The sequence below is a fragment of the Amycolatopsis alkalitolerans genome, from assembly GCF_006152065.1.
GTDB classification, from domain to species: domain Bacteria; phylum Actinomycetota; class Actinomycetes; order Mycobacteriales; family Pseudonocardiaceae; genus Amycolatopsis_E; species Amycolatopsis_E alkalitolerans.
The window spans coordinates 1-54954 of sequence record NZ_VDFW01000005.1 but is presented as its reverse complement, the minus strand read 5'-3'; the positions used below and the strand labels follow the sequence as shown (position 1 = coordinate 54954).

The 54954-nt window shown below is 69.6% G+C and carries 62 protein-coding genes and 1 tRNA gene (1 of these 63 only partly in view); 24 read left to right on the top strand and 39 right to left on the bottom strand.

Features of this window, described 5'->3' with window-relative positions:
* Nucleotides 1–186, top strand: partial view of a D-aminoacyl-tRNA deacylase gene (dtd, locus tag FG385_RS07865; RefSeq protein WP_139095963.1) — the end only. It extends 240 nt beyond the left edge of the window; only the last 186 of its 426 coding nucleotides appear in the window; the start codon falls outside the window, past its left edge; the stop codon is at nucleotides 184–186.
* A 223-nt stretch (nucleotides 187–409) separates the two neighbouring features.
* Nucleotides 410–1441: a sigma-70 family RNA polymerase sigma factor gene (locus tag FG385_RS07860; RefSeq protein WP_139095962.1), complete on the top strand. Its 1032-nt coding sequence runs from the start codon at nucleotides 410–412 to the stop codon at nucleotides 1439–1441.
* 188 nt (nucleotides 1442–1629) lie between these two features.
* Here FG385_RS07860 and FG385_RS07855 read toward each other — a convergent pair whose 3' ends face one another.
* Nucleotides 1630–2085 carry an SRPBCC family protein gene (locus FG385_RS07855; protein WP_139095961.1) on the bottom strand — a complete coding sequence of 152 codons (456 nt, stop codon included), beginning with the start codon at nucleotides 2083–2085 and terminating at the stop codon, nucleotides 1630–1632.
* A 91-nt stretch (nucleotides 2086–2176) separates the two neighbouring features.
* Here FG385_RS07855 and FG385_RS07850 point away from each other — a divergent pair, with 91 nt between their 5' ends.
* Genes FG385_RS07850 through FG385_RS07840 form a run of 3 tightly spaced genes read left to right on the top strand, consistent with a single transcriptional unit; the run spans nucleotide 2177 to nucleotide 4568 of the window.
* Entirely contained in the window at nucleotides 2177–3847 is a 1671-nt protein-coding gene (locus FG385_RS07850; RefSeq protein ID WP_139095960.1) for a fumarate hydratase, read from the top strand.
* A gap of 47 nt (nucleotides 3848–3894) precedes the next feature.
* Nucleotides 3895–4182: a type II toxin-antitoxin system Phd/YefM family antitoxin gene (locus FG385_RS07845; protein ID WP_139095959.1), complete on the top strand. Its 288-nt coding sequence runs from the start codon at nucleotides 3895–3897 to the stop codon at nucleotides 4180–4182.
* Nucleotides 4179–4568 carry a PIN domain-containing protein gene (locus tag FG385_RS07840; protein WP_139095958.1) on the top strand — a complete coding sequence of 130 codons (390 nt, stop codon included), beginning with the start codon at nucleotides 4179–4181 and terminating at the stop codon, nucleotides 4566–4568. The genes FG385_RS07845 and FG385_RS07840 overlap by 4 nt, the downstream gene beginning before the upstream one ends.
* Nucleotides 4569–4570: 2 nt before the next feature.
* Here the strand turns inward: FG385_RS07840 and FG385_RS07835 are convergent, their stop codons facing one another.
* The 4 genes from FG385_RS07835 to FG385_RS07820 all read right to left on the bottom strand — a co-directional run bounded on the left by FG385_RS07835 (nucleotide 4571) and on the right by FG385_RS07820 (nucleotide 8347).
* Complete coding sequence (locus tag FG385_RS07835) at nucleotides 4571–5017, bottom strand: SRPBCC family protein (protein ID WP_139095957.1); 447 nt, start codon at nucleotides 5015–5017, stop codon at nucleotides 4571–4573.
* An 18-nt stretch (nucleotides 5018–5035) separates the two neighbouring features.
* Nucleotides 5036–5503: a hypothetical protein gene (locus FG385_RS07830; protein WP_139095956.1), complete on the bottom strand. Its 468-nt coding sequence runs from the start codon at nucleotides 5501–5503 to the stop codon at nucleotides 5036–5038.
* Nucleotides 5504–5642: 139 nt separating this feature from the next.
* Nucleotides 5643–6743: an NAD(P)H-dependent flavin oxidoreductase gene (locus FG385_RS07825; protein WP_139095955.1), complete on the bottom strand. Its 1101-nt coding sequence runs from the start codon at nucleotides 6741–6743 to the stop codon at nucleotides 5643–5645.
* 8 nt (nucleotides 6744–6751) lie between these two features.
* Complete coding sequence (locus FG385_RS07820; RefSeq protein ID WP_139095954.1) at nucleotides 6752–8347, bottom strand: acyl-CoA synthetase; 1596 nt, start codon at nucleotides 8345–8347, stop codon at nucleotides 6752–6754.
* 53 nt (nucleotides 8348–8400) lie between these two features.
* Between FG385_RS07820 and FG385_RS07815 the strand changes: the two genes are divergently transcribed.
* Together FG385_RS07815 and FG385_RS07810 are read left to right on the top strand one after the other, a co-directional pair.
* The gene (locus FG385_RS07815) at nucleotides 8401–9189 is read left to right on the top strand and encodes a crotonase/enoyl-CoA hydratase family protein (protein WP_139095953.1); all 789 of its coding nucleotides are present in this window, start codon (nucleotides 8401–8403) and stop codon (nucleotides 9187–9189) included.
* Nucleotides 9190–9237: 48 nt separating this feature from the next.
* A complete protein-coding gene (locus FG385_RS07810; protein ID WP_139095952.1) occupies nucleotides 9238–10056 on the top strand; it encodes an MBL fold metallo-hydrolase in 819 nt (272 codons plus the stop codon).
* On the opposite strand, the gene FG385_RS07805 is transcribed toward FG385_RS07810, so the two are convergent.
* The gene (locus FG385_RS07805) at nucleotides 9963–11531 is read right to left on the bottom strand and encodes an acyl-CoA synthetase (RefSeq protein WP_139095951.1); all 1569 of its coding nucleotides are present in this window, start codon (nucleotides 11529–11531) and stop codon (nucleotides 9963–9965) included. The two genes, FG385_RS07810 and FG385_RS07805, sit on opposite strands and share 94 nt — an antisense overlap.
* A gap of 79 nt (nucleotides 11532–11610) precedes the next feature.
* On the opposite strand from FG385_RS07805, the gene FG385_RS07800 reads away from it, so the two are divergent.
* From FG385_RS07800 to FG385_RS07790, 3 genes are read left to right on the top strand one after another with little or no spacing between them, the layout of a single operon-like run.
* Nucleotides 11611–12582 carry a Zn-ribbon domain-containing OB-fold protein gene (locus tag FG385_RS07800; protein ID WP_235022439.1) on the top strand — a complete coding sequence of 324 codons (972 nt, stop codon included), beginning with the start codon at nucleotides 11611–11613 and terminating at the stop codon, nucleotides 12580–12582.
* A gap of 11 nt (nucleotides 12583–12593) precedes the next feature.
* A complete protein-coding gene (locus FG385_RS07795) occupies nucleotides 12594–13610 on the top strand; it encodes a thiolase domain-containing protein (RefSeq protein WP_139095949.1) in 1017 nt (338 codons plus the stop codon).
* Nucleotides 13611–14777 (top strand): thiolase domain-containing protein, encoded by a 1167-nt coding sequence (locus FG385_RS07790; protein ID WP_139095948.1) that lies wholly within the window; start codon nucleotides 13611–13613, stop codon nucleotides 14775–14777. It begins immediately after the preceding gene.
* Between the two features lie 285 nt (nucleotides 14778–15062).
* Here FG385_RS07790 and FG385_RS07785 read toward each other — a convergent pair whose 3' ends face one another.
* Nucleotides 15063–16289 (bottom strand): cytochrome P450, encoded by a 1227-nt coding sequence (locus tag FG385_RS07785; RefSeq protein WP_139095947.1) that lies wholly within the window; start codon nucleotides 16287–16289, stop codon nucleotides 15063–15065.
* Nucleotides 16290–16539: 250 nt separating this feature from the next.
* Here FG385_RS07785 and FG385_RS07780 point away from each other — a divergent pair, with 250 nt between their 5' ends.
* On the top strand, nucleotides 16540–17703 hold the full coding sequence (locus FG385_RS07780; protein ID WP_139095946.1) for a steroid 3-ketoacyl-CoA thiolase: 1164 nt from the start codon (nucleotides 16540–16542) through the stop codon (nucleotides 17701–17703).
* A gap of 91 nt (nucleotides 17704–17794) precedes the next feature.
* Here FG385_RS07780 and FG385_RS07775 read toward each other — a convergent pair whose 3' ends face one another.
* Nucleotides 17795–18187, bottom strand: coding sequence for a winged helix-turn-helix transcriptional regulator (locus FG385_RS07775; RefSeq protein WP_139095945.1), 393 nt, complete (start codon nucleotides 18185–18187; stop codon nucleotides 17795–17797).
* Between the two features lie 118 nt (nucleotides 18188–18305).
* Here FG385_RS07775 and FG385_RS07770 point away from each other — a divergent pair, with 118 nt between their 5' ends.
* Nucleotides 18306–19154 (top strand): SDR family oxidoreductase, encoded by an 849-nt coding sequence (locus FG385_RS07770; RefSeq protein WP_139095944.1) that lies wholly within the window; start codon nucleotides 18306–18308, stop codon nucleotides 19152–19154.
* Nucleotides 19155–19210: 56 nt separating this feature from the next.
* A complete protein-coding gene (locus FG385_RS07765; RefSeq protein WP_139095943.1) occupies nucleotides 19211–20014 on the top strand; it encodes an alpha/beta fold hydrolase in 804 nt (267 codons plus the stop codon).
* Here FG385_RS07765 and FG385_RS07760 read toward each other — a convergent pair.
* Together FG385_RS07760 and FG385_RS07750 are read right to left on the bottom strand one after the other, a co-directional pair.
* Entirely contained in the window at nucleotides 20011–20559 is a 549-nt protein-coding gene (locus tag FG385_RS07760; protein WP_139095942.1) for a sugar O-acetyltransferase, read from the bottom strand. The genes FG385_RS07765 and FG385_RS07760 overlap by 4 nt on opposite strands.
* 466 nt (nucleotides 20560–21025) lie before the next feature.
* Nucleotides 21026–21265 carry a hypothetical protein gene (locus FG385_RS07750; protein ID WP_139095941.1) on the bottom strand — a complete coding sequence of 80 codons (240 nt, stop codon included), beginning with the start codon at nucleotides 21263–21265 and terminating at the stop codon, nucleotides 21026–21028.
* Nucleotides 21266–21412: 147 nt separating this feature from the next.
* Here FG385_RS07750 and FG385_RS07745 point away from each other — a divergent pair.
* Nucleotides 21413–21485 (top strand) — tRNA-Asn (locus FG385_RS07745).
* A 57-nt stretch (nucleotides 21486–21542) separates the two neighbouring features.
* Here FG385_RS07745 and FG385_RS07740 read toward each other — a convergent pair.
* The 4 genes from FG385_RS07740 to FG385_RS07725 all read right to left on the bottom strand — a co-directional run bounded on the left by FG385_RS07740 (nucleotide 21543) and on the right by FG385_RS07725 (nucleotide 24772).
* Nucleotides 21543–21713, bottom strand: coding sequence for a tyrosine-type recombinase/integrase (locus FG385_RS07740; protein ID WP_139095940.1), 171 nt, complete (start codon nucleotides 21711–21713; stop codon nucleotides 21543–21545).
* Nucleotides 21714–22199: 486 nt separating this feature from the next.
* Entirely contained in the window at nucleotides 22200–22847 is a 648-nt protein-coding gene (locus FG385_RS07735) for a LysE family translocator (RefSeq protein WP_200834355.1), read from the bottom strand.
* Nucleotides 22848–23006: 159 nt separating this feature from the next.
* Nucleotides 23007–23780, bottom strand: coding sequence for a DUF5131 family protein (locus tag FG385_RS07730; RefSeq protein ID WP_139095939.1), 774 nt, complete (start codon nucleotides 23778–23780; stop codon nucleotides 23007–23009).
* An 89-nt stretch (nucleotides 23781–23869) separates the two neighbouring features.
* The gene (locus tag FG385_RS07725) at nucleotides 23870–24772 is read right to left on the bottom strand and encodes an aldo/keto reductase (protein WP_139095938.1); all 903 of its coding nucleotides are present in this window, start codon (nucleotides 24770–24772) and stop codon (nucleotides 23870–23872) included.
* Nucleotides 24773–24845: 73 nt separating this feature from the next.
* On the opposite strand from FG385_RS07725, the gene FG385_RS07720 reads away from it, so the two are divergent.
* The gene (locus FG385_RS07720; protein WP_139095937.1) at nucleotides 24846–25457 is read left to right on the top strand and encodes a TetR/AcrR family transcriptional regulator; all 612 of its coding nucleotides are present in this window, start codon (nucleotides 24846–24848) and stop codon (nucleotides 25455–25457) included.
* 7 nt (nucleotides 25458–25464) lie between these two features.
* Here the strand turns inward: FG385_RS07720 and FG385_RS07715 are convergent, their stop codons facing one another.
* Genes FG385_RS07715 through dnaG form a run of 5 tightly spaced genes read right to left on the bottom strand, consistent with a single transcriptional unit; the run spans nucleotide 25465 to nucleotide 29310 of the window.
* The gene (locus FG385_RS07715; protein WP_139095936.1) at nucleotides 25465–25746 is read right to left on the bottom strand and encodes a DUF202 domain-containing protein; all 282 of its coding nucleotides are present in this window, start codon (nucleotides 25744–25746) and stop codon (nucleotides 25465–25467) included.
* Nucleotides 25743–26093, bottom strand: a complete 351-nt coding sequence (locus FG385_RS07710; protein WP_139095935.1) for a YidH family protein — start codon at nucleotides 26091–26093, stop codon at nucleotides 25743–25745. The genes FG385_RS07715 and FG385_RS07710 overlap by 4 nt, the downstream gene beginning before the upstream one ends.
* A 57-nt stretch (nucleotides 26094–26150) precedes the next feature.
* A complete protein-coding gene (locus FG385_RS07705; protein WP_139095934.1) occupies nucleotides 26151–26888 on the bottom strand; it encodes a trans-aconitate 2-methyltransferase in 738 nt (245 codons plus the stop codon).
* Between the two features lie 15 nt (nucleotides 26889–26903).
* Nucleotides 26904–27419, bottom strand: a complete 516-nt coding sequence (locus tag FG385_RS07700; RefSeq protein ID WP_139095933.1) for a hypothetical protein — start codon at nucleotides 27417–27419, stop codon at nucleotides 26904–26906.
* A gap of 4 nt (nucleotides 27420–27423) precedes the next feature.
* Entirely contained in the window at nucleotides 27424–29310 is a 1887-nt protein-coding gene (dnaG, locus tag FG385_RS07695; protein ID WP_139095932.1) for a DNA primase, read from the bottom strand.
* Between the two features lie 23 nt (nucleotides 29311–29333).
* On the opposite strand from dnaG, the gene FG385_RS07690 reads away from it, so the two are divergent.
* On the top strand, nucleotides 29334–30269 hold the full coding sequence (locus FG385_RS07690; protein WP_139095931.1) for a sigma-70 family RNA polymerase sigma factor: 936 nt from the start codon (nucleotides 29334–29336) through the stop codon (nucleotides 30267–30269).
* Here FG385_RS07690 and FG385_RS07685 read toward each other — a convergent pair.
* From FG385_RS07685 to FG385_RS07670, 4 genes are all read right to left on the bottom strand, one after another.
* Nucleotides 30223–30798, bottom strand: coding sequence for a carboxymuconolactone decarboxylase family protein (locus FG385_RS07685; protein ID WP_139095930.1), 576 nt, complete (start codon nucleotides 30796–30798; stop codon nucleotides 30223–30225). The two genes, FG385_RS07690 and FG385_RS07685, sit on opposite strands and share 47 nt — an antisense overlap.
* A 151-nt stretch (nucleotides 30799–30949) precedes the next feature.
* On the bottom strand, nucleotides 30950–32734 hold the full coding sequence (locus FG385_RS07680; protein WP_139095929.1) for a glycosyltransferase family protein: 1785 nt from the start codon (nucleotides 32732–32734) through the stop codon (nucleotides 30950–30952).
* Between the two features lie 7 nt (nucleotides 32735–32741).
* Complete coding sequence (locus tag FG385_RS07675; RefSeq protein ID WP_139095928.1) at nucleotides 32742–33845, bottom strand: serpin family protein; 1104 nt, start codon at nucleotides 33843–33845, stop codon at nucleotides 32742–32744.
* A gap of 94 nt (nucleotides 33846–33939) precedes the next feature.
* On the bottom strand, nucleotides 33940–35244 hold the full coding sequence (locus FG385_RS07670; RefSeq protein ID WP_139095927.1) for a deoxyguanosinetriphosphate triphosphohydrolase: 1305 nt from the start codon (nucleotides 35242–35244) through the stop codon (nucleotides 33940–33942).
* A 64-nt stretch (nucleotides 35245–35308) separates the two neighbouring features.
* Between FG385_RS07670 and FG385_RS07665 the strand changes: the two genes are divergently transcribed.
* Nucleotides 35309–36154: a hypothetical protein gene (locus FG385_RS07665; RefSeq protein WP_139095926.1), complete on the top strand. Its 846-nt coding sequence runs from the start codon at nucleotides 35309–35311 to the stop codon at nucleotides 36152–36154.
* Here the strand turns inward: FG385_RS07665 and FG385_RS07660 are convergent.
* From FG385_RS07660 to FG385_RS07640, 5 genes are read right to left on the bottom strand one after another with little or no spacing between them, the layout of a single operon-like run.
* Nucleotides 36151–36789 carry a YdcF family protein gene (locus FG385_RS07660; protein WP_139096161.1) on the bottom strand — a complete coding sequence of 213 codons (639 nt, stop codon included), beginning with the start codon at nucleotides 36787–36789 and terminating at the stop codon, nucleotides 36151–36153. The two genes, FG385_RS07665 and FG385_RS07660, sit on opposite strands and share 4 nt — an antisense overlap.
* Before the next feature lie 16 nt (nucleotides 36790–36805).
* Complete coding sequence (locus tag FG385_RS07655) at nucleotides 36806–37411, bottom strand: response regulator transcription factor (RefSeq protein WP_139095925.1); 606 nt, start codon at nucleotides 37409–37411, stop codon at nucleotides 36806–36808.
* Nucleotides 37408–38568, bottom strand: a complete 1161-nt coding sequence (locus FG385_RS07650; RefSeq protein ID WP_235022437.1) for a sensor histidine kinase — start codon at nucleotides 38566–38568, stop codon at nucleotides 37408–37410. Before FG385_RS07650 ends, FG385_RS07655 begins: the two co-directional genes overlap by 4 nt.
* Nucleotides 38565–39290 (bottom strand): ABC transporter permease, encoded by a 726-nt coding sequence (locus tag FG385_RS07645; RefSeq protein ID WP_139095924.1) that lies wholly within the window; start codon nucleotides 39288–39290, stop codon nucleotides 38565–38567. The genes FG385_RS07650 and FG385_RS07645 overlap by 4 nt, the downstream gene beginning before the upstream one ends.
* Entirely contained in the window at nucleotides 39287–40216 is a 930-nt protein-coding gene (locus tag FG385_RS07640; protein ID WP_200834354.1) for an ABC transporter ATP-binding protein, read from the bottom strand. The genes FG385_RS07645 and FG385_RS07640 overlap by 4 nt, the downstream gene beginning before the upstream one ends.
* Nucleotides 40217–40324: 108 nt before the next feature.
* On the opposite strand from FG385_RS07640, the gene FG385_RS07635 reads away from it, so the two are divergent.
* Nucleotides 40325–40552 (top strand): antitoxin, encoded by a 228-nt coding sequence (locus FG385_RS07635; protein ID WP_139095923.1) that lies wholly within the window; start codon nucleotides 40325–40327, stop codon nucleotides 40550–40552.
* Entirely contained in the window at nucleotides 40549–40974 is a 426-nt protein-coding gene (locus FG385_RS07630; protein ID WP_139095922.1) for a TA system VapC family ribonuclease toxin, read from the top strand. Before FG385_RS07635 ends, FG385_RS07630 begins: the two co-directional genes overlap by 4 nt.
* On the opposite strand, the gene FG385_RS07625 is transcribed toward FG385_RS07630, so the two are convergent.
* Nucleotides 40971–42359, bottom strand: a complete 1389-nt coding sequence (locus FG385_RS07625; RefSeq protein WP_139095921.1) for a glycine--tRNA ligase — start codon at nucleotides 42357–42359, stop codon at nucleotides 40971–40973. The genes FG385_RS07630 and FG385_RS07625 overlap by 4 nt on opposite strands.
* Before the next feature lie 127 nt (nucleotides 42360–42486).
* Here FG385_RS07625 and FG385_RS07620 point away from each other — a divergent pair, with 127 nt between their 5' ends.
* Entirely contained in the window at nucleotides 42487–42843 is a 357-nt protein-coding gene (locus FG385_RS07620; RefSeq protein ID WP_139095920.1) for an ArsR/SmtB family transcription factor, read from the top strand.
* Nucleotides 42840–43262, top strand: a complete 423-nt coding sequence (locus FG385_RS07615) for a Fur family transcriptional regulator (RefSeq protein WP_139095919.1) — start codon at nucleotides 42840–42842, stop codon at nucleotides 43260–43262. Before FG385_RS07620 ends, FG385_RS07615 begins: the two co-directional genes overlap by 4 nt.
* Here the strand turns inward: FG385_RS07615 and FG385_RS07610 are convergent.
* From FG385_RS07610 to FG385_RS07595, 4 genes are all read right to left on the bottom strand, one after another.
* Nucleotides 43250–43939: a TIGR03943 family putative permease subunit gene (locus FG385_RS07610; protein WP_139095918.1), complete on the bottom strand. Its 690-nt coding sequence runs from the start codon at nucleotides 43937–43939 to the stop codon at nucleotides 43250–43252. The genes FG385_RS07615 and FG385_RS07610 overlap by 13 nt on opposite strands.
* Entirely contained in the window at nucleotides 43936–44934 is a 999-nt protein-coding gene (locus tag FG385_RS07605) for a permease (protein ID WP_235022436.1), read from the bottom strand. Before FG385_RS07605 ends, FG385_RS07610 begins: the two co-directional genes overlap by 4 nt.
* Before the next feature lie 90 nt (nucleotides 44935–45024).
* Complete coding sequence (locus FG385_RS07600; protein ID WP_139095916.1) at nucleotides 45025–45441, bottom strand: YbjN domain-containing protein; 417 nt, start codon at nucleotides 45439–45441, stop codon at nucleotides 45025–45027.
* The gene (locus FG385_RS07595) at nucleotides 45441–46265 is read right to left on the bottom strand and encodes an isoprenyl transferase (RefSeq protein ID WP_139095915.1); all 825 of its coding nucleotides are present in this window, start codon (nucleotides 46263–46265) and stop codon (nucleotides 45441–45443) included. The genes FG385_RS07600 and FG385_RS07595 overlap by 1 nt, the downstream gene beginning before the upstream one ends.
* A gap of 90 nt (nucleotides 46266–46355) precedes the next feature.
* On the opposite strand from FG385_RS07595, the gene FG385_RS07590 reads away from it, so the two are divergent.
* Nucleotides 46356–47210: an SAM-dependent methyltransferase gene (locus FG385_RS07590; protein ID WP_139095914.1), complete on the top strand. Its 855-nt coding sequence runs from the start codon at nucleotides 46356–46358 to the stop codon at nucleotides 47208–47210.
* On the opposite strand, the gene recO is transcribed toward FG385_RS07590, so the two are convergent.
* The 6 genes from recO to FG385_RS07560 form a co-directional block, all read right to left on the bottom strand.
* Nucleotides 47207–47968: a DNA repair protein RecO gene (gene recO, locus FG385_RS07585; RefSeq protein ID WP_139095913.1), complete on the bottom strand. Its 762-nt coding sequence runs from the start codon at nucleotides 47966–47968 to the stop codon at nucleotides 47207–47209. The two genes, FG385_RS07590 and recO, sit on opposite strands and share 4 nt — an antisense overlap.
* Before the next feature lie 75 nt (nucleotides 47969–48043).
* The gene (gene era / locus FG385_RS07580) at nucleotides 48044–48937 is read right to left on the bottom strand and encodes a GTPase Era (protein ID WP_139095912.1); all 894 of its coding nucleotides are present in this window, start codon (nucleotides 48935–48937) and stop codon (nucleotides 48044–48046) included.
* Nucleotides 48934–49269, bottom strand: a complete 336-nt coding sequence (locus FG385_RS07575) for a cytidine deaminase (RefSeq protein WP_139095911.1) — start codon at nucleotides 49267–49269, stop codon at nucleotides 48934–48936. Before FG385_RS07575 ends, era begins: the two co-directional genes overlap by 4 nt.
* Entirely contained in the window at nucleotides 49262–50587 is a 1326-nt protein-coding gene (locus FG385_RS07570) for a hemolysin family protein (RefSeq protein ID WP_139095910.1), read from the bottom strand. The genes FG385_RS07575 and FG385_RS07570 overlap by 8 nt, the downstream gene beginning before the upstream one ends.
* A 3-nt stretch (nucleotides 50588–50590) precedes the next feature.
* On the bottom strand, nucleotides 50591–51136 hold the full coding sequence (gene ybeY, locus FG385_RS07565; RefSeq protein WP_139095909.1) for an rRNA maturation RNase YbeY: 546 nt from the start codon (nucleotides 51134–51136) through the stop codon (nucleotides 50591–50593).
* A 6-nt stretch (nucleotides 51137–51142) separates the two neighbouring features.
* Nucleotides 51143–52231 carry a PhoH family protein gene (locus tag FG385_RS07560; RefSeq protein ID WP_139096158.1) on the bottom strand — a complete coding sequence of 363 codons (1089 nt, stop codon included), beginning with the start codon at nucleotides 52229–52231 and terminating at the stop codon, nucleotides 51143–51145.
* Between the two features lie 218 nt (nucleotides 52232–52449).
* On the opposite strand from FG385_RS07560, the gene FG385_RS07555 reads away from it, so the two are divergent.
* Nucleotides 52450–53769: a flavin monoamine oxidase family protein gene (locus tag FG385_RS07555; RefSeq protein ID WP_407645467.1), complete on the top strand. Its 1320-nt coding sequence runs from the start codon at nucleotides 52450–52452 to the stop codon at nucleotides 53767–53769.
* Nucleotides 53766–54954, top strand: a 1189-nt coding sequence (locus tag FG385_RS07550) for a carcinine hydrolase/isopenicillin-N N-acyltransferase family protein (RefSeq protein WP_139095907.1), incomplete at its 3' end; no start/stop codon positions are given. The genes FG385_RS07555 and FG385_RS07550, both read left to right, overlap by 4 nt.

Sequence of the window (54954 nt, the reverse complement as noted above, 5' to 3'; positions counted from 1 at the left end):
ACGCGCAAAGGGCGGCGCCCTTCGTGGAGCGCCGCGGCCCGCCCGGAGGTCGCGGAAACGCTGTTCGATGCCGTCGCGAGTGAACTCCGCGGGCGCGGAACCCGTGTCAGTACTGGCAGCTTCGGCGCGAAGATGGCGGTCTCGAGCGTGAACGACGGTCCCTTCACCGTCCTGATAGAGGTCTGAACCATTCCTCTCTCAGGAGAACCTCAGGTTTGGTCGAGCAACCGGACCGGGGATATCCCCGTCCATTGGTCGAGAAGCCGGGAACGTTTTGGGGACCAAGGGCGTTGACCCAGATGTCCGGCCGACAAAGCCGGAGTCGTGTACCGGGTTTCCACAGGCTCGGTCCACGACGCGCAACCGGTGTGACGCACCAACGTGTCAGCCCGTGACCGGGGAGGCAAACATGTCAGTACAGACCCTCGAACGGAAGACTCGGCGGACCCGCGAGCGGGCTGTCCCCGAGCCGGCTCTCGAGTCCAGCGTACGCGTTCCGCCGAACCTCGACGCAGACCTCGACGCGCAGGGGCCGGCCGCAGACCTCGTCCGCGTGTACCTCAACGGCATCGGCAAGACGGCGCTGCTTTCGGCCGCCGACGAGGTCGAATTGGCCAAGCGCATCGAAGCGGGCGTGTTCGCCCAGCACATGCTCGAGACCGCGCCGGATCTGACCGATGAGCGGCGCGTGGAGCTCAAGGCGCTCATCCGCGACGGCCACCGGGCGAAGAACCACCTGCTGGAGGCGAACCTGCGGCTGGTCGTGTCGCTCGCGAAGCGGTACACCGGGCGCGGGATGCCGCTGCTGGACCTGATCCAGGAGGGGAACCTGGGTCTCATCCGCGCGGTCGAGAAGTTCGACTACTCCAAGGGGTTCAAGTTCTCCACGTACGCGACCTGGTGGATCAGGCAGGCGATCACGCGCGGGATGGCCGATCAGGGCCGCACGATCCGCCTCCCGGTGCATCTCGTCGAGCAGGTGAACAAGCTCGCCCGCATCAAGCGCGACCTGCACCAGCAACTCGGGCGCGAAGCCACCAACGACGAGCTGGCGGCGGAATCGGGCATCCCGGCGGAGAAGGTCGGCGACCTGCTCGACCACGCGCGTGACCCGGTGAGCCTGGACATGCCGGTGGGCACCGAGGAGGACGCCCCGCTCGGTGACTTCATCGAGGACTCCGAGGCGACCGACGCGGAGAGCGCGGTGATTTCCGGGCTGCTGCAGGACGATCTGCGCCGCGTGCTGGCCACGCTCGACGAGCGCGAGCAGCACGTGATCCGGCTGCGTTACGGGCTCGACGACGGGCAGCCCCGCACGCTGGACCAGATCGGCAAGCACTTCGGTCTTTCGCGCGAGCGCGTGCGGCAGATCGAGCGCGAGGTGATGGCGAAGCTGCGCCAGGGCGAGCGGGCCGAGCGCCTGCGCGCCTACGCCAGCTGATCGCCGTGTGGAATCGCCGCGTTACGCCAATCGGCAGCGTTGACATATGACGTAGATCACGGGACGGTCGAAGCAACACACTCAGGCGACAAACGTCTCCTGAGTGTGAGCTTCGCGAGGGGCGCTATGCGCCTGCTCGCTTGCCCCGGAAGGTCGGGTCCGTCGGGGTGGGCCCGGCCTTCCGATTTTCACGACTCGACGAGGCCGGCGAGCCTGTCAAGGGAAGCCTGGAGCTTGTCCGCCGTCGTAGCGCGGGCGCGGACGAGCCGCTTCTCGTCGGTCAGGCGGGACCAGTCGTAGGTGTGGGTCACCCTGGTCAGCGCATCGCCGACCGGTTCGAGCTCCCATCGCCACAGATGCCCCGGTGGCTCCTGGCCCGGTTCCGACGGGAGCCAGGCGATGCGCCGCCCCTCTTCGAACTCCACCACCCGGTTCTCCCGCGTGGCGCCGACGGTGAGCGTCATCGTGAACACCTCGCCCGTGCCGCGCACGCGCTGGCCCGCGGGGGCTTGGGCGAGATTGTCGTTTCCGTCCCACCGTGGCTGGTTCGACGGATCGGCGATCAGCTCGAAGATCCGTTCCGCGCCGGCGGCGATATCCCGGTGGGCGACTACGACCTTGGAACTTCCGGTGTCAGTGGTCACCAGCCGATTGAAGCACACCAGCCGGTCAGCGCCGGGTTTCGCGCGGTAACGTCAGCTTCCACCCGAACCGCCCGTGCAAGGGAGCCGTGCGTTGACCACCACCTCGTTCCAGTACACCGACGTGCTGCCGCTCGCCGCGGACACCGAAACCGAGTACCGGCTCGTCACGCCAGAGGGTGTCCGGGCCGTCGAAGCCGGCGGCCGGACGTTCCTCGAGGTCGAGCCCGAAGCACTCACGAAACTGGCGCGCACCGCGATCACCGACATCCAGCACCTGCTGCGCTCCTCGCATCTGGCGCAGTTGCGCGCGATCGTCGACGACCCCGAAGCCAGCGGCAACGACCGGTTCGTCGCGATGGACCTGTTGCGAAACGCCGCAATCTCGGCGGGCGGCGTGCTGCCGATGTGCCAGGACACCGGCACCGCGATCGTGATCGGCAAGCGCAGCGAAGGCGTGCTCACCGGTGGTGACGACGAGCGGGCGCTCGCGCGCGGCGTGTTCGACGCCTACCAGGAGCTGAACCTTCGCTACTCGCAGATGGCGCCGGTTTCGTTCTGGGACGAGAAGAACACGGGCACGAACCTGCCGGCGCAGATCGAGTTGTACCACAAGGACAACACAGCCGGCGCGTCCTCTCCGACCTACGAGTTCCTGTTCATGGCGAAGGGCGGCGGTTCGGCGAACAAGACTTTCCTGTACCAGGAGACGAAAGCCGTGCTGAACCCCAAACGGCTCGCGCGGTTCCTGGACGAGAAGCTGCGCGGCCTCGGCACCGCGGCGTGCCCGCCCTACCATCTGGCGATCGTCGTCGGCGGCATGTCGGCCGAGTTCAACCTGAAGGTCGCGAAGCTGGCCTCCGCGCGCTACCTGGACAACCTGCCGCGGGAAGGGTCCGAGCTCGGGCATGGGTTCCGGGACACGGGCCTGGAGCAGCAGGTGCTGGAGATGACGCGGCAGTTCGGGATCGGCGCCCAGTTCGGCGGCAAATACTTCTGCCATGACGTGCGCGTCATCCGGCTCCCCCGGCACGGCGCGTCCTGCCCGGTCGGGATCGCCGTGTCCTGTTCGGCGGACCGGCAGGCGAAGGCGAAGATCACCGCGGACGGCGTGTTCATCGAGCAACTCGAGCGCGATCCGGCGCGCTTCCTGCCGGAGGTGACCGACGAGCACCTTTCCGAAGAGGTCGTGCAGGTCGACCTCAACCGCCCGATGAGCGAGATCCGCGCGCAGCTGTCGGTGCTGCCGGTGAAGACCCGGCTGTCGCTGACCGGGCCGCTGGTCGTGGCGCGCGACATCGCGCACGCGAAGATCGCCGAGCGGCTCGAAGCGGGCGAGGACATGCCGCAGTACCTCAAGGACCACCCGGTGTACTACGCGGGCCCGGCGAAGACACCGGAGGGCTACGCCTCGGGTTCGTTCGGCCCGACGACGGCCGGGCGCATGGACTCCTACGTCGCCCAGTTCCAGGCCGCGGGCGGCTCGCTCGTGATGCTCGCGAAGGGCAACCGGTCCAAGCAGGTCACCGCGGCCTGCCGCGAGCACGGCGGCTTCTACCTCGGCTCCATCGGCGGCCCCGCCGCCCGGCTCGCGAAGGACTGCATCAAGCAGGTCGAGATGCTGGAGTACCCCGAGCTGGGGATGGAAGCCGTGTGGAAGATCGAGGTCGAGGACTTCCCGGCGTTCATCGTCATCGACGACAAGGGCAACGACTTCTTCGCCGAGACCTCGGAGCCGGTGCTGCAGATCAGCTTCCACAGTTGAACCTACCGTGTTGTACACTCAGGTAGGTAACCTGTGGGAGGCGGCTGATGACGTCCGTATCCGTCCGTGAACTCTCGTACAACCCCAGTGCCATCCTGGCCCGTGTCGAAAAGGGCGAGAGGATCGACGTGACCAGGCATGGTCACGTGATCGCCGTGTTCATTCCGCCGCCCCGCGGGCAGAGTCGCCACGACGAGCTGGTCGCCCAGGGCGTGATCCGTCCCGCCGAGCGCGGATTGACCACCAAGGACCTGGACAAGTACACGCGAATCGAGGTGCCGGAGGACGTGGACCCGCTCGCGGTCCTGCTCGACATGCGCGAGCACGAGCGGTGATCTATCTCGACGCTTCTTCCCTCGTGACGTTCGTCGTCCGGCGCCGCCACGCCGAGGCACTCGACGCGTTCCTCTCGGCGCATGAAGATACGACCTACACCAGCACGATCGGTTTCGTGGAGACTGTCCGGACCTGCGACCAGATCGGCAGCTTCCCGAACCTGATGGCGACGCTGTTACGCGACCACAACGAGATCAAGGTGACCGACGCGATCCGAGATGCGGCGGCAAGGGCGCCCGGTGCGCGGCGCTCCCTCGATGCCGTTCACGTCGCCAGCGCGGAGCAGCTCGGATCCGAACTGACCGCGCTCGTCACCTACGACAGCCGGATGGCGGAGGCCGCGCGCAAGGCGGGGCTGGCGGTCACCATGCCCGGCGCGGAGTAGGCCTACTGCACCGGGCTGGGGAAAATCCCGGCGAGCCGGTCGAGGGTGCGCTCGATCGCCTCCTTGTTCTTCCGGGGAAAGAAGCTCAGGCTGATCGCGAGCGGGAGCCGGGCCGTGGACCAGTCGAAGGTCTCGGTCACCTCCGTGCCGCCCCCGGCGGGCTTCAGCTGCCACCGCCAGCGATGGCCGTTGAAATGCCGCCACGCGATGAGCCGGTTCTCCTCGTACTCCACGACCGTGTTGAGGATCTTGTAGGGCGCGCCCATCTTCATGTCCATCCCGAACCTCGTGCCCAGTTCGAGCCGTTCCGGCCCACCGGGGCGGGCGGCCTGGACAGAGCCGGACCCGTCGAGCACCGGATGCTTCGACGGGTCCGTGAGCAGAGTGAAGATCTCTTCGGGCGGGGCGGCGACGAAGCGCGTGCCCGACACCTGGCGGCGGTTTCCCATACCCGCGACCCTAGGGGATCAACCGGGCTGCGTGACCTTCATGAGGATCACCTTGCGCTGGCCGAGCGGTTCACCCAGCGGCACCGAAAGCAGCGGGTACCGGATATCCATCGTGCACATCCGGCCCTGCAACGTCCGCTGTGTCTCGCTCAGCCTGATGACGATCTGCTGGTCGTCCGCCTGCTGCACCTCGGCGCTCGCACGACCGCAGCCGCCCTCCTCGCCGCGCAGGTAGAGCGTCTTGCCGTCCGCGCTGACGTACACCTCACGCGGGTAGTCCCCCGGCAACTGGCTGCTGTCGACCTGCGCCGCGGGCACGAGCGTGCTGCCCGGCGGCGGTTTCTGCGAACCCCAGGGCACCGGCATGGTCGGTGCCAGGGATGCCGACGAGGGCGGCGGGGTCGGCCCGGCACCGGGGCTGACGCTGTCCGTGCGCTGCCCGCAAGCGGCCGCGGTGACGAGCACGATGCCGAACCCAGCGAGCATTGCGTTCCATGTCCTTGCGGGGTTCCGCACCCAACCGGTCCTCCAGCGCGGTCGCTCCTTCGTCGCGGCCGCTTCGTGCGGTCCTTTCCACCTCATACCCAGCAGACGGAACGAACCCGGCGCCGGGTTGCACGCTCGGCTACCTCGACTTCTCCAGGCGCTCCAACGCTTCGTCGTACCCGGCGAGTAGCTCCGCGAAAATCTCGGCGACCGGGCGGATGCGGTCGATCCGCCCGATGATCTGCCCGGCCGGCATCGACACGAGGCCCGGGTCGTTCGCCTCGTGCAGCCGGTTGTGCGCATGCGAGACGAGCAGGTTCTGCAACGGCATCGGCAGCGGCTCCGGCGCGCCCGGCTGGGCCCACGCCTCGGTCCAGCGGGTCTTGAGCAGGCGGGCGGGCTTGCCGGTGTAGATACGGGTGCGGACCGTGTCCGCGGACGTCGCCGCCACCAGCGCACGCTGCATCGCCTCGGAACTCGGCATCGTCCGCAGGTATTCCTCGGTGCCGAGCCAGATCGAACCGGTCCACGCACCCGCGGCGCCGAGCGCGAGCGCCGCGGCGACCTGCCGGCCCGAACCGATCCCGCCGGCGGCGAGCACCGGGGCGCCGACCGCGTCGACGATCTCGGGCAACAGCACCATGGAACCGATCTCGCCGGTATGACCGCCGGCCTCATATCCTTGTGCCACAACGAAATCGACCCCGTTGTCGACATGTCGCCGGGCGTGCTCGGCCTTACCGGCGAGTGCCGCGACGGGCACCCCGTGGGAGTGCGCCTGCTCGATCACGTCGACCGGCGGCGAGCCGAGGGCGTTCGCGATGAGCTTGATCGGATGCTTGAGCGCGACCTCCACATGCGAGCGGGCGACCGAGTGCAGCCAGCCGAGCACGCCCGCGCGCTCCACCGTGTCCTCGGGCAGCTCGGGCACGCCCAGTTCTCGCAGCGTCCGCTCGACGAAGGCCTTGTGCTCCTCGGGGATCAGCTTGTCGAGATCGACCTGAGTGCCCTCGGCCGGGATCTTCGCGGGCATCACGATGTCGACCCCGTACGGCTTGCCGCCGGTGTTCGCGTCCATCCAGTCGAGCACGGTGTCGAGCTCACCCGCGTCGTTGAACCGGACGCACCCCAGCACGCCCAGCCCGCCCGCCTTGCTGATCGCGGCGGCGACGTGCTCCGAGGGCGTGAAGCCGATGATCGGGTACTCGATGCCGAGCTTGTCGCACAGCTCGGTGCGCATAGGTCCTCCTACTGGACGGGCTGGTTCTCGGCCGCGTAGCGCTGGGCCCACGGGTAGTCCGGTTTGCCGCTCGGGAGGCGGCCGATGTGGTCGGTGAGCCAGATCGAACGCGGCACCTTGTAGCCCGCGATCTCGGTCCGCACATGCGCTTCGATCGCGGCGAGGTCGGGCTGCTGGCCCGGCCTGGTCTCGATGATCGCCGCGACCCGCTGCCCGAGCCGTTCGTCCGGCACGCCGATGACCAGGGCGTCGAACACGTCGGGATGCGATTTCAGCGCACCCTCGACCTCCTCCGGGAAGACCTTCTCGCCGCCGGTGTTGACGCACTGCGAGCCGCGGCCCAGCAACGTGACGGTGCCGTCCTCCTCGTAGCGCGCGTAGTCGCCGGGGATGACATACCGCGCGCCGTCGATCTCGGCGAAGATCTTCGCCGACTTCTCCGGATCCTTGTAGTAGCCCACCGGCACGTGCCCGCGGCGCGCGATCCGCCCGGTGACACCCGGCGCCTTCCCGAGCACGCGGTTGTCTTCGTCGAGCAGGACGGCGTCCTTGCCGAAGTTGACCCGCGGGCCCGCCGAATGGTCGGCGTCCTTGGACACCATGCCGATCCCGGTGAACCCGCTTTCCGAGGAACCGATCGCGTCGGTCAGCACCACGTTCGGGAACGCCGCCAGATACTCCTGCTTGACCGACTGGGAGAACAGTGCGGCATGGCTCGACACCGCGACAAGCGACGACGCGTCGTAACCACCGCGGTGGTATGCCTCGATGAGCGGGCGGGCCATCGCGTCGCCGACGATCGTGAGCACCTGCACCTTGTGCTCGGCGACCTGGCGCCACACCTCGTCCGCGTCGAACTGCGGCACGAACACGACCGTCCCGCCACCGAACAGCGCGCCGAACGCGGCCCACTGCGCGGCACCGTGGATCAGCGGCGCCGCCGGCAACCGCACCATCGCGAAATCCTTGCCGTTCCGGGCGAGCGTCCACTCGTCGGGGACGTACTCGCCGGTGACGAAGTCGATCCCGCCACCGAGCGCGCGCCAGACGTCCTCATGCCGCCACACCACGCCTTTCGGGTAGCCCGTAGTGCCGCCGGTGTAGAGCATGTAGATGTCGTCGGAGCTGCGGTCCTCGAAATCACGGTTGCCTGGCTGCGCCGCGAGCGCCTTTTCGTACTCGAGGCCTTCGTACGGCTTGTCACTACCGTCTTCGACAACTAAAACGTGTTTCAGTTTCGGCGCGTCCGGCAGCACGTCCGCGACCTTGTCGGCGTAGCTGCGTTCGTGCACGAGCGCGACGAGGTCCGCATTGGTGAACAAGTACTTCAGCTCACCCTGGACATAGCGGTAGTTGATGTTGATCGCGATGGCGCGCAGCTTGTACGCCGCGTACATCGCCTCGATCATCTCGATGGAGTTTCGCGAGTACACGCCTACGTGATCCCCCTTGCCGACGCCGACGGCGGCCAGGTGGTGGGCGAGCCGGTTGGCCCGGCGGTCCAGTTCCGCATACGTGAGGCGACGCCCGCCGCACACGACCGCGGGACGATCCGGCACGACGTCCACGGCGTGCTCGAGCAGATCCGCAAGGTTGTAAGCCACTCAGCCAAAGTAGAACATGTTATTGTTTTGGGCAATGGCCAATGGGGGTAGGGATGGCTGAACCGCACGCCCTGGTTGAACAACGAGGGCATACGCTCGTGGTGACGATGAACCGGCCCGACGCCAGGAACGCCATCACCGGCGAGATGATGGCGATCATGGTCGGCGCCTGGAACCGGGTGGACGAGGACGCTTCGATCCGCTCGTGCGTGCTCACCGGCGCGGGTGGCGCCTTCTGCGCGGGCGCGGACCTGAAATCCATGGCGCGCGACTCACCCGCGGACTCCTACGAGCGCGGCACGTTCGACCCGGGCCGTATCGAGGGCCTGCTGAAGGGCCGGCGGCTGACCAAACCGCTGATCGCGGCCGTGGAAGGCCCCGCGATCGCCGGCGGGACCGAGATCCTGCAGGGCACGGATATCCGGATCGCCGGGGAGAGCGCTCGCTTCGGCGTTTCGGAAGCACGCTGGGGGCTCTTCCCGATGGGTGGTTCGGCGGTCCGGCTCCCGCGCCAGATCCCGTACACCGTGGCCGCGGAGATCCTGCTGACCGGACGGCACCTCACGGCGGCGGAGGCCAAGGAAATCGGTCTCATCGGGCATGTCGTGCCCGACGGCACGGCGCTGGAGCGGGCGCTGGAGATCGCCGGCCAGATCGCGGCGAACGGGCCCCTCGCGGTGCAGGCGATCCTGCGCACGATCCGGGACACCGAAGGCCTGCACGAGGAAGAGGCCTTCAAACTGGAGGCCCAGTACGGGTTGAAGGTCTTCCAGTCGGCGGACGCGAAGGAAGGCCCCCGCGCCTTCGCGGAGAAGCGCAAGCCGAATTTCGAGGGCCGCTGAGGCCCAACGGCCCTATCCGCCCACGCGGCGTGGGCGTTTCGTCGGCGCATGACCGTACGGGAGATCGCGCCGGACGTGTTCTGTCTCGGGCCGTCCGGCCACACGCGGACCGACGTCTACTTCGTCCGCTCGGGATCGTCGTGGGTCCTGGTCGACACCGGTTGGGCCAAGGACGCGCCGCGGATCGAGCAGGCGGCACAAACCCTGTTCGGTTCGCTCCCGGCGGCGATCCTGCTGACCCACGTCCATCCCGACCACTCCGGCTCGGCCGCGCGGCTGGCGCGCGTCTGGGACTGCCCGGTGTACCTGCACCCCGCCGAACTGCCGATCGCGAGGGGCGAGTTCGCCGCGATGGTGCGCACGGCCGGGCCGCTCGACCGGTGGGTGGTCCTGCCGATCATGCGGGCGCTCGGGAAACGGCGGCGCGAGGCGATCCTGGCGAAGTCGAGCCTGGGCGCGCACGCCTTCGACCCGCGCGACGGGGTGCCCGGCCTGCCGGACTGGGAGTGCGTCCCGACGCCCGGGCACACCCCGGGACACGTGTCGTACTTCCGTCCGCGCGACCGGGTGCTGCTCAGCGGGGACGCGCTGGTCACCGTGCGGATCGGCGCCATCCACGGTGCACTACTGCCGCGGCCCGGCCTGTCGGGCCCGCCGTGGTACACGACGTGGAACCGGGTTGCCGCGCGCGAATCCGCCGAGAAGCTGGCCCGGCTCGGACCGCGCGTGCTGGCTCCCGGCCACGGTCAGCCCATGACCGGCGACGCGCTGGCTCAGATGGCCCGCTCCCGCCCTTCCCAGTACGGGTCGCGCAGCTTTCGCTTGTACAGCTTGCCGTTCGGGTCGCGGGGCAACTCGTCGAGATAGTCGATCGACTTGGGCAGCTTGAACTTCGCGAGCCGGCCGCGCGCGTAGTCCAGCAGTTCGGCGGTGAGCTCGTCACCGGGTTCGATGCCCTCTGCCGGTTGCACGACGGCCTTGATCTCCTCGCCCCAGTCGTCGTGCGGCACCCCGAACACGGCGATGTCCGCGACCTTCGGGTGCATCACCAGCTCGTTCTCGATCTCGGCCGGATAGATGTTCACCCCGCCCGAGATGATCATGTCGTTCTTGCGGTCGTGCAAGAACAGGTAGCCGTCCTCGTCGAGGTAACCGACGTCGCCGAGGGTGAACAGGTCACCGTGCCGCGCTTTCTCGGTCTTCGCCTGGTCCTTGTGATACTCGAACGTCGACGTGCCCATCTTCATGTACACCGCACCGGGTTTCCCCGGCGGCAGCTCGTTGCCGTCGTCGTCGAGGATCTTCACGGTCGAACCCGGCCACGGGAGCCCGACGGAACCCGGTTTCCGCAGCCATTCCTCGCCGCTGATGACCGTGCCGCCGCCTTCGGTCGCGGCGTAGTATTCGGTCACGACGGGTCCCCACCAGTCGAGCATCCGGCGCTTGACCTCCGGCGGGCACGGGGCCGCGCCGTGGATCATGTTCCGCAGCGAAGACAGGTCGTAGGCGGCGCGCACCTCGTCCGGCAGCGCGAGCAGGCGCCGGAACTGGGTGGGCACCATATGGCTGTGCGTCACGCGGTACCGCGCGATCAGCCGCAGCATCTCCTCCGGGTCCCAGCGGTCCATCAGCACCGCGGTGTGCCCCAGCTGGATCGAGATCACCACGAAGTTCAGCACCGCCGTGTGATACAGCGGCGAACCGCACAGGTGCACGTGGTCGTCGAACGGCTTCAGCCCGAAGATGCCGAAGAACCAGGTGGACGCGACGGGCACCTCGTCCGGGTCCGCGCCGGAAAGCGGGCGCCGGACGCCCTTGGGGCGGCCCGTCGTGCCGGAGGTGTACAGCATGGGCGAACCGCTCGTGCGCCGCGCCGGGCGCCCCTCACCGCCGGCGCCCAGTTCCCCCACGGGCCGGAAACCGTCGACGTCCCCGACCGCGAACCGGCCCTCGGCGGGCAACCCGGCCTCGTCGGCGGCGATCTTCGCGGCCTCGGCGAACCGCTCGTGGGCGAAGAACGCCTTGGCGCCGCTGTCGGACACGATATAGGCGATCTCGTGCCCGGTCAGGTGCCAGTTGACCATCACCACGTACAGCCCCGACTGGATCGCGGCGAAATACGCGGCGACCAGTTCGTGGCTGTTGGGCTGGAGGACCACGATCGCGTCTCCTGTCTCCAACCCCAGCTCCCGCAGCCCGCGCGCGTAGGCGTTCGCCTTGTCCGCGAGGGCGCTGTAGCTGATCTCGGTGCCGTCCGGGTCGATCACCGCGGTCCGGTCCGGCTCCGCCGCCGCGATACTCCATAGACCGGTCGTGGTTCGGGTGTCCGCCGAGGTCGTCATGCGCTCGAATCTAGAACCTGTTCCACCTGCGGGCAAGTGCGCCTTGCCGCCATTTCGAGAACGTGTTTCACTTCAGGTCGTGAGTACAGTGCTGTCAGCTCCGCTCGAGGTCGGCTTCGACTACACACGTTCGCTCGGGCCGGTGCTCGGGCGCTTCGTCAACGGGCTCCGCGAACGCCGCATCGAGGGCGTCCGCGGTACGGACGGTCGCGTGCACGTCCCGCCCGTCGAATACGACCCGGTGACCGCGGCCCCGTTGACCGAGTTCGTCCGCCTCGGCGAGGAGGGCACCGTCATCTCGTGGTCGTGGATGGCCGAACCCCTGGAGGGGCAACCACTTTCGCGCCCGTTCGCGTGGGCGCTGATCAAGCTCGACGGCGCCGACACGCCGATGCTGCACGCGGTCGACGCCGACTCCCCGGCGCAGATCCGCACGGGCCTGCGGGTGCGCGTCCGGTGGGCCGACGAACTTGTGGGGCATATCCGCGACATCGCGTACTTCGTGCCCGTCGGCGCACCCGACGGAACCGCGCCCGAATCGCCTCCGGTCGCGAAACGCGAGGAGGGCGCGCCGGTCAGCATCATGATCACCCCGGTGCACCTGCACTACCAGCACTCGGCCTCTCCCGAGGAGAGCCGCTACCTGGCGGGGCTCGCGGAGGGGAAGCTGATCGGGCAGCGCTGCCCGGCCTGCGGCAAGGTCTACCTCCCGCCGCGCGGCGCGTGCCCGGTGGACGGCGTGCCGACCGCCGAAGAGATCGAACTGCCCGACACCGGCATCGTGACCACCTTCTGCATCGTCAACGTGCCGTTCCTCGGGCAGCGGATCAAGCCCCCGTATGTCGCCGCGTACATCCTGCTCGACGGGGCCGATATCGCCTTCCTGCACCTGGTGCTCGGCTGCGACGCGGCCGACGTCCGGATGGGCATGCGGGTGCGCGCCTCGTGGAAACCGCGCGAGGACTGGTGGACGAGCCTGGAGAACATCTCCCATTTCGAGCCGACCGGTGAACCGGACGCACCGTACGAGTCCTTCGCCCACCACCTGTGAGGGGTCCTTCGATGTCAGATGTCGCCGTGGTCGGGTTCGCGCAGGCGCCCAACGTCCGCCGCACCGAGGGAACAACCAACGGGGTGGAGATGCTGGTGCCCATCTTCGCCGAGGTCTTCAAGCAGACCGGATTGTCCAAAAAGGAGATCGGGTTCTGGTGCTCCGGCTCGTCGGACTACCTGGCGGGCCGGGCGTTCTCGTTCATCTCCGCGGTCGACGCCATCGGCGCGTTCCCGCCGATCCACGAGTCGCATGTGGAGATGGACGCCGCGTGGGCGCTGTACGAGGGGTGGCTGAAGATCCGCATGGGCGAGGTCGACACCGCGCTCGTATACGGGTTCGGCAAGTCCTCGGCAGGTCAGCTGCGCCGCGTGCTCGCCCTGCAACTCGACCCGTACACGGTAGCGCCGCTGTGGCCGGACTCGATCAGTATCGCCGCACTGCAGGCACGGCTCGGCCTCGACGCCGGGCTGTGGAGCGAAAAGGACCTCGCGGAGGTCGCGGCCCGCAACCGCGGCGAGGACGTCGCGGGCCTGCTCGACGCACCGTATCTCGCGGATCCGTTGCGGGCACACGACGTCGCGCCGATCACCGACGGCGCGGCCGTGATCGTCCTCGCCTCGGCCGAGCGTGCCAGGGACCTGGTCGAGCGGCCGGCACTGATCTCCGGGATCGAGCACCGCGTCGACACACCCGTGCTCGGCGCGCGCGACCTGACTCGCGCCCCCTCGGCGGAAGCGGCCGCGCAGGCGATCGGTGTCGACGGGGTCGAGGTGGCGGAGTTGCACGCGCCGTTCACGCACCAGGAGCTGATCCTGCGGTCCGCGTTCACGCTCGGCGAGCAGGTGCGGGTGAACCCCTCGGGTGGCGCACTGGCCGGAAACCCGATGTTCGCCGCGGGACTGGCCCGGATCGGCGAAGCGGCGAAGGAGATCTTCGCGGGGCGCGCGAACCGGGTGCTCGCGCACGCGACCAGCGGGCCCGTGCTGCAACAGAACCTCGTCGCGGTGATGGAAGGACTCGACTGAATGGGCAAGAAACTCGCCGCGGTACTCGGCACCGGGCAGACCCACCACCGTGCCAAGCGGACCGACGTGTCAATGCCCGGGCTGCTGCGTGAGGCGATCGATCGCGCCATGGCGGACGCGCAGGTCGAGTGGCCGGACATCGACGCGGTGGTGATCGGCAAGGCGCCCGACCTGTTCGAGGGCGTCATGATGCCGGAACTGTTCCTCGCCGATTCCCTTGGTGCGACGGGAAAACCGCTGCTGCGCGTGCACACCGCCGGTTCTGTCGGGGGATCGACGGCGCTTGTCGCGGCTTCGCTCGTGCAGGCCGGTGTGCACCGCCGGGTGCTCACGGTCGCGTTCGAGAAGCAGTCGGAATCGAACGCGATGTGGGCGCTGTCGATCATGCCGCCGTTCCAGATGCCGGTCGGCGCCGGTGCGGGCGGGTACTTCGCGCCGCATGTGCGGTCCTACATCCGCCGGTCCGGGGCGCCGGAGCACGTCGGCGCGATCGTCGCGGCGAAGGACCGGCGTAACGGCGCGCTGAACCCGCACGCGCACCTGCGGCAGAGCGACATCACCGTCGAGTCCGTGCAGGCTTCGCAGATGCTGTGGGATCCGATCCGCTACGACGAGACGTGCCCGTCCTCCGACGGCGCCTGCGCCATGGTCCTCGGGGACGAGGCCGCGGGCGACGCGGTTTCCGGTGGTGCCGCGTGGATCCACGCGACGGCGATGCGCACCGAGCCGACCACGTTCTCCGGCCGTGACCAGGTGAGCCCGCAGGCGGGTCGTGACGCGGCGGCGGCGCTGTGGGCCGAGGCCGGGATCACCGATCCGCTGTCGCAAGTGGACACCGCGGAGATCTACGTGCCGTTCTCGTGGTTCGAGCCGATGTGGCTGGAGAACCTGGGCTTCATGCCCGAGGGCGAGGGCTGGAAGCTGACGGAAGCCGGTGAGACGGCCCTCGGTGGACGGCTGCCGGTGAACGCCTCCGGCGGCGTGCTCTCGTCGAATCCCATTGGGGCGTCGGGCATGTTGCGGTTCTCGGAAGCCGCGAAACAGGTGATGGGCCGCGCGGGCGACTACCAGGTCGACGGCGCCCGCATCGCGCTGGGACACGCCTACGGCGGCGGTTCGCAGTACTTCTCGATGTGGGTAGTCGGCTCGGAGAAACCGGCCGCCTAGTGCTGCGTGATCCTGTCCGGTTTACGTTGCCGTGTTTGCCCGTGCGGTCGGTGAGTTTGCCCGCTGCGTCACTGAGTTTGCTGGTCCGGTCGCTGAGTTTGCCCACGGCCGCAGCGGTCAGCCAACTCGGTGACGCCCCGAGCCAATTCGGCGACGCCAGGGGCCAACTCGGTGCCCTGGCAGGCAAACACGCCCGCGCGTAAAGACAACAAGGTCACGAGACACTAGCCACAACCGACGAAAGGAGGCCCACCCCGCCGGGGTGGGCCTCCTTTGTGGTTCCGCTCAGGAGTAGGCGACCTGGTAGTGCTTGATGCCGTTGAGCCAGCCGGAACGCAGGCGCTCCGGCGGCGAGACCTCACGGATGTCCGGCATCTCGTCCGCGATCGCGTTGAAGATCAGGTCGATCTCGAGGCGAGCGAGGTTGGCGCCGATGCAGTAGTGCGAGCCGGTGCCGCCGAAACCGACGTGCGGGTTGTCGGCGCGCAGCACATCGAACCTCTCCGGATGGTCGAACACCTCCGGGTCGAAGTTCGCCGAGCTGTAGAACAGGCCCACCCGGTCGCCGCGCTTGATCTGCTGGCCGCCCAGTTCCGTGTCGGCCATCGCGGTGCGCTGGAACGCCACGACCGGCGTCCCCCAGCGGACGATCTCGTCCGGCGCGGTCTTCGGTCGCTGCTCCTTGTAGATCTCCCACTGGTCCGGGTGGTCGAGGAACGCCTTCATCCCGTGCGTGATGGCGTTCCGCGTGGTTTCGTTGCCCGCCACGGAAAGCAGGATGACGAAGAACCCGAACTCCTCGGAGTTGAGTGACTCGCCGTCGACGTCGGCGTGGACGAGCTTGGTGACGATGTCGTCCATCGGGCACCGGCGGCGGTCCTCGGCCATGTTCCACGCGTAGCCGACCAGTTCGGCCGACGCGGCCATCGGCTCGACCTCGTACTCGGGATCGTCGTAGCCGATCATCTGGTTGGACCACTCGAAGATCTTGCCGCGATCCTCCTGGGGGATGCCGATCAGCTCGGCGATCGCCTGCAGCGGGAGCTCGCAGGCGACCTCCTGGACGAAGTCGCCGGACCCCTTCTGCCTGGCCTCGCGCACGATCCGCGCGGCGCGCTCGCGCAAGGTGTCCTCGAGCTTGTTGATCGCGCGCGGGGTGAACCCCTTCGAGACGATCCGGCGCAGCTTCGTGTGCTGCGGCGCGTCCATGTTGAGCAACACGAGCCGGTTGGCGTCCATCCCCTCCGGCGTCATGGTCTCGTCGAAACGGATGATCGCCAGCTTTTCCTGCGAGGAGAACAGGTCGCTGTCACGCGAGACCGCCTTGACGTCCTCCAGGCGCGTCACGACCCAGAAGCCGTCGTCGCCGAAGCCGGCGATGTTGTGCGGTTGGGCGTTCCACCACACCGGAGCCGTCCGCCGCAGCTCAGCGAACTCCTCGAGCGGGAGTCGTTGCGCGTACAGATCGGGGTCGGTGAAATCGAAGCCGGCAGGGATCATCGGTGTTGCCACGGCTACCTCCCGAGGATGCCACATCGTCGTGGAACACGTTCTAGAGCAGATTGAAGCATACGGCGTTAACTAAAGATAGACCTTGGGTGATACCTGTTTACTTTTTCGATTAGGATCTTGAAACTCCTGGTAGAACACGTCTCCAATCAACGCGGCCACGCCAAGGCTGACCTGCGGATCGCTTGCCCAATACTGAAACTTGTTCTAGTTTGAAAGCCGGGTTGGGCAACTTCGGACAAAGGAGACCACGGTGGGCGAACCCGTCATCGTCGAGGCCGTGCGGACCCCGATCGGCAGGCGGCGCGGCTGGCTGTCCGGGCTGCACGCGACCGAGCTGCTGGGCGCCACGCAGGCCGGCCTGCTCGAACGGACCGGGATCGACCCGGCGCTCGTCGAGCAGATCATCGGCGGTTGCGTCACGCAGGCCGGCGAGCAGGCCGGCAACGTGACCCGCACGGCATGGCTGCACGCCGGCCTCCCCCAGACGACGGGCGCGACCTCGATCGACGCGCAGTGCGGCTCGGCACAGCAAGCCACCCATCTGATCGCCGGGCTCATCTCCGCGGGCGCGATCGACGTCGGCGTCTCCTGCGGCGTCGAGGCGATGAGCCGCGTCCCGCTCGGTGCGAACCGGGGGGTGGACGTCGGCCAGCCGCGACCGGACTCGTGGTCGGTCGATATGCCCAACCAATATGGCGCGGCCGAGCGCATCGCGACCAACCGCGGCCTGACCCGCGAGGACGTCGACCGGTTCGGCGTCGCCTCGCAGGCCAAGGCCGCTGCCGCGTGGGCGCAGGGCCGGTTCGATCGCGAGATCGTCCCGGTCAAGGCGCCGGTGCTCGACGAGAACGGCGCACCGACGGGCGAAACCCGGCTGGTCAGCCGGGATCAGGGGCTGCGCGACACCACGCTCGAAGGCCTGGCGAAGCTCAAGCCCGTCCTCGAGGGCGGTGTGCACACCGCCGGCACCTCCTCACAGATCTCCGACGGCGCTTCGGCCGTCCTGCTCATGGACGCCGCGCGCGCCCGCGAACTCGGCCTGCGGCCACGAGCGCGGATCCGCGCTCAGGCACTCGTCGGCGCCGACCCGTACTACCACCTGGACGGTCCGATCCAGGCCACCGAACGCGTGCTGCGGCGCGCCGGCATGACGATCGGCGATCCGGACCTGTTCGAGGTCAACGAGGCCTTCGCGTCGGTCGTCCTTTCGTGGCAACAGGTTCACCGGCCGGACCCGGCCAGGGTGAACGTCAACGGCGGCGCGATCGCGCTCGGGCATCCGGTCGGCAGCACCGGGGCCCGGCTCATCACCACGGCATTGCACGAGCTCGAACGCCGTGACGCGAGCACCGCCCTGATCACAATGTGCGCCGGCGGCGCGCTGTCGACAGGCACGATCCTCGAGCGGATCTAGCGACGGCAGCGCACCGCCCGTCCGCCCGTCGTTGTCGGCGTCGGGCGTAGCTGAATACCTGTCAGTGGGTACCGACAGAAACCGGCGACTGCTACCGCGCCTTGACGGCGTCGTACCGCGTGCGGGCCTCGGTCACCTGGGGAACCATGCCCTCGACGAACTCGATGAGATCTTTCAGCTTCGCCGCGACCTCGGCCCCGGCGGGCGTCAGGCTGTACTCGACCCGGGGCGGGATCGTCGGCTGCGCCTCACGATGGACGAAACCGTCGCGTTCGAGCGCCTGCAGCGTCTGTGCCAGCATCTTCTCGCTCACCCCGTCGACCTTGCGCCGCAAGGCATTGAACCGGAACGGTCCTTCGGCGAGCGCGGCAAGCGCGAGCGTGCCCCAGCGGCCGGTGATGTGCTCGAGGATGCCGCGCGACGTGCACGCACGGGCAAACACGTCCGCGACCAGCTGGTCTATCTCGGACACATCACCACTCATGCATATCAAGGTACCTGGCGAACCGTACCCGGCAATGTGATTGCACTTACTCCTGGTTTGCACTTTCTCAGAGTTAGTACAAACTCAGGGGCGGTAGCACGATTCGAAGGAGAACCGCATGATCGTCGTCACCGGTGCCACCGGGCACCTCGGCCGTCTCGTCATCGAAGGTCTCAAGCAGAAGCTGCCCGCTGACCGGATCGTCGCCGTGGCCCGCACCCCGGAGAAGGCCGCCGGCCTGGGCGTTGCCGTCCGCGGGGCGGACTACGACGAGCCCGCGACGGTGGAGGCCGCCGTCGAGGGCGCGGACAAGGTGCTGCTGATTTCGGGCAACGAGGTCGGTAAGCGGGTGCCGCAACACCGGGCGGTCGTCGGGGCCGCGCAGAAGGCCGGCGTCAAGCAGATCGTCTATACGAGCGCGCCGAAAGCCGACACGTCGGCGCTCGTCCTCGCGCCGGAACACAAGGCGACGGAAGAGGCCATCCGCGAATCCGGGCTGCCCTTCACTTTCCTGCGCAATGGCTGGTACCACGAGAACTACGGGCAGACCGTGCGGCAGGCGGTGGAGACGGGCAGCTTCGTCGGCAGCGTCGGCGAGGGCCGGGTGTCCAGTGCCTCACGCGCCGACTACGCGGCCGCCGCCGTCGCGGTGCTGACCGGCGAAGGGCACGAGAACAAGATCTACGAGCTCTCCGGTGATGTCGCGTGGACGCGCCCCGAACTCGCCGCCGCGATTGCCGCCGCGGCCGGAAAGCCGGTCACTTACCAGGATCTCACGCCCGAACAGCACCGGGCGGCACTCGTGGAAGCGGGCCTGCCGGAGGGGACTGCGCAGTTCGTCGTCGCGCTGGACGGGAACACCAAGGACGGCCTCCTCGGCGAGACAAGCGGGGAACTGCGCGCGCTGATCGGCCGCCCGACCACGTCCATCACCGACTACGTGACACGGGCCGTAGAGGCGCTCTGACGCGATCAGGCAGGGCAGGCGGTAACGCCACGACCACGCTGTGCTTCACTTCGGCCATGCAGACCGAGGACAGCGCCTGTGAGGTGGAAGACGCCGAGCTGTCCGCGCGGCGGCTCGGCGAGGGACCGCCGTTGCTGATGATCTCCGGCGGGGTGGGTGCGGCGAGCAGCTACGGGGCGCTCGCCGCGCGCCTCGCCGAGGAATACACGGTCCTGCTCTACGACCGCCGCGGGCATTTCGGGAGTGTCGACGTCACCGAGGGCCCGGTTTCCGTGGAGCAGCAGGCCGCGGATGCTCGTGCGGTGATCCGGCACTTCGGCTTCGGGACGGCACTGGTGTTCGGCAGCAGCGCGGGTGCGCAGATCGGGCTGGCGCTCGCGGCGCAACATCCCGAAACGGTCGAGGGCCTCGTCGCGCACGAGCCGCCGGCCGTGCGATTGCTCCCGGACGCCGAGCAGTGGCTGGAGTTCGCCGCCGAACAGGTCTCGCACGCCGAGTCCGGCGACCTGCTGACGGCGTTCACGGGGTTTGTCGGGTCCATCGCGGGCGCCGGGCTGCCGACGGCCGGCACGATCCGGCTGCCGAACGAGGACGAATGGCGGTTCCTGTTCACCCGTGAACTGACGCGGATCTACGAGTACCTGCCCGATGTCGAGACCCTGCGGCGGTCGCGCGTGCCGATCGTGCTCGCCGCCGGGGAGGGCAGCCGCGGCTACTACCACTACCGCCCGGCCCGAGTACTGGCACTCGAACTGGGCCTGCCGTTCGTCGAGATGCCGGGCGCGCATCTGGCGCCACAACGCAACGCGGGCGAGTTCGCGGCCGAGTTGTCGAGACTGCTGACGGATCTGGTGCGCTAAAGCTCCCGGATCACCCGGCACGGGTTCCCCGCCGCGAACACGCGAGACGGCAGATCGCGGGTCACGACACTGCCCGCGCCGACCACCGTGTCGTCCCCGACGGTCACGCCCGGGCACACGATGACCCCACCGCCGAACCACACGTTGTTCCCGATGGTGATGGGCGCGGCCGTTTCCCAGCGCTGGCGCCGCAACTCGTGATCCTCCATCGGGTGCAGCGCGGTGAGCAACTGCGCCCGCGGCCCGATGGACACGTCGTCACCGATGCGGATGGGGGCGCAGTCCATCAGGATCGCGTCGTAGTTGAGGAAACTGTTGGCGCCGATCTCGATCAGGTAGCCGTAGTCACACTGGAATCGCGGCATGATCCACGAGCCGGCACCGAGGCGCCCGAGCAGCTTCCGCAGAACCGGTTCGCGCTGGTCAGCGGGGCAGGCGTCGAACTCGTCGCACAACTGCTGTGCCCGCCTGCGATCGGAGACGAGCTCCGGATCGTTGTCCCGGTACAGCTCCCCGCGCAGCATGCGCTCCTTGTGCTCGCCCACCGGCCCAAACTAGCGCGTCCGGTCCCGGAAATCCGCTGTACTCTGGAGTAAGGCGACCGGCGCCTTCCTCCCCAGTTTCGCGCCGGTCGCGGCTCCGGCGCACACTCCCCCTCGGGCGCCGGGGCATCCCGGCCCCCGGGCCGCGTCCTCCTCCCCCAGTTCGACGCGCCCGGGGGTCCCTCAATCCACTGTGGACACGAACGATACCTGCTCGCTTCGGTGACTAGGATGAACCGGGAACGCCATGGCCACCAGTGGTACAGACCTTGAGCACCTCGGCGCCCGCACGCAACAACGTCCGGGCAGCCCGGCGCACTGGCTCTACGACATCCACGCGTCCCCGTGCCCGCCGGTCCGGCTGATCACGTTCACGGAGATCGGCATACGTGGCCCGGGAATCAGCCGGGGGGCACGGCTCGCACCGTCGTGATGCCCTGGGTAAGGGTCCGCCGGCGGGCGCCGGGCTTCAGGCCTGTGTGACAGTCGGTTCCCCGACCCGATGGCCGTTGCGGCCCTGCGGGCGCAGGAACGGGACCTTGTCGCCCACCTTCTCCCCGACCTTCGCCCGCGCGACCCCTGCCGCGCCTTGCACCATCGGGTGATCGACGACCTTACGGTACGTGCGCACGATCTGGTCGTAGCGCGCCCGGCCCGCCTTCGTGCCGAGCACGTACCCGACAGCCGCCCCAAGCAGGAAAGTCTTCATGCCTCCGCCTCCTCATCGCGTGTCCAATCCCCGCGCTCATTGTCCCCCAGCCCCGAGCCCCGCGCCGGGGGTGCTCGCGGAGCGCGATCAGCGGTGCGCTATCGTTTGTACCCGTTGGCCGGACCACCCCGAGCCGGCGGCGAGTATTCCCCTGTAGCTCAATTGGCAGAGCATTCGGCTGTTAACCGAAGGGTTGTTGGTTCGAGTCCAACCGGGGGAGCTGCATAAACAGGGCCCTGGAGATCATCCGGGGTCTTCTTGACATCCACGGTTGACATCAGTCCTCGGCCAGCCGGTTCATCTGCTCAGCCATCCGCCGCTTGGCCTCGTCCAGGACGTGTCCGTAGATGTTGCCGGTCGTGCTGATGGACGCGTGACCGAGCAGCTCCATGGCCTCGCGGAGCGTCGCGCCGCCCAGCAATAGCCAGGTCGCGCAGGTGTGGCGCAGGTCGTGGGTGCACCGTGAGACGCCGTGATTCGAGCGGAGGTGAGAGACTCACCTCCACCGCTGATCCCGTCGCAGCGGGACGGTGGAGTTGAGGGCAGCTTGATCCGGGTGGTGCCGGGGGGTGGGAGCAGCCCTGACAAAGCCGGGACGGGCCAGAACTGCCAGATGGTCCCGGGTCCGGCAAGCGGGACGGAGAGGAGTACGCGAGGAACCGGCGTGTGACACCCCCTTGATGCAACGGCGGTATGGCACGCCGATAGGTCGATTCCGATGCGGGCCTCGATATCGGCCGCGACCCACTCGTGAACACGCCCGCGAAAGTCGGCAGGCTGTCCGCCGCCGCGGAGCGTCCCCCTCGTCACGGTGACGGCACCGAGGAACACGATCAACCCCCCACCCACCAGCCAAACAACCATCGGCACCCTCAACGGCGGAAGCCCCGCCCTACATCGGCATGCCCAATGGCGGCGGACAGTTGGCCAGGGATCAGGCCCGCGCTCGCGCAGGGATCTCACGAGCCAGAAGCACCGCGACCGCCCCGAGCAGGGTGCCGGTGATCCTCCGTTGCCAAACCGCCCAACCGGGGCGGCGCGCGATCAAGGACGCGACCGCGCCTGCACCGATCACGATAGCCGCGTTAACCACCATGCTCACCGCGATCTGCACTCCACCGAGCATGAATCCTTGCACCGTCGTGTGTCCGCGGCTCGGGTCGATGAACTGAGGTATCAACGCGAGATACATGATCGCCGCCTTGGGGTTGAGCAGGTTGGTGATCAGCCCCATTCGAAACAACCGCCCGGCCGAATCCCGTCCCAGCTTCTGCGGCTCAAACAGACCCCGCCCGCCCGGCTTGAGCGCTTGCCACGCCAGGTACGCCAGATAGAGCGCACCAGCCGCTTTGAATCCCATGTACAGCCACGGCACGGCGACGAACACCACGGCCAGGCCGATGTTCGCCATTGTCATGTACGCCACGAACCCCATGGCGGTGCCACCGAGCGAGATCATCCCCGCTGTGCGTCCCTGACTAATGCTGCGAGAAACCAGGTACATCATGTTCGGTCCCGGGGTGAGCACCATCCCCAGGGCCGTCACCGCCATACCGACCGCAGCCGCCGCAGAAATCACCACGTCGGCAGTGTGCCCGTCGCCACGCGAAGCCGTCGATAGCCACTCGCGGACAATTGCGGACACCCAATCCCGACCGCCTGCAGCCAAGGTTCAAAGTGGTCGGCGACCGCGTAAAACTGCGCGACGACGCGCACGGAGCCACGTCTTCGGCGCGAACGTTCAGGGTTTCCACACCCGTGGCATTTCGTCCCAGGTGCGGCCGTCCAGGAGGCGGCCGCCGGCGTTGCGGGTGCGGCCACCCCATTGTTTGAACAGGAACGGGATCCCTGCGGCGACGCATTGGTCGCGGATCGGGCGCACCCATTGTGGCCGCATGGGCCGGTGGGCCGGACCCGACTCGCCACCGGCATAGACCCAGTCGAGGCCGGTGAGGTCGAGGCCCGGAAGCGGACCGAGCAGCGGCTGGAGTGACAGGAACCGGACCGCGGCGGGGGTGGCGCGCAGCCGGTCGGCACGGTGGACGTACTCGTTGCTTTCGATCGTCGTGCCCCACCACACGTTGGGCAGCGGCCGCGGTTGGAGCGCTGCGAGTGCCGGGGCCATCCGCTGCGGGCGTTTGGTCAGGACGAAGAACGTGTGCCGGCCGGCGCGGCGCATGACGTCGAGGACCTCGGCGAGGAAGGCATCGGGCACCTTGGGGTGGAACAGATCGCTCATCGAGTCCACGAACACCAGCCGCGGTTTGCGCCAGCGCAACGGGATGTCCAACCGCCGCGGGTGCAGTGTCAGGCGGAAACCGGGGCCGCTCGTCCGGGGATCGCCGTCGTGCTGGTAGCCGGCGTTGCCCATCGCCTTGAGCCGCTTGGCGAAGGCCAGCGCATAACAGCTGTCGCAACCGGCGCCGACCCGATCACAGCCCGTGGTCGGGTTCCACGTGGCGGACTCGATCTGGCCGTCCTGCCGGAGATCGACGACCCGCCGGTGCGTCGCCATGACCCCGATTCAACCACCGCGGTCCGGGCGCCCGATGACTTGTCGTGAGTATCCGGACTTTGGAAGGTACGTCGGATCGGCCGAGTGGCTCAGCCGGCGACGGCGTCCAACTGGGCCATGACGGCGTCGTCGAGGGCGATCGTTCCGGCGGCGACGTTCTCTTCGAGGTGGCCGGTGTGCGCGGTGCCGGGGATGAGCAGCACGTTCGGCGCGTGGTGCAGCAGCCACGCGAGGCCGACCTGCGCGGGCGTCCGGCCGAGGGCCTGCGCGGCCGCGGCGACGGCCGGTGCGCCGGTCACCTTCGGCATGGTGGGGAAGGCGCCGCCGAGCGGGAAGAACGGCACCCAGGCGATCTGCTCGTCGAGGCAGAGCCGGAGCATGCCCTCGTCATCGCGCGAGATCAGGCTGTAGAGGTTCTGGACGCAGACGATCCCGGCGGGAAGGGCCCGGCGCAATCCGTCCACGGTGACGCCGCTCAAGCCGATCGCGCCGATCTTGCCCTCGTCGCGCAGCGCGGTCATCACCGCGAGCTGGTCGTCGATGCCGACCACCTGGTCGGCCTCGGCCCGCAGTCCCGGCCCGGTGTCCAGGCGGCGCAGGTTCATCACCGGGATCTGGTCGAGGCCAAGGGATTTGAGGTTGTCCTCCACACTCGCCTGCAGCTGCTCGGGCCGCTGCGCGGGACGCAGCCGGACGGCACCGCCGGGGTTCGGATCGGCGCCGACCTTGCTGACGATCACGACGCCGTCCTCCGGGCGGAACGCGTCGCGGATGACCCCGTTGGCGAAGCCGTCGCCGTAGAACTGGGCGGTATCGACATGGTCGACGCCGAGCTCGACCACGCGGCGCAGGAGCGAGATCGCGGCGGCGCGGTCGGCGTGCAGGCGCTCCAGCTGCATCGCACCGAAGCCGATACGGGACACCGTGCGGTCGCCGAGCCTGGCGGCTCCGCCGGCTCGTGTGACGCCGGCAGGGCTGGCGTTCGTGGTCATGGGAATCCTTCCACGTTAATCGGAGTATCCTCCGCTTAATCGAGTGTAGCACTGTATCGGAGGTGCCTCCGCTTTGAACGTCCCTGATCCGGCACCGCCCGGGAAGAAGCGGGGTGGCGCCCGCGCCCCCCGTGCCGACGCGCTGCGCAACCGCGACAGACTCCTCCAGGTCGCCCGGGCCGCGTTCGCGGCCGGCAACGACACCGTGTCGCTGGAAGGCATCGCCCGCGAGGCCGGCGTCGGCATCGGCACGCTGTATCGCCACTTCCCGACCCGCGAAGCCCTTGTGGAGGCCGTGTACGCCGCCGAACTCGACGACGTGACCGGCAGCGTCCCCGGCCTGCTGCGGCGACTCCCGCCGGAGGCGGCGCTGCGAGCGTGGATGGGTCGCTACGCCGCCTTCATCGCGACGAAACATGGCATGGCCGAGACACTGCGCGCGGGCTGGGCGTCGGGCCGGATAGCCACACCGGCAACCCGAGAACGCGTCACCGCCGCCGTCGCCACGATCCTGGCCCGCGGGGCCGAAGCCGGCTCACTGCGCGCCGACGTGGAACCCGAGGACATCACCGTGATGCTGCTGGGAGTGCTGCTCACCAGCACGGCCGGCCACACCCCCGAACAGACCGAACGGCTGCTCGACCTCGTCATGGACGCGCTACGACCGACCGACAGGGAACGCTGAGCGGGCGCTATTCGATCCAGAACAGCCGCACCGTGGCAAGGGAAGCCGTGGCGACGGTGAGCGACGTGGCCAGCAGCAGCCGCCACCGGTGCACTCCGGGGCGCCTGCCGGAAACCAGGGTCAGGACCACCAGCACCGCCCCGCAGCAGCCGGCCGCCGCCTCAAGCGCCGATCCGGTGAGGATCCCCTGCCGCACCAGCAGTGCCGTCACGATCGCCGCCGACAGGCCGGTCCGCTGCCACGACAGTGTCGTGCGCTCGGGCTGCAGACCGGGATCGCGGGAGGTCATCGGGCGAACACGACGGCCACCACGACCAGCCCCACGACGGCCGCGACCACGCCGATGGTCGCGGGCAACCAGTCCATCGGCAGCGGACGCCCGTGCCGCATCGCCCGCTGCACCTTCGCCCACCGCCGGTAGGACAGCGCCGCCAGCACCGTTCCCGCCACGGCCAGCAGCACCGCGAGCGCGGTTTTCAGGTGCGGCACCGCGAACGACGGCACCAGCTGCGTCAGCGCCACCGCACCGGCGACCAGCGCCAGCGCCGTGCGCAGCCAGGCCAGGAACGTGCGTTCGTTGGCGAGGGTGAACCGGTAATCCGGCTCCTGTCCCTCCTCGTACCAGCGTGGGCCCACTTCACACTCCTGCCGGCCGCGGTCGTCATGCTCCCGGTAACGGTAGTCGACGGCCGGTTACGGCATTCGCGCGACCGCGAACACCCGGCGAAACGGGAACCAGGTCGTGCCGTCCGGCCGCCGCGGGTACGCCTCGTTCAGCCGGGCCGCCAGTTCGGCCCGGAACCCCTCCCACGAAGCCTCGTCCAGTGCCGCCTTGACCGGGCGCAGGGCGGTACCCGCGACCCATTCCAGCACCGCGTTCTCCCCCGCCAGGCGCTGCACGTACGTCGTCTCCCAGGCGTCCACCAGGCAGCCTTCGTCCGCGAACAGGTCCGCGTACTGCCGCGGCGTGCCGACCGGCTCGTCGCGCAGCGGGACCACAGAAGCCGCCAGCTCACGGATGATCGCGTGTGAGGGCGCGTCGAAGTTGCCCGGGACCTGCATCGCGAACCAAGCGCCCGAAGGAAGCTGCCCGACCCAGCGGCGCAACAGCTCGCGATGGTCCGGCACCCACTGCAGTACCGCGTTGGTCACCACCACATCGGTGTCCGGCGCGGGCTTCCAGTCGTGCACGTCCACGACCTGAGCCGGTACCCCGGCCGCCTGCGCCGCGGCGACCATTTCCGGCGAGCTGTCCAGAGCCTCGAGCACGGCGGACGGCCAGCGTGCGGCCAATGCCAGCGTCAGGTTCCCGGGACCGCAGCCGAGATCGACCACCCGGCGCGGGGCCTCGGCACCGATCCGGCCCGTCAGGTCGTAGAACGGGCGTCCTCGCAGGTCAGCGTAGTCAAGGTACTTCGCGGCATCCCACACAGTACGAGCGTACTGCTAAGGTTCGGGCGACGCCAGGCGCTCCGCGGCCTCTCGCGCCATCGCCGCGACGACCTCGGTGTCGACTCCCGGATCGGCTCGCGCCTGCAGCACGCTCCCGTCCCGCCCCGGCACCTTCCGCCGCACGAACCACACGGCGCCACCGCCGGCCAGTTCGTGCCGGTGCCGCCCGCGAATCGAACCGTCCACCCGCTGACGCACCATCACCGGCAGCTTCCCGGGCCGCGGCAGTGCAAAGCGCACCGGCTCGCGGTCGGCGAGCAGCACGGCCGCCCCGGCCGTGCCCGCCTCCTCGGCTTCCACGAGCGTGAGGATTCCCTCGCCCCACGCCGCCTTGCTGATCAGATGCCAGCCGACGCGCCGCCCCTCCGGCAGCCACAGGCCCAGTTCGGTCACCACGAGATGGCCGCCGTAGGCCACTTCGGCGACCGTCAGCGCGTTCTCGTTCGAGGCGAGCTCACCGGGAAACCCGTCGGGCAACCGGTCGCCGGACAACCGCCGCAGCCACGACATCAGCTCAGTCCATCCCGCCGATCGCCTGCTCCCTGAGCGCCTTCCGGTACTCCTCCAGCGCCACCAGATCGCCGAACAGCGCGCGGTACTCGTCCGCGGCTTCGACCGGCGACAGCCGCTGCAGCCGCGACTTGATCTCCGCGATCTGCCGGCCGACGAGGTTCTCCTGCACGGCCGCGACCATGCTGCCGATGTACCGGACGTCGGCCTCTCCCTTGGCGTGCAAGGGTTCCACCGCCAGTTCCGAGAGCAGCGTGCGCACCGTCCCTTGTGGAAGGTTCACGCTCGCGGCGTCGATCAGCGCCGGACCGGCGAGCCCGCAGCCCGCGCCGCCCGCCTTCAGCACCGCGCGGTGCACCGCGAGATACGCGGGATGGGTGAACGCGTCTTCGGGCAGCGCGTCGTACTCGGGACCGGCCATCGCGGGCTCCTGCAGCGCGGCCTTGAGCACCTCGCGTTGCGCCATGAACCGCGGATCCTTCGGCGACGGGCGCGGCATGTCCTCCGCCGGAGCGCTCGGCACGGGCGCGGAACCGCCCCGCCGCCCCTGCTTCACCGGGACACCCACCGCCCCGCGCACGCGGCGCACCACCATGTCCGCGTCCTGCCAGCCGACCCACCACGCCAGCTTCGTCGCGTACCCGTCCCGCTTCGCCCTGTCCTTGATCTGCGCGACCAGCGGCACTGTCCGCCGCAGCGCGGCCACCTGGCCGTCGACCGAGTCGAGGTCGTACTCGGCGAGCATGCTCCGGATCGCGAACTCGAACAGCGGGATCCGCCGCGCCACCAGATCCCGCACCGCGGCGTCGCCCTTGGCCAGGCGCAGCTCGCACGGGTCCATCCCGTCCGGCGCGACCGCGATGTACGTCTGGCCCGCGAACGTCTGGTCGCCCTCGAACGCCTTGAGCGCGGCCTTCTGTCCCGCCGCGTCCCCGTCGAAGGTGAAGACGACCTCGCCGCGGAACGCGTCGTCGTCCATCAGCAGGCGCCGCAGCACTTTCATGTGGTCCTCGCCGAACGCGGTGCCCGAGGAGGCCACCGCGGTGGGGACGCCGGCCGCGTGCATCGCCATCACGTCGGTGTACCCCTCGACCACGACGACCTGGTGCCGCTTCGCGATCTCCCGCTTGGCCAGGTCCAGCCCGAACAGCACCTGCGACTTCTTGTAGATCGGGCTCTCGCTGGTGTTGAGGTACTTGGCCTGGATCTGGTCGTCGTCGAACAGCCGTCGCGCGCCGAAGCCCACGACGTCGCCGGAGATGTCCTTGATCGGCCAGACCAGCCGCCGATGGAACCGGTCGATCGGGCCCTGCCTGCCCTCGCGCACGAGCTGCGCCTTGAGCAGCTCCGGCAGCTCGAAGCCGCGATTGAGCAGATGCTTGGTCAGCTTGTCCCAGCCGGCCGGGGCGAATCCGCAGCCGTAGCGCTGCGCCGCGGCCTCGTCGAACCCACGCTCTTGCAGGTACTTGCGGGCAAGCTCCGCCTCGGGCGTGCGCAACTGCCCGGCGTAGAACTCCGCGGCCGCCTTGTGTGCTTCGACCATCCTGGTCCGGGTGCCGCGGTCACGCTGGACGCTCGCCCCGCCGCCCTCGTAGGTGAGCCGGAAGCCGATCCGGTCGGCCAGCCGCTCGACCGACTCGACGAAGCCGAGGTGATCGATCTTCATCAGGAACTTGATGACGTCGCCACCCTCACCGCAGCCGAAGCAGTGGAAGGTGCCGTGGGTCGGCCGCACGTTGAACGACGGGGTCTTCTCGTCGTGGAACGGGCACAACCCCTTGAGCGCGCCCCCGCCGGCGTTGCGGAGGGCGACGTACTCCCCCACGACCTCGTCGATCCGGTTGCGGTCGCGCACCTGTCCGATGTCTGCTTCCCGGATCCGGCCTGCCACGCGTCGAGGATACTGTCTTGGCCATGGCACTCGCTGAGGAGTTCACCGGCCACCGCGCTCACCTGGTCTCGGTGGCCTACCGGCTCACCGGATCGGTGTCCGATGCGGAGGACGCCGTGCAGGAGTCCTGGTTGCGGCTGACCGGGCTGAGCGAGGAGAAACGCGCCGCGATCCGGGATCTCAAGGGCTGGCTGACGACCGTCGTCGGCCGTATCTGCCTCGACCGGCTGCGCTCGGCGGCCGCGCGGCGGGAGCGCTACGTGGGGCAATGGCTGCCCGAGCCCATCGTCACCCCGCTGAGCGGCGGCTCCGCGGAAGATCCGCTCGAGGTCGCGGTCCGCGACGAAGGGTTGCGCATGGCGGCGATGGTCGTGCTCGACAAGCTCACCCCGGAGCAGCGCGTCGCGTTCGTGCTGCACGACGCCTTCTCGGTGCCGTTCGAGGAGATCGCCGAAATCCTCGGCGCGAGCACCGACGCGACACGGCAGCACGCCTCGCGAGGGCGGCGCGTGCTCAAGGACGCGGAACCGCCGCCGCGGGCGAGCCTCGCCGAACAGCGGCAGGTGCTCGACCGGTTCCTGCGCGCCCTGGTCGCCGGGGACGTGCAGGGCATGGCCGAGGTGCTGCACCCGGACGTGGTCCTGATCGGGGACTCGAACGGCAAGGCCCGCACGGCCCGCCAGGTCATGGTCGGTGCCGACAAGCTCATCCGGTTCTTCCGCGGCCTGGTCCAGATGTACAAACCGGAGGCGCTCACCGCCGGGCGGCCGATGCTGGTCAACGGCGATCTCGGGGTCTACCTGCCGCCCACCGAGGTGCCCGGCGGGCGCCAGCTCGACGCGCACCTGGAGACCATGGCGGTGCGCGACGGGCGCATCGTCGCCGTCTACGACGTGGCGAACCCGGACAAGCTCACGCGAGTCCCGGCAGCGGAACCCGGCACGCCTCCCCCGACGTGAAGCCCTGGTCGACGATGCCGAGCGCGCTGTTGGTGCGGCTCCGGGAGTTCTCGAGCGCGATCTGGTACGTCAGCTCCAGCGCCCCCTTGCGACCGAACTCGCGCTCCAGTTCGGCGACCTGCTCGTCGGTGACGGACACGGGCGTCGCGGTCACGGCGTCGGCGTAGGCGATCGCGAGGCGTTCCGGCCTGCTGAAATGCGGCGAGGTCGCGTAGTCGTCGATGTGCTTGAGACGGTCGATGTCCAGGCCCTGGTGCTTCTGCAGCATGGTGCCGAAATCGACGCACCAGGAGCAGCCGACCCGCACGGCGACGCGGTACACGGCGATCTCGCGAACGTTGGCCGGCAGGGCGCGCGAGGCCTTCTCGACCGCCATCTCGTGCACCGCATACGCGGCGAGCAGTCCCCCGTGATGCGCGACGACGGCGAACGGTTCGGGGATCGCACCGCAGCGGCGGCGCGCGAAGCGGTAGGCGAGCTTCGTGAACAGACCGGCGTCCTTTGTGGACAGGACGGGGATGCGTGACATGGGCTCCTCCTCAAGTGGTTCTCTTGACGAGGACGAGAGCCCTGGGCCGAACGTGACAGCCTGCCGGACGCGACGCCCTGAGCCGAGGTCGCGCAGGCGCACCGTGCCGGGGAGGGCGGTCACGTGCGCGGGAAACTCGTGGTGGTGGGCCCTAGCTCGCGGTGAGGGCCCGCACGTCCCACAGCCAGACGCCGTCGACATAGCGTGCCTGGGTGCCCAGCAGCAATTCGACCGTCGCCTGCAGCGCCTGCTGGTTCGTGCCCGGGGCGAGCACCACGACGTCCGCGTGCCAGTAGCGCAGGTCGGCCACGGCCTCGGCGCGCTGGGTGCCGGTCACGTCCGGCACGCCACCGTTGTCCTTGACCTCCTGCAGCAGGTGTGTCGTCGGGCGCTCGGGGGCGCCGTAGCGGCCGCGCTTGTCGCCGGGGCCGTTCGGCCCGACGAAATAGCCGGCGGCGAGCCGGAAGCCCGAACCCGCTTGTGTTTGCCAGTGCAGGGCCTGCGCGTCACCGGGGCTCGGCAGCGGCACGGTGATCACCGAACCCGTCGTGACGTACTTGCGCCAGGTGCCGTCGGAGAAGAACGCGGGCGTGGGCGGCCGCGTGATGGTCTCCAGCGGGGTGGGCGCGATCGGCAGCAGCACCGCGACCAGCACCCCGAGCCAGAGCCAGCGCAGCGGCAGTTCCCTGTCCCGGAACGACGGCGCGGCTTCGAAGACCCGGTGCGTCGCGATCGCGAGCAGCGCGCCGACCGCCGGGATGCACGCCATCGCGAGCCGCGATTCGAGCAGCGAGTCGAACAGCGGCAGTTTCGCCAGCAGGGCCCACGGGCCGGGGATACCGGTCTCCTTGTGGTCGACGGTGATGATCAGCCCCATCGAGAACCACGCCATGACGAACATCGAGATGGCGATCGAGCGCGCGAGCACGTTGCGCCACAGCCAGATCGTCAGCACCACCATGAACACGATGAGCGGCCAGCCGAAGAACGCGTTCTCCTCGGTGCGGTTCATCGACACGTCCGCGGCGGCGTCGGCCTGCCCCGCGATGGACTCGGTCGCGAACCGGGTGAACGCCGCGGTGTCGTTGCCGACCGAACCGTGTTCGAGCGTCCGGTAGCTCTGCGGCCCCAGGAACTGCCACCACAACGGGAAGATCACCACCGCGGCGGCCAGCACCCCGCCGATGACCAGCCCGATCACCAACGGCCGCACCATCTTCACCGCCGCACGCCATCGGGAGGCGGCGTAGGCGATCGCGAACACCGCGAAGCCGAGCATCGTGATCAGCAGCGGCTCCTCGCCGAGGAACACCTGGTACGCGACCAGCCCGCCGAGGATGAGCCCGTCGCGTACCGGATGCGCGCCCTGCACGAGCCGGATCAGCCGCAGCACGATGAACGGCAGCAGGATCAGTACGGCGAAGTTCGGATGCGCGTTGCCGTGCGAGATCATCGGCGGCGCGAACCCGCAGAACGCCCCGCCGATCGCGGCCGCGAGGCGCGAGCTCACCAGATGCCGCGAGAACACCCAATACCAGGCGAACGACGTGCCGGCAAGGCCACCGGTCAGCGCGACCGTCCAGGTCACCGTCGGGCCGAACAGCAACGTGATCGGCGAGAGTGGGATGCCGAGGCCGAGCATCGCGGTGTTGGCCATCATGTTGACGCCGTCGGGGTAGTTCTGCAGCGTCGAGAAGAGCGGGTTCTGCCAGTGCCACACCGCGTGGGCCGTGGTCGTGAAGAACCACTCCCACATGTTCTGGTCCTGGGCGCTGTTGTAGAGGTAGCCGCTGCCGAGGTTGACCCACAGCCCCGCGTAGATGATGAACGCGACGAGCAGATAGCACAGCCCGACGATCGTGTCGGCACGGTTCCACTTGCGGCGTCCGGACTCGTTCGCCTGCACGGTCCCGGGCGCCTCCAGCAACGCGGTCACTTTTACCTCACGGTTCGACAACGCGGGCAAAAAAGTAGACCACACCCGTTTCGGCGTGCCGCACGAGGAGCAGGAAAGGACGGTCGACGGTGACCGCGACCGGGTCGACCGGGGTGATCATGGCCACCGCGCGCATCACGACCGCCGTCGCCGCCGCGCCCTCGAGGCCGGCCTCGTCGAGCCGCAGTACCGCCTGGTGGATCACCTCGTCGACGTAGACGCGCTGGTCGGGGGTGAGCGGGGAGAAGTCGGCCCTGGCCGAGAACATCGCCGACACCCCGAGCCCGGCGAGCGCCGGTTTGAGCGCGGCGCGCAGCTCGAGCTTGATCTTCGGCATGGCCAGCCTGACCTGCCGGTTCTTCGCCGCCGACAGCAGCGAGGCGAGCCGGCGCGCGTCCAGTTCCGGCTCCTGCTTCGCGAGGTCCCCGTCAGGCAGGAGGACGCTCGCCCGCACCCCGCCGAGAGCCGGCAGGTCGACCACCTGCCAGCCGTCACGCGCGGCGTACCCGAACGACTCGTCCTGCCGCATCATCGGCACGCGGCGGGTGCCCGACGGGCTGTGGAAGTCGCCGTCCTCGGTGCGCTCCTCGCGGAACCGGTGCACCCAGGCGACCTTGAGGTACAGCGCGTTCACCAGGCTGGCCACGGTGTCCGTGGTCACGTCGCCGGGATGCAGCAGCTCGGGGATCAGGTCGTGCGTGGTCTCGGCGACGTCGGCGTTGATCGCGCGGCGGGCCGCTTCGGGATCGGTGGCGAACGATGCGTTCCGGGCGCCGCCGCCGGGCCAGGCGCCCAGCTGACCGAGGAAGTCCTGGTTCAGCGGGAGGTCTTCGGTGGTCCACAACGTGTTCGCGACCTCGAGCACGGGCGCCTCACCGCGACCGGACTCGCCGAGCGTGGCCGCGGCGCGCAGCAGCTCGGCTTGTTTCGCGATGTCGGACTGCCCGGCCGCGAGCAGCGCGACCAGCTCGTCCGAGGCCGCTCCGCGCGTCGCCTGGCTGGTCAGGCCCAGTGCGCTGGCGATCGAGTACGGCGAGAAACACGAGTCGCCCTTGCCCGCGACCGCGCGGTGCAGCGCGAGGCAGAAGTTCAGGTGGTCCAGGTCCGCCATTGCCCCGACGCTACCTGTTTTCAAGCGGCGGAGCGCACCGCCGCGGGTTCCGCCACCGGCACGGCCACGCAAGCGTCGAAAATCTCCAGGTATTTCAGTGGTGTCCGGTGTGCCAGGCGTGCCAGGCATGGGCCTGGGCATCGGTCAGGGACGCGACCTGGTCGATCACCACGCGCAGCTTCGCCGCGTCATCCCCCGCTTCCGCCCATGCCGGGTGGAATACCGCATCGAGGGCCTCCGGGGCGCGGCGGACGAGCAGGCGGACGAGCTCGGTGAGCATCTGGCGCTGACCGTCCTGCATCGCCAGGCGCCGCGGATCGCTCATCACGTACCTCAGCGCGAGCGCCTTGAGCAGCGCGACCTCGGCGCGGACCTGGCGCGGCACGGCCAGATCCGCACGGTAGCGGGTCAACGGACCTTCGCCGTACCGCTTCCTGGTCGTGGTGACCGCCGCCGCGGCGAACCGGCCGACGAGCTCGCTCGTGAGCCGTTTCAGCGCGACATGCGCGCCGAACGTCCGCTCCTGCCCTGCCTTCGCCAGCTCCGCGACCACGGGCAGGGTGAGCAGCTCCCGCGCGGCGGCCTCGAGCGCCGACACCGACTGGTCCGAGAAGTGCTTGGCCGCGAGCTCCGCGACGGCCGCGCGCTCGCCGGCCTCGGCCAGCACGGCCAGCGAGATGCGTCCCGCCAGCACCGCGTCCTCGACGTCGTGCACCGAATACGCCACGTCATCGGACCAGTCCATGATCTGCGCTTCGAGGCAGCGGCGGCCCTCCGGTGCCCCTTCGCGCATCCACGTGAAGATCGCCATGTCGTCGTCGTAGACGCCGAACTTGACCTGCCCCGGCCGCCGTGGCCACGGGTACTTCGTCGCCGCGTCGAGGCACGCGCGGGTCAGGTTCAGCCCGGCCGGTTCGAGCTTCGGCTCGAGTCTGGTCAGGATCCGCAGCGTCTGCGCGTTGCCTTCGAACCCGCCGCACTCCCCGGCGACCGCGTTGAGCGCCTGCTCCCCGTTGTGCCCGAACGGCGGATGCCCGATGTCGTGCGCGAGGCCCGCGGTGTCCACCAGATCCGGATCCGCACCCAGTTCCTCCGCGATTCCACGGCCGATCTGCGCGACCTCGAGCGAATGCGTGAGCCTCGTCCGCGGCACGCCGCTGACCTCGGCGCCCTCCCCCGGCCCGACCACCTGGGTCTTGCCGGCGAGGCGGCGCAGCGCGGCCGAATGCAGCACGCGCGCCCTGTCCCGCGCGAAATCGCTGCGGCCGTCCGCACGCGAGCCCGGCAGCCCGCCGCTCTTCGGCGGCTCCGGCACCCGGCGCTCGCGGTCGTGTTCGTCGTACACGAGGTCACCATAACCGCGGGCACCGACATTTCCGGCGCTGCCGAGAACAGCCATAAGGACCTGAACATGAGGACATTAGCCAGGAGCGCCGATCCCGCACGCCACCACGCTGGGGACTATGAGAACCGCGCGTTTGGTCGCCGGGTACGCGGCCATCCTGGGCACGCTGCCGTATCTCACCCTCAAGGTCGTCTGGCTCACCGGCGGCACGCTCGGCCTCACCGATCCCGGGCTCGTCCGCACCACCGGCATGGCCGTGGCGAACGGTTTCACCGGCGGCATGGACCTCGTCGCGATCGCGATCGCGCTGACCGTGGCCCATCGGTGGGGCGAGCGGGTCACCGCGTGGCTCGTGCTGTTCCCGTTGTGGGTCGGCACCGGTTTCCTCGCGCCCATCGCGCTTTCCGGCCCCGTCATCGGTGTCGACCTCGCGGTCACCGACCACGGCTCGAGCGGTCTCGAGCCATGGGTGACTCCCCTGGTCTACGGGTGCTTCATCTGGCAGGGCCTCACCTTGCTCACCGCCTTCGTGCTCTACGCCCGGATGCGCTGGGCACCGCTGTTCACCGCCCGCACGTCACCCGGCCTCAGCCTCACCGCGGGCATCGGCGTCGCGATCGCCACGATGGCCGCGGCGGTGCATGTGATCTGGACGTTCGCACCGATCCGGGACGGCGCGTCGGTGGCCACCCGCTTTCTCGACGGCGTCGACGGCGTGCTCGCACTGGCCGCGGCGGTGGGGATGCTCCTACTGGCTCGCGAGCACGGGCGATTCCGGTGGCCGATGGTGCTGGTGTGGGCCGGCTCGGCCACCCTGTTCGCCTGGGGTTTCTGGTCGGTGTTCACGACCGTGGGCATGACCTCCGGCGAGACCCTTTTCGAAACGGTGATGGGGTACGCACAGGCGCTCGCCGGCGTGCTGCTCGGGCTCGGGTTGCTGGCCAAGGCGCGAGCGGTTCGCTAGCCGAGACCGGTGCCGCCGATGTCGTCGGCCGGGGTCTTCGTCAGCCGGTAGAACAGCAGGGCGCCGGTTTCGCGGTAGATGTACATCGCCTGCGTATGGCGGGTCTGCACGATGGGGCCGCTGTGCGTCGGCGACGTCCGGGCATCGATCCCGGAATCGTCGGCCATCACGCGCGCCCGCAGCGAATGCCACGGGTCGCTGACGAGGACCGCGGTATGCCAGCCGTGCCGCGCGACGACGTCCGCCACCGCGCGCAGGCTGCTCAGCGTGTCCCCGCCCTCGCCGACGGGCAGCGTGCTCGACTTCGGCACGCCCTGCTCGACGAGCCATTTGGCGCCCGCGGACGCCTCGGTGTACTCGTCGCCGGCGCGGTTCCCGCCCGCCGTGATGATGACCTTCGCGACGCCGTCGGAGTAAAGCTGCTGCGCGTGCCGGAGCCGGGCCTGGAAGATCGGCGACGGTTTCCCGTTGTACTGCGCGGCCCCGAGCACGACGATCACGTCGGCCGGGCTGCGGTCGTCGTCGCGGGCGACCTTCCAGATCCGGAACGCGGTGCCGCCGATCAGCACCGCGACGACGAGAAGCGTGCCGAGCAGGGCACGACGCAGCCAGCTGACCTTGCCCGGCGCGCGAATCCCCACCGCGCCATTCTCACAGCCAGCCGCTCTCCTCCGCGAGGCGGACCGCCTCCGCCCTGGTGCGCGCACCGGTTTTGCCGATGGCGGCGGAAAGGTGGTTGCGCACCGTGCCCTCGGACAGGTGCAGGCGGCGGGCGATGTCCGCGACCGTGGCGCCGTCGCTCGCCGCGCGCAGCACGTCGTGCTCGCGGCTCGTCAACGGGCTCGACCCCGTCGCGAGCGATTCCGCGGCCAGCGCCGGATCGACCACGCGCAGCCCGTTCGACACCCGGCGCACCGCGTCCACCAGTTGCTCGGGCGGCGAGTCCTTGACCACGAACCCGGTCGCGCCCGCGGCCATCGCGCGGGCGAGATAGCCGGGCCTGCCGAACGTGGTGCACACGATGATCCGGCAGGCCGGCCGCGCCGCGTGCAGTTCGGCCGCCGCGACCAGCCCGTCCTTGCCCGGCATCTGCACGTCCAGCAGAGCGACGTCCGGCGCCGACTCCTTCGCCGCGGGCAGCACCTCGTCACCGGAGCCGACCTGGGCGACCACCTCGATATCCGGTTCGAGCCCGAGCACCGTCGCCAGCGCACCGCGCACCATCGCCTGATCGTCGGCGAGCAGGACCCGGATCACGAAGCCACCTCCAGCGCGGGCCGCACCTCGGCACGCACGACGAAACCGCCGCCCTCACGCGGCTCGGCACGGAGCGTGCCACCGATCTGCCCGAGCCGCTCGGCCAGGCCACGCAACCCGTTGCCACGCGCGTCCACCGGCGCCCCGACCCCGTCGTCCTCGATGTCCAGCCAGGTCTTGCCGAACCGCACCTTCACGTGTTTCGCCCTCGAATGCCGCAGCACGTTCGTCACCGCTTCCCGCAGCACGTAGCCGAACGCCTGCTGCAGGTCCGGGCGCACGTTGTCCACCGCGTGCGGCAGGTCCGCGTCGATCTCCGCGGCCCGCAACGCCGCGCGGGCCCCCACCAGTTCCGCCGACAGCGACACCTCACGGTATTCCGAAACCGTCGCGCGGACGTCCGCCAGCGCGCTGCGCGCCAGGCCCTCGACCTCGTGGATCTCCGTGACCACCCGTTCGGGATCGTGGGCGCTTTGCAGCATCCGCCGGGCCAGGCCCGCCTTCACGGTGATCGTGGTGAGGCTGTGGCCCAGGATGTCGTGCAGGTCCCGGGCCAGGCGCTCGCGCTCGGCGTTGACCGCGAGGGTCGCGATCTCGTCGTTCGCCGCGCGAAGGCTCCGGACCGTGCGGATCAGCCGGCCCATGAAGAACATCGCCGCCGTGGTGCCCAGCAGGGCACCCACGTCGCCCAGCGAGCCGTGCGCGCCCACGTGCAGCTGGACCAGCAGCGCCAGCGCCCCGATCGACACCCCGTCGAACACCAGCGCCCACCCGACCGGCACTCCGAACGCGATCATCGCCAGCGCGTAGAGCAGGACGTAGACGGTGCCGTCGGCCACCGTCAGCATCACCGCCCAGCCCAGCGCCAGCGTGCCGACCGCGAAGGCGACCCGCACGCCGAACGGCCGTTTCCTGAACAGCAGGAACGGGAAAACCACGTAGCAGGCGCCGTAGAGGATCGTCAGCAGCAGGTCGGCGACCCCGGCCGGGCTGGTCGCCTGCCGCGCGGCCGGGACCAGGATCGGCAGCAGGAACACCACGGCCATGAGCGGCCAGCGGTAGTTGAAGAACCGGTCACGGGGCTGGTCGTCGAGCTCGTCCCGCCACCAGTCACCCCAGTCGGTCCGGCGCGCAGCCACCACGTTCTCCCTCGTCACACCCGTGCCGAATCCTTACGGTAGCGCCGGACCACGGCGAAGGAGAGCACGGCGGTCCAGATGCCGAGCATCAGCACGTCCTTGCCGAGGCTCGTGGACATGTCGGGGGTGACCGCGCCTCGGCCGATCTGCCCCATCCAGTACGTCGGCAGCACCTGCGCGATGTTCACCAGCCAGTGCGGCATCGCGTCGATCGGGATGAAGATGCCGCCCAGCAGCGCCATCGGCAGCATCACCAGCTGCGTGATCGGCTGGGTCGAGTCCGCCGTGCCGATCTGGCCGATGAGCAGGCCGATCAACGCGAACGGGATCGCCGCGAGCCACACCCCCAGCGTGGCCCGCACCCAGCCGGATCCGCCGAGCGAGACCCCCTCGCCGACCGCGGCCACCAGCGGCACGAGGATCGCGGGCGCGAGCGCGAGGGTCATCCCGGTGGCCGCCTTCGCGGTCAGGTACCCCGGGCCCGACAGCGGAGTCAGCCGCAGCTGCCGCTGCCAGCCCGAAGCCCGTTCCAGGGCGACCCGGGTACCGGTGAACAGCGCCGCCGCCATCGCGCCGAACGCCGTCATGCTCACCATCAGCACGGCCTTCGCTTCCGGCTCTTTGGCGAAGATGCCCACATACAACAGGTAAAGCAGCACCGGGAAGCCCACCGTGAAGATCAGGAACCGTGGCGAGCGGGTGACCCGCCGGATTTCGAGCGCCAGGAATTTGAGGCTCATTCTTCCTCCTCCGAAGTCAGGGAAAGGAACGCGCCTTCGAGGCCGATCGCGGTGATCTCGATGTCGTGCGCGTCGGGAAAGGCGGTCAGCAGGGCGCGCAGCGTCGCGTCGGAATCGGTGCTGGAGACCGCGATCCGCTGACCGCGGAGCTGATACTCGGTGACGCCCGGCAGGTTGGCGATCGCCGTCGCGGTGGCTCCGGGCACGACCGCGCGCAGCGACCGGCCGCCGGCGAGTGCCCGCACCTGGGCGACGGATCCGTCCGCGACGATCCGCCCGCCGCGCATGAGCACGACGCGGTCGGCGAACTCCTCGGCTTCTTCGAGGTAGTGTGTCGCGAACAAGACCGTGCGGCCGGAGTCGCTGAAGGCCTGCATGGACCGCCAGAACTCGCGGCGGCTGGCGACGTCCATCGCCGCCGTCGGCTCGTCGAGCAGCAGCACGTCCGGATCGGACACGAGTGCCACGGCGAACCGCGCCCGCTGCTTCTGGCCGCCGGACAGCTTGTTGCCGCGCCGGTTCGCCAGGTCCTCGATACCCGCGCGGGCGAGCGCTTCGCCGACGGGCATGGGATCGCGGTGCAGGGACGCGACCATGGCGACCATCTCGCCGACCGTCGCGTCGTCCAGCAGCGCGCCGCCCTGGAGCATCGCGCCGATACTGCCGGTCTGGACGGCTTCGGTGGGCGAAGCGCCGAACACCGTCACGTCACCGGCGTCGGGTGCGCTCAGCCCGAGGATCAGGTCGACGGTGGTGGACTTCCCGGCGCCGTTCGGGCCGAGCAGCGCGACGACCTCGCCCGGGGCGATCGTGAGGTCGATGCCGTCGACGGCACGCACCTCGCCGTAGGACTTCCGCAGCCCGGTGAGCCGCACCGCGGCCCCCGTGGTCACCGCAATGTCGCGGACAGGAGAACTTGTGTTCATACCCCGACTCTCCCGCCGGGGCGGCGGTCATGAGCAGGCCGCTCGTCACGACCTGACCATGACAGGTGTCAGGGGTGCATCTCGATGCACAGATGCTACGATGAAGATATGCGAACCACGATCGATCTGCCTGACGACCTGCATCGTCAGGCTGTCTCAATCGCGCGCGATACCTCCCGAACGCTCAGCGAGATCGTGGCCGAGCTCATGCAACGCGGGTTGCGGCAGGGTAAGCCGACCCCGCCCACACGGAGTTCCCGTACCGGCTTGCCCGTCGTACGGCTCGGCAAGGTGATCACCACCGATGACGTTCGATCACTGGAGGACGATCAGTGACGACATTGCTCGACGCCAACGTCTTGATCGCGCTCGTCGTCGCCGACCACGTGCATCACGACTCGGCCGAGAACTGGTTCGTCCGCTCGGCAGAAACCTTCGCCACGTGCCCAGTCACCCAGGGGAGCCTCCTGCGCTTGTTGATCCGGGAAGGGCAGACAGCGGCAGACGCCCAAGCCACACTTGGCTCGATCGGCACCAGTGACCGTCACGAATTCTGGCCGGACTCGATCTCCTACCGTGACGTGCCCATGGATGGCGTCCTCGGCCATCGCCAGGTCACCGACTCCTACCTCGCGCATCTCGCGCGAGCCAACGGCGGCCGGCTCGCGACATTCGACCAAGGCCTGGCCAAGCTACACGTGGATGTCGCGGACCTCTTGCCGACGATTCCCACCAGCCTTTTCGCTGAGAGGCGCTAGGAGCCGAGGAGGCGAGTGGAGAGGTAGGCCTCGACCTTGTCCAGCGCGATGCGCTCCTGCGCCATCGAGTCGCGCTCACGGACGGTCACTGCGTGGTCCTCGAGCGAGTCGAAGTCGACGGTGATGCAGAACGGCGTGCCGGTCTCGTCCTGGCGGCGGTACCGGCGGCCGATCGCGCCCGCGTCGTCGAACTCGACGTTCCAGTTCTTGCGCAGTTGCGCGGCCAGGTCCTTCGCCTTGGGCGTCAGATCCGCGTTGCGGGACAGCGGGAGCACCGCGGCCTTCACCGGCGCCAGCCGGTAGTCCAGGCGCAGCACCGTCCGCTTGTCCACGCCACCCTTCGCGTTGGGGGCCTCGTCCTCCGTGTACGCGTCGAGCAGGAACGCCATCATCGGGCGGCCCACACCCGCGGCGGGCTCGATCACGAACGGCCGGTAGCGCTGCCCCGTGCTCTGGTCGAAGTACGACAGGTCCACACCCGAATGGTTCGAATGCGTGGTGAGGTCGAAGTCGGTGCGGTTCGCGATGCCCTCGAGCTCACCCCACTCCTGGCCGGACGAGAACCCGAAGCGGTACTCGATGTCCACCGTCCGCTTCGAATAGTGGGACAGCTTCTCCTTCGGGTGCTCGTAGTGGCGCAGGTTCTCGCTCTTGATGCCGAGGCCCGTGTACCAGTCGGTGCGCAGGTCGATCCAGTACTGGTGCCAGCGTTCGTCCTCACCGGGCTCGACGAAGAACTCCATCTCCATCTGCTCGAACTCGCGCGTGCGGAAGATGAAGTTGCCGGGCGTGATCTCGTTGCGGAAGGACTTGCCGATCTGGCCGATCCCGAACGGCGGCTTCTTGCGCGAGGTGGCCTGCACGTTGAGGAAGTTCACGAAGATGCCCTGCGCGGTCTCCGGGCGCAGGTAGTGCAGGCCTTCCTCGCTCTCCACCGGGCCGAGGAAGGTCTTGAGCAGGCCGTTGAAGCTGCGGGGCGCGGTGTACTGCCCGCGGGTGCCGCAGTTCGGGCAGGTCACCTCGGACAGATCGCCCTCGGCCAGCTTCTTACCGGTGCGCTCTTCGTACTCCTCCTGCAGGTGGTCCGCGCGGAAGCGGCGGTGGCAGTGCAGGCACTCCACGAGCGGGTCGACGAACGCCTCGACGTGGCCGGAGGCCTCCCACACCTTGCGCGGCAGGATCACCGCGGAGTCCAGGCCGACGACGTCGTCCCGGCTCTGCACCATGGTCTTCCACCACTGGCGCTTGATGTTCTCCTTCAGCTCGACCCCGAGCGGCCCGTAGTCCCACGCCGAGCGGGTACCGCCGTAGATCTCCCCGGACGGGAAGACGAAGCCACGGCGCTTGCACAAGCTGACGACGGTCTCAATCGTGTTGGCGGGCACTCCACGCTCTCCAAAGCCGGCGGGATGGTTTCGATCCAGGGTATCCGGCGGGCCTTGACAGACCGGCCGGGGCCCGCCTACGGCCCATTAGGATGGAACGACATCCCACGACAGGCTGGAGTGCGACATGACCGCGGCGAGCCAGGTGCCGGACGAGCTGCACTCGGACGGCCCGCTCAAGCCGGGCACACCCGTCCCGTCGGTCACCGCGCTGGCCGGGGCCGGGGAGCTGCTGCGGGCGCTCGCCGCCCCGGTGCGCATCGCCATCGTGCTGCAACTGCGGGACGCGCCGCGCTGCGTGCACGAGCTGGTCGACGCGCTGGACGTGGCGCAGCCGCTGATCAGCCAGCACCTGCGGGTGCTCAAGGCGGCCGGGGTGGTGCACGGTGAGCGGCACGGGCGCGAGGTCGTGTACTCGCTCGCCGACGATCACCTTGCCCATATCGTGGTGGACGCGGTGGCACACGTTCAGGAGGACGCATGACGAGGCTCGCTCCGGTCCCTGGCCGTCGTTCGACCAAGCAGCGTGCCGCGGTGGTGGAGCTGCTGGCGGAGGTCGACGACTTCCGGTCGGCCCAGGAACTGCACGACGAGCTGCGCAAACGCGGCGACGGGATCGGGCTGACCACGGTGTACCGGACGCTGCAGTCGCTGTCGGAGGCCGGCGAGGTCGACGTGCTGCGCACCGAGACCGGCGAAGCGCTCTACCGGCGCTGCTCGGCACACCACCATCACCATCTCGTCTGCCGGCACTGCGGGCGGACGGTCGAGGTCGAGGGCCCGGCCGTCGAGCGCTGGGCGGACCGGATCGCGTCCGGGCACGGGTTCTCGGAGATCTCCCATACGGTCGAGATCGTCGGCACGTGCGCCGACTGCGGGGCCCGGCTCGCTCAGTCTTCGTAAGGGTCGGCGGGCTGCGCGACGCGCCGCAGCGAGGCGAGCACGAAGTCCGGCGTGTAGCGGTTGGCGCTCGTCGCGGTACCCGGCACGACCCGCCCGGTGATTTGCAGCCACGTGTCGTTCGGGTAGTTCACCGGCCCCCGCATCCGTACCGTCAGCGGGTACGCGTCCGCCGCGCAGCACGTGATGACCATGCGCGCGAGCAGGACGGAACCACCCGAATGTGTGACGAACCCGGTCAGCTGGACGGTCCTGCCGTTCAGCGAACCACCCGGATCCCAGCCCGCGCGCGTGATGAACTCGGTGAGCGAAAGCGGAACCTCGTCCCCTGGCGGCAGCGGTGGGAAGGCGGCCTGGCTTTCCGCCGGGGCGCGGGCTTCGGTGCGGGTGACGGAGTCCGAACCGAGCGCGGGCGGCGCGATGAGGAACACCGCGAGCACCGGCAGGATCAGCAGCCACGCCGAGCGGGCCGGATGGTGATGGCCGTGCTGCTCGCGGCCGCGGGAGCGGAGGTCGCGCAGGATCGCGACGGCGCCGAGCGCGACCATCACCGCTCCCCCGGCCAGCAGCCAGACCTGCTGGGACGGTTTGACGTAACGCAGGTAGTCGCCGTTGATGCCGATCTTGAGCAGGGCGCCGCCGAGCAGCACCAGGAGCACGTTCTGGGTCTCGCGCCTCACCGGGCACCACCGATCAGCGGCAGGCCCACGGCGAGCGCGCAGCCCACCGCCACGACGAAGGTCACCGGCGCGAAGCGCACCGCGAACGAGCGGCCGAAAGTGCCTGCCTGCAAAGCGAAGAGCTTCACGTCGATCGCCGGGCCGACGACGAGGAACACCAGTTTGGGGAGCAGCGGCAACGCCGTCAACGACGCCGCGACGAACGCGTCCGCCTCGCTGCACAGCGCCAGCACGACCGCGAGCACCGCCATCACGACGACGCCGAGCACAAGCTGACCACCCAGCACGGCGAACCACGACTGCGGTACGAGCACGTTGAGCGCGGCCGAGATCACCCCGCCGAGGACGAGGAAGCCGCCCGCCTCGACAAGATCGGTGCGCGCGATCTCGGCGAAGGCCCGCCAGCGACCGCCCGCGCCCTCCGGCATGCGCTCGAGCGCGCGCCGCACGATCCAGTCGAGCTTGCCCCAGCGAGCCCACAACAGCCCCATCACGACGGCGGTGGCGAGCGAACCGAGGAAGCGCGCGAGGACCATTTCCGGCTTGCCCGGGAACGCGATCGCCGTGGCGACCAGGACGACCGGGTTCACGGCCGGCGCGGCGAGCAGGAAGGTCAGCGCGGCCGCCGGGGCGACACCCTGGCCCATCAGCCGCCGCGCCACCGGGACCGAGGCGCATTCGCAGCCCGGCAGCGCGATCCCGGCGAGACCCGCGACGCCGACCGCCGCGGCCGTGCGCCTCGGCAGCACGCGGCGCAGCACCCGCGCGGGCACGAAGGCCGCGATCGCCCCGCTCAGCAGTACCCCGAGCACGAGGAACGGCAGCGCCTGCACGCATACCGCGACGAAGATCGTCGAACCGGTGCGCAGGGCCGGCACGTTCAGCGCGTTCTGCAGCCATGACTGACCCAGGATGGCGAGGAGCAGCACCGCGCAGAGCACCTCGACGGAAGTGATCCGCCGCGCGCGCTTCGGCCGTTCAGTCAGGACGTCCACAAGCGACGATGATGCCAGGCCCCACCGACAATCCCGCCCCCACCGCCGAGATCTACGTTCAGGACGGTGAGTTCGACGTTCGGTGCGGCGTCAGCCCTCGGCCGGGACCAGTTCGGTCCGCAGCTGCGAGGCCGTCGAGACCACGAGCATCAGCAACGTCCCCAGCGCGGCGGCATCCAGCCCCTGCGCGGGGAACGCGTACCGCAGCGTCAGGTCCAGACCACGGTCGGTGTGGGTCACGCCGAGCGTCCCGAACAGGCCCTGCCCGGCACGCTCGGCGGCCGAAGCCGCGATACCCGGCTGATCCGGCAGATCCCACGCGACCACGCAGGTCAGGCTCAGCACCGTGAGCCCCTCGGCCAGCTGGGTCGCCTGGATGACGCTCGGCACTCCGGCGTGCGAGAACGTCAGCGCGCCGTCGTCGTCGACGTGCACCTCGAGGTAACGCTCCAGCGCCTCACGCGCGCGAGCCAGCAGTTCCGCGGTGTCCGCGGCCTCCGAACCCATCAGGCACCTTTCGCGGCATCGATGGCGGCGCCGAAGCGGCGGTCGCGCTTGGCGAACTCCAGGCACGCCGCCCACAGCTGGCGCCGGTCGAAGTCCGGGAACAGCGTGTCCTGGAACACGAACTCCGCATACGCCGACTGCCACAGCATGAAGTTCGACGTGCGCAGCTCGCCCGAAGGCCGCAAGAACAGGTCCACGTCGGGCATTTCGGGCTGGTAGAGGTACTTCGCCAGCATCGTCTCGTCGACCTTGTCCGGATTGATCTTGCCCTCGGCCGCGAGGCGCGCGAGCCGGCGTGCCGCGTCGGCGATCTCGGCACGGCCGCCGTAGTTCACGCACATCGTCATGTTGAGCAGCGTGTTGTTCTTCGTCTTCTCCTCGGCCGCCTGCAGCTCCTTGATGACGCTGCGCCACAGCTTCGGCGTGCGCCCCGCCCACCTGATGCGCACCCCGATCGAACCGAGGTAGTCGACCTGCCGGCGGATCGTGTCCCGGTTGAAGCCCATCAGGAAGCGCACCTCGTCCGGGCTGCGCTTCCAGTTCTCGGTCGAAAACGCGTACACGGAAAGCCATTTCACGCCGAGTTCGACCGCGCCACTGGCGACGTCGATCATCACGGCCTCGCCGCGCTTGTGCCCCTCGATCCGCGGCAGGCCACGCTGGTTGGCCCAGCGGCCGTTGCCGTCCATGACGAGGGCCACGTGGTTGGGCACCAGCTCCGCCGGGATCTCCGGCGGGCGCGCCCCCGACGGATGCGGGTCCGGTGCCCGCCGCGCCGCGGTATCGTCGCGTCCCTTGCGCAGCACCCCTAGTTCGCCTCCCATAGGTCGCTTCCGCCGTTCGACAGTACGCGCTTCGGCATCGCTACCCTACGAGGGCACCGAAACGAGCAACGGCCGTAGGGAGCGGATTTCGTGAATGCCGATGGGGAACGAGCACCGGCGGCGCCGGACAATGTCGACCTGGACCGGCCGAGCACGGCCCGGATCTACGACTGGTATCTCGGCGGGACGAACAACTACGCGGTCGACCGCCATTTCGGCGAGCAGGCCGGCAAGCAGTTTCCGCTGATCAGGCCGCTGGCCATGTCGAACCGGCAATGGCTGGGCCGCGTGGTGCGAGCGGCGCTGGCGGAGGGCATCACCCAGTTCCTCGACCTCGGCTCCGGGGTGCCGACCGCGGGGAACGTGCACGAGATCGCGCGGGACGGCGCGGACGCTCGTGTCGTGTACGTGGACTACGAGCCGGTCGCGGTCGCCCATTCCGAGCTGATCCTCGACCAGCAGAACGCGACGGACTGGGCCGGGGTCGTGCGTGCCGACTTCCGGCAGCCCGACATCGTGTTCGAGCACGAGACCACCCGCCGGCTGCTGGACTTCGCCAAGCCGGTGTGCGTGCTGATGGTTTCGGTGCTGCACTTCGTGGGCGGCGCGGACAACGTGCCCCGGGTGATCGACCGCTACCGCCGGCGCCTCGCCCCGGGCAGCTGGCTCGCCGCCAGCCACATCACCACCGACGACGCCCCCGCCGAGGGCGCGGCTCAGATCAGCGCGCTGGCCGAGTCCTACCGCACTACGCAGAACCCGGCCTGGCTGCGCGACAAGGCGGAGTTCGCGTCGTGGTTCGAAGGCTTCACGCTGGTCGAGCCGGGCATCGTGCACCTGACCGACTGGCGCCCGGACGAGCCGGAGGCCCTGTTCCCGGATCTCGAACCGGCCGCGGTCCGGCCGTTCTACTGGGCGGCCGCCGGGCGGGTGCCGCAGCGCTAGGCGCCTCCCGCGGCGACCTCCCTGGCACGGCGCTCGACCAGCGGGAGCGAGCGCAACTGCCGTTCGAGATGCCACTGCAGGTGTGCGGCGACCAGGCCACTCGCGTCGCGGCGGGTGCCCTGGACCGCGGCGTCCGCGACGTCCCAGTCACCGTGCAGCAACGCCTCCAGCAGCACCAGCACCTCGGGCGCGGGATGCACCGCCCCCGGCGCCCGGCAGGTGCCGCACATCGACCCGCCCGCCTGCACGCTGAACGCCGCGTGCGGGCCGGGCAGACCGCACCGCGCGCATTCGGTGATGGCGGGCGCCCAGCCGGCGAAAGCCATGGCGCGCAACAGGAACGCGTCGAGCACCAGCGACGGGTCCCGCCCGCCGTCGGCGAGGGCGCGCAGTGCGCCGGTGACCAGCAGGTACAGCCGTAGGGCCGGCTCGCCCTCCTCGGCCGTGAGCCTGTCGGCCGTCTCGGCGATCGCGCTGGCGGCGGTGTAGCGCTGATAGTCGCCGACCAGGGGCAGCCCGAACGCGTCCACGGTCTGCACCTGGGTGATCACGTCGAGCGTGCGGCCGGTGTAGAACTGCACGTCGACATGGCCGAACGGCTCCAGCCGCGCGCCGAACCGCGAGGTGGTACGGCGCACGCCCTTGGCGACGGCACGCACCTTGCCGTGCTGGCGGGTGAGCAGGGTGATGATCCGGTCGGCCTCACCGAGCTTGTGCACCCGCAGCACCACACCAGTGTCGCGATAGAGGCTCACCACGACATCCTCTCATCCCCCACCGACGAATCCGCACACCCGACGTCGAACTCGCCGTCCCGAACGTGGATCTCGGGGTTAGAAGCCCAGGCGGCGGAGTTGTTTCGGGTCGCGCTGCCAGTCCTTGGCGACCTTGACGTGCAGGTCCAGGTAGACCTTGGTGCCCAGCAGGGCCTCGATGTGGCGGCGGGCCGCCGAGCCGACCGTGCGCAGGCGTTCCCCCTTGTGCCCCAGGATGATGCCCTTCTGGCTCGGGCGCTCGACGTACAGCAGCGCGTGCACGTCGAGCAGGTCGCTCCGCCCCTCGCGCGGCTGCATCTCCTCGACGGTCACGGCGATCGAGTGCGGCAACTCGTCCCGCACGCCCTCCAGCGCCGCCTCGCGGATCAACTCCGCGACGAGCGTCTGCTCGGGCTCGTCGGTCAGGTCGCCGTCCGGATACAGCTGCGGCCCCTCCGGCAGCCGCGCCACCAACAGATCTTCCAGCTGCTTCACCTGGAAACCGTCCACAGCGGACACCGGGATAAGCTCCGCGAAGTCCATGACCTCCTGCAGCGCCAGCAACTGGTCCGCGATCCGCTGGCGGGTCGCGAGGTCGGTCTTCGTCACGATGCCGACCACCGGGGTACGGCGAGCGATCTTGCGCAGCTCGCCCGCGATGAACCGGTCGCCGGGGCCGACCTTCTCATCGGCCGGCACGCAGAACCCGACAACGTCCACTTCGGACCAGGTCGAGTACACGATGTCGTTGAGCCGCTCGCCGAGCACCGTCCGCGGCCGGTGCAGGCCGGGAGTGTCCACAATGACCAGTTGCGCGTCCGCACGGTGCACGATGCCGCGGATCGCGTGCCTGGTCGTCTGCGGTTTGCTCGAGGTGATCGCGATCTTGCTGCCGACGAGCGCGTTCGTCAACGTCGACTTACCGGCATTGGGCCGCCCGACGAAACAGGCGAAACCCGAACGATGGGTCACCGCAAGACTTCCTGGACCGCGCCCTTGGCGTCCGCGCGGAAGATCGGGGCCTCGGCGGCGAGATCGCGCACCGCCCGCACCGAAGCGTCGTCGACCGAACCGCCGCCCGTCACCACGGCCGCGGCCTCCAACCCCTCCGCGCCGCTCGACACCGCCGCGGCGATCGCGGCCTGCAACGCGGTGATCCCGAACGAAGGCAGCGCCACCGTGGTTGCCGCGTACGTGCGGCCGTCGGTGTCCCGCACCGCGGCGCCTTCGGCCGCCTGGGTGCGCGCCCGGGCCGATCGGGCGAGAATCACGATCTTCTCGTCTTCCGGCTCAAGCTCAGACATCCTCAATGCTCCCGTCGCGTTCCTTGTCACCGTTGTGCAGCTTACGTTCCGCCGCACCGTCCACGGCGCCCGCCACCACCGTCGTGATGCGCATCCGGCCGCGGCGGTCCTTACCGCCTTCGGCGCGCAGGTGCAGCCCGTCGACCTCGGCCTCCGCGCCCGGCAGAGGCACCCGCCCGAGCCGCTGCGCGAGCAGCCCGCCGACGGTCTCCACGTCGTGATCGGACAGGTCGATCCCGAACAGTTCACCCAGATCGTCGACGCTCAACCGCGCCGAGACACGGACCGAGCCGTCCCCGAGACGCTCGACCGGGGGCCGCTCCTCCTGATCCGACTCGTCGGTGATCTCACCGACGATCTCCTCCAGGATGTCCTCGATCGTCAGCAGGCCCGCGGTACCGCCGTACTCGTCGACCGCGATCGCCATGTGGTTGTGCGAAAGCTGCATGTCGCGCAGCAGATCGTCGAGCCGCTTCGAGTCGGGCACGAAGGTCGCCGGGTACATCAGTTCCGCGACCGGCTTGGCCGACCCCTCGTCCAGCGACGCGCGCACGAGGTCCTTCAGGTTCACCACGCCCGCGATGTCGTCCACGGATTCGTCGATCACCGGGATCCGGGTGAACCCGGTGCGCAGTGACAGTGCCAGTGCCTGCCGCACCGTCTTGTCCTGCTCGATCCAGACGATCTCGGTGCGCGGCACCATGACCTCGCGGGCCACGGTGTCCCCGAGTTCGAACACCGAGTGGATCATCTCGCGCTCGGCCGGCTCCACGACCCCGCGTTCCTGCGCCAGGTCGACCAGCTCGCGCAGCTCGATCTCCGAGCTGAACGGCCCTTCGCGGAAGCCCTGACCAGGCGTGATGGCGTTGCCGACGAGGATCAGCAATCGCGACAGCGGCCCCAGCACGGTGCCGAGCACGCGCACCGGCCCGGCCACGACGGCGCCGACGCGGTACGGGTGCTGGCGGCCGATCGTGCGCGGGCCGACGCCGATGATCACGTACGCGACCACCACCATCACCACCGCCGTGACCACGAGGGCGAGCCATTCCGGGTGGATCCAGCGCAGGACCACGACGGTGACCAGCACGGTCGCGGTCAGTTCGCAGATCATCCGCAGCAGGAGCAGCAGGTTGATATGGCGGCGGCGTTCGGCGACGACGGCCGCGAGCTGGCGCGCGCCGGGGCGGCCCATCCGGATCAGGCCGTCGACCCGCGCCGGGGACACGGTGCTGATCGCCGCGTCGGCCGCGGCGAACACCCCGCCGAGCAGGACCAGCGCGACGGCGATCACCAGCAGGGAGGCGGAGCTCGCCATCGGTTACCCGTCTTCGGCGGTCGCGTCCAGACCCGCCGCCCCCAGCAGGCGGTCGTCGTTGGTGCGCTGCGCGTCCCGCCGCTTCGCCGCCGACATGGCGGCCTTGAAGTCGGCCAGGATCCGCTTCTGCAGCCCGAACATCTCGCGCTCTTCGGCCGGCTCGGCGTGGTCGTAGCCGAGCAGGTGCAGCACGCCGTGCACGGTGAGCAGGTGCAGCTCGTCCATCAGCGAGTGGCCGGCCGTGCGGGCCTGGTCCTTCGCGAACGGCGGGCACAGCACGATGTCACCGAGCAGCGCCGGCGACACGTCACCGGCGTCCGGCCGGTGACCGGCCTGCAGCTCGTCCATCGGGAAGGCCATCACGTCGGTGGGCCCCGGCAGGTCCATCCAGCGCACGTGCAGGTCCGACATCACGTCCAGGGTCACCAGCACCACCGAAAGCTCGGCGAGCGGGCTGACCTCCATGCGGTCGAGTGCGAACCGGGCGGCGGAGACGATGGACGTCTCGTCGACCGCCATCCCGGACTCGTTGGCGATTTCGATGCTCATGATCAGTCAGTGGCGGCCTTTCCAGCCGTTGGTGCTGTGGGCGGCGTCCCGGTCCTGGGTGGCCTGCCATTTCTCGTAGGCGTCCACGATATCGCCGACCAGCCGGTGCCGAACCACGTCCTGGCTGGTGAGCTGCGCGAAGTGCAGGTCATCGACGCCTTCGAGGATGTCGCGGACGACCCGCAGGCCGCTGCGCTGCCCGGTGGGCAGGTCGACCTGGGTGATGTCACCGGTGACCACGATCTTGGAGCTGAACCCGAGCCGGGTCAGGAACATCTTCATCTGCTCGGGCGTGGTGTTCTGCGCCTCGTCGAGGATGATGAACGCGTCGTTCAGGGTTCTACCCCGCATGTAGGCCAGCGGCGCGATCTCGATGGTGCCGGCCTGGATCAGCCGCGGGATCGAGTCCGGATCGACCATGTCGTGGAGCGCGTCGTAGAGCGGGCGCAGGTACGGGTCGATCTTCTCCGACAGCGTGCCGGGCAGGAAGCCCAGCCGCTCGCCGGCCTCGACCGCGGGGCGGGTCAGGATGATGCGGGTGACCTGCTTGGCCTGCAGCGCCTGGACGGCCTTCGCCATCGCCAGGTATGTCTTGCCGGTGCCGGCGGGGCCGATACCGAAGACGACCGTGTGCTTGTCGATCGCATCGACATAGCGCTTCTGATTGAGCGTCTTGGGGCGGATGGTGCGGCCGCGCCGGGACAGGATGTCCATGCTCAGCACTTCGGCCGGCGACTCGTGCCCCCCGGACGACAGCATGCCGACCGTGCGGCGCACCGTGTCGGGGCCGACCTGCTGCCCGCGCTCGGCGAGCGTGACCAGTTCGGCGAAGACCCGTTCCGCGAACGCGACCTCGGCAGGCGCGCCGGTGAGGGTGACCTCGTTACCGCGCACGTGGACGTCGGCTTCGAGCAGGTCTTCGGCGACGCGCAGGTTCTCGTCGCGGGAACCGAGCAGGGTCAGTGCGGCCGTGTCGGGGATCGGGAACCGGGACTGCGCGCTCTTCGTGGCGATCTCGGTGACATCCGTGCTGGCATCGGGGACGTCCGCGCGGACGTCGGATCGGGCGCCTGGACCCTGTGCGGTTCCGGCCACGTGCTTTCGGGCCTGCTTTCTGCGCGTGCGCTCGTCGGCGGTGCTGTCATCCATGATGCTAGCGGCACCCGCCCCGTATCGCAGGTGGTTAGTCGTGCCGCCCGGCGCATCACGGTCGGTATCCGCTACAACGTGCCGCGCGGACCCGGTGATTCCCGGACGTTCGGCCTTTGCCGTCACCCGGTGTCACCGCCAGGATGTGTCCGAGGTGGATGCCGGTGTTGGACGTCATGGTGATCGGAGCCGGGTTCGCGGGGCTGAGCGCCGCGCGGGCGCTGGTGGACGCGGGTAAGGACGTCGCGGTCGTGGAGGCGCGCGACCGGGTCGGCGGGCGCACGCTGAACGTCGAGGTGCCGGGCGGCATCGTCGAGGCGGGCGGGCAGTGGGTCGGGCCCGGGCAGGACCGGGTGCTCGGGCTGATCGCCGAGCTGGGGCTGAGCACCTACCCGACCCATGACTCCGGCCTGCACCTCGCCGAGCTGGGCGGCCGGACGACCCGGTACTCCGGCCGCATCCCAAAGCTCAACCCGGTGGTGCTGGCCGATATCGCGCAGGCACAGCTGCGCCTGGACCGGGCCGCCCGCCGGGTGCCGTTGGAAGCGCCCTGGGCCGCACCGGGTGCCGCCACCCTGGACGCGCAGACCTTCGCGACCTGGCTGGGCCGCCACGTCCGCACGCGGTCCGGGCGGGCGTTCTTCCAGCTGGTCACCGAGGCGGTGTGGTGTGCCGATCCGGCGGAGCTTTCGGCGCTGTGGGCCCAGTTCTACATCCACTCCGGCGGCGGGCTCGATTCGCTGATCAACACCACCGGCGGGGCACAGCAGGACCGGGTCGTGGGCGGCACCCAGGGCGCCGCGCAGGCGCTCGCGGCGGGGCTCGGGGACCGGGTGCGGCTGGGCACCCCGGTCACGGAGCTCGAATGGACCGCCGAGCGGGTGCGGGCCGGGGATCTTGAGGCGCGGCGGGCGATCATCGCGCTCCCGCCGCCCGCGGTCGCGAGGATCGGGTTCAGCCCCGCGTTGCCGGCCGACCGTGCCCAGTTGCTGCAGCGGATGCCGATGGGCTGGACCATCAAGGTCAACGTGGGCTACGACGAGCCCTTCTGGCGCACCGAGGGCATGTCGGGCCAGGCGAACAGCGACCGGCGCGCGCTGGGCACGGTGTTCGACGGCGGGCCGCCCGACGGCGCGCCCGCCGTGCTCGTCGGGTTCCTCGAGGCCCGGCACGCGCAGGCGGCCGCGCGCATGGCGCCGAAGGAGCGCCGCGATCTCGTGCTGGCCGACCTGACCGCGTATTTCGGGCCCCGCGCGGCGGAACCGGCGTTCTACTTCGAGCAGAACTGGGCCGAGGAGGAGTACACGCGCGGTTGTTACGGCGCCTTCGCCACGCCCGCGACGCTCACCAGGTTCGGTCCCGCCCTGCGTGCGCCGGTCGGCCCGCTGCACTGGGCGGGCACCGAGACGGCGACGCGCTGGGCCGGGTACATCGACGGCGCGATCGAATCGGGCCGCCGGGCCGCGGAGGAGGTGTTGCGATGATCGCCTCGTGCGACACCGTCGTGGTGGTCGGCGAGGGCCGGGTGCTGTTCGCGAAGAACTCCGATCGTGATCCGAACGAGGCGCAACCGCTGGACTGGCAGCCGCGGCGCGAGCATCCGGCCGGCGCGCGCGTGCGGTGCACCTGGCTCGAGATCGAGCAGGCGCCCCGGACCCACGCAGTCCTGCTCAGCAGGCCGTTCTGGATGTGGGGCGCGGAAATGGGCGCCAACGAGCACGGTGTGGTCATCGGGAACGAAGCCGTGTTCACCGACCAGCCCTACCGTACGAGCGGGCTCACCGGGATGGACCTGCTGCGGCTGGCGCTCGAACGCGCCGCGACCGCCGAGGAGGCGGTGAACGTGCTGACCGGGCTGCTGGAACGCTACGGCCAGGGCGGCGGCTGCGGGCACGAGGACCGGAACTTCACCTACCACAACAGTTTCCTGGTCGCCGATCGTCGTGGCGCGTACGTGGTGGAGACGGCCGGGCAGCTGTGGGCGGTGGAACACGTGCGCGTCGGAGCGCGCAGCATTTCCAACGGCCTGACGATTCCGGGTTTCGCCGCGCACTCCGACCGCCTGCGCACCGCCGTCTCGGCCTGCCGCACCCGCCGTCCCCGCACCGAGCACCTCGCCGCGGGAGCCGACGGCCCCGCCGAACTGATGGCGGCGTTGCGCGACCACGGCGCCGGGCGGAGCGCGCCGCGTTATTCACCTCTGAACGGCGGTATGGCGGCGCCGTGCATGCACGCGGGCGGTCTGGCCGCGAACTCGCAGACCACCGCATCCTGGGTGGCGGACCTGCGCCCCGACACGGCGGCGCACTGGGTGACCGGCACGGCGGCCCCGTGCACGAGCCTGTTCAAACCGGTGCGGGTGGACCAGCCGCTGGATCTCGGCCCGTCCCCGACGGACGTGTTCGACGAGAAATCCTTGTGGTGGCGCCATGAACGCCTGCACCGGACCGCACTCCGGGACCCGGCCACGACGTTCCCGCGCTTCACTCGTGAACGCGACGAGACCGAAGCTCGCTGGCTGGCGGACCCGCCCCCACCGGAGGAAGCCTTCGCCGAAGCCGGCCGGCTGCTCACGAAATGGACGGCAACGGTTTCCCGGCCCACCGACCACCGTCCACTCTGGACGAAGCGCTACTGGCGCATCCGGGACACCCGAGCGGCGCTACCGG

What these genes read in the sequence shown, in the direction of transcription:
- FG385_RS07860 (WP_139095962.1), top strand. Translation starts at nt 410, where the DNA reads ATGTCAGTACAGACCCTCGAACGGAAGACTCGGCGGACCCGCGAGCGG.
- FG385_RS07845 (WP_139095959.1), top strand. Translation starts at nt 3,895, where the DNA reads ATGACGTCCGTATCCGTCCGTGAACTCTCGTACAACCCCAGTGCCATC.
- FG385_RS07835 (WP_139095957.1), bottom strand. Translation starts at nt 5,017, where the DNA reads ATGGGAAACCGCCGCCAGGTGTCGGGCACGCGCTTCGTCGCCGCCCCG.
- FG385_RS07830 (WP_139095956.1), bottom strand. Translation starts at nt 5,503, where the DNA reads ATGCTCGCTGGGTTCGGCATCGTGCTCGTCACCGCGGCCGCTTGCGGG.
- FG385_RS07825 (WP_139095955.1), bottom strand. Translation starts at nt 6,743, where the DNA reads ATGCGCACCGAGCTGTGCGACAAGCTCGGCATCGAGTACCCGATCATC.
- FG385_RS07815 (WP_139095953.1), top strand. Translation starts at nt 8,401, where the DNA reads ATGGCTGAACCGCACGCCCTGGTTGAACAACGAGGGCATACGCTCGTG.
- FG385_RS07810 (WP_139095952.1), top strand. Translation starts at nt 9,238, where the DNA reads ATGACCGTACGGGAGATCGCGCCGGACGTGTTCTGTCTCGGGCCGTCC.
- FG385_RS07805 (WP_139095951.1), bottom strand. Translation starts at nt 11,531, where the DNA reads ATGACGACCTCGGCGGACACCCGAACCACGACCGGTCTATGGAGTATC.
- FG385_RS07795 (WP_139095949.1), top strand. Translation starts at nt 12,594, where the DNA reads ATGTCAGATGTCGCCGTGGTCGGGTTCGCGCAGGCGCCCAACGTCCGC.
- FG385_RS07790 (WP_139095948.1), top strand. Translation starts at nt 13,611, where the DNA reads ATGGGCAAGAAACTCGCCGCGGTACTCGGCACCGGGCAGACCCACCAC.
- FG385_RS07775 (WP_139095945.1), bottom strand. Translation starts at nt 18,187, where the DNA reads ATGAGTGGTGATGTGTCCGAGATAGACCAGCTGGTCGCGGACGTGTTT.
- FG385_RS07770 (WP_139095944.1), top strand. Translation starts at nt 18,306, where the DNA reads ATGATCGTCGTCACCGGTGCCACCGGGCACCTCGGCCGTCTCGTCATC.
- FG385_RS07765 (WP_139095943.1), top strand. Translation starts at nt 19,211, where the DNA reads ATGCAGACCGAGGACAGCGCCTGTGAGGTGGAAGACGCCGAGCTGTCC.
- FG385_RS07750 (WP_139095941.1), bottom strand. Translation starts at nt 21,265, where the DNA reads ATGAAGACTTTCCTGCTTGGGGCGGCTGTCGGGTACGTGCTCGGCACG.
- FG385_RS07730 (WP_139095939.1), bottom strand. Translation starts at nt 23,780, where the DNA reads ATGGCGACGCACCGGCGGGTCGTCGATCTCCGGCAGGACGGCCAGATC.
- FG385_RS07725 (WP_139095938.1), bottom strand. Translation starts at nt 24,772, where the DNA reads ATGACCACGAACGCCAGCCCTGCCGGCGTCACACGAGCCGGCGGAGCC.
- FG385_RS07715 (WP_139095936.1), bottom strand. Translation starts at nt 25,746, where the DNA reads ATGACCTCCCGCGATCCCGGTCTGCAGCCCGAGCGCACGACACTGTCG.
- FG385_RS07700 (WP_139095933.1), bottom strand. Translation starts at nt 27,419, where the DNA reads ATGTCGTGGCTGCGGCGGTTGTCCGGCGACCGGTTGCCCGACGGGTTT.
- FG385_RS07690 (WP_139095931.1), top strand. Translation starts at nt 29,334, where the DNA reads ATGGCACTCGCTGAGGAGTTCACCGGCCACCGCGCTCACCTGGTCTCG.
- FG385_RS07685 (WP_139095930.1), bottom strand. Translation starts at nt 30,798, where the DNA reads ATGTCACGCATCCCCGTCCTGTCCACAAAGGACGCCGGTCTGTTCACG.
- FG385_RS07675 (WP_139095928.1), bottom strand. Translation starts at nt 33,845, where the DNA reads ATGGCGGACCTGGACCACCTGAACTTCTGCCTCGCGCTGCACCGCGCG.
- FG385_RS07670 (WP_139095927.1), bottom strand. Translation starts at nt 35,244, where the DNA reads ATGGCTGTTCTCGGCAGCGCCGGAAATGTCGGTGCCCGCGGTTATGGT.
- FG385_RS07665 (WP_139095926.1), top strand. Translation starts at nt 35,309, where the DNA reads ATGAGAACCGCGCGTTTGGTCGCCGGGTACGCGGCCATCCTGGGCACG.
- FG385_RS07645 (WP_139095924.1), bottom strand. Translation starts at nt 39,290, where the DNA reads ATGAGCCTCAAATTCCTGGCGCTCGAAATCCGGCGGGTCACCCGCTCG.
- FG385_RS07640 (WP_200834354.1), bottom strand. Translation starts at nt 40,216, where the DNA reads ATGAACACAAGTTCTCCTGTCCGCGACATTGCGGTGACCACGGGGGCC.
- FG385_RS07635 (WP_139095923.1), top strand. Translation starts at nt 40,325, where the DNA reads ATGCGAACCACGATCGATCTGCCTGACGACCTGCATCGTCAGGCTGTC.
- FG385_RS07620 (WP_139095920.1), top strand. Translation starts at nt 42,487, where the DNA reads ATGACCGCGGCGAGCCAGGTGCCGGACGAGCTGCACTCGGACGGCCCG.
- FG385_RS07615 (WP_139095919.1), top strand. Translation starts at nt 42,840, where the DNA reads ATGACGAGGCTCGCTCCGGTCCCTGGCCGTCGTTCGACCAAGCAGCGT.
- FG385_RS07600 (WP_139095916.1), bottom strand. Translation starts at nt 45,441, where the DNA reads ATGGGTTCGGAGGCCGCGGACACCGCGGAACTGCTGGCTCGCGCGCGT.
- FG385_RS07595 (WP_139095915.1), bottom strand. Translation starts at nt 46,265, where the DNA reads ATGGGAGGCGAACTAGGGGTGCTGCGCAAGGGACGCGACGATACCGCG.
- FG385_RS07575 (WP_139095911.1), bottom strand. Translation starts at nt 49,269, where the DNA reads ATGTCTGAGCTTGAGCCGGAAGACGAGAAGATCGTGATTCTCGCCCGA.
- FG385_RS07570 (WP_139095910.1), bottom strand. Translation starts at nt 50,587, where the DNA reads ATGGCGAGCTCCGCCTCCCTGCTGGTGATCGCCGTCGCGCTGGTCCTG.
- ybeY (WP_139095909.1), bottom strand. Translation starts at nt 51,136, where the DNA reads ATGAGCATCGAAATCGCCAACGAGTCCGGGATGGCGGTCGACGAGACG.